Here is a 57,671-nt window from a genome sequence, read left to right as displayed (position 1 = left end):
AGCGCCACCGCACCGGTGAGCCAGGTGAACGCCTCGGTGCGGGCACCGGCCGGAACCAGGCTGTCGACCAGCGTGTAGCCGGTGATCAGCGCGGGAGCGATGCACATGCCGACGAGCAGACCTAGGCCGGCCAGGACGAGCACCGAGTGCGCGGCCCACAGGCCGGACGCGGCCAGCGCGAGGGCGGCGTAGCCGACGAGGAGGCGGCGCTGCGGGGCGACCTTCCAGGCGATCGCGCCGCAGGCGATGCCGGAGAGCATGTTGCCCGCGGCGAAGGTGCCGTACAGGACGCCGTTGAGTCCGGGTTCGCCGATCGACTCGCTGAAGGCGGCCAGCGAGACCTGCATGCCGCCGAAGACGGAACCGATGCCGAGGAAGGTCACGATCAGTACGCGCACTCCGGGGACGCGCAGCGCGGAAGCGTGCTCCACGCGTGCGTGCCCGGCGGGCGTGACCGAGGGCTGGGTGCTCTTCTGCGCGGCGAACAGCAGACCGCCGAGCAGCGTGAGCGCGGCCTCCGTCACCAGGCCCGCGGACGGGTCGACGGTGGTGCACAGGGCGGTGGCCAGCAGCGGGCCGACGACGAAGGTCAGCTCGTCGGTGACCGACTCGAAGGCGGCGGCCGTGGTCATCAGGGGCGAGCCCTGGAGCTTCACGCCCCAGCGGGCCCGCACCATGGGGCCGACCTGCGGCACCGAGGCGCCGGTCGGCACGGCGGCCACGAACAGCGCCCACAGGGGTGCGTGGGCCAGCGCCAGCGCCGTCAGGGTCAGGCCGGACACGGTGTGCACGAGGACGCCGGGGATCAGGACGGTGCGCTGCCCGTAGCGGTCGGCGAGGCGGCCGCTGTAGGGCGCGAACAGTGCCATGGAGACGCCGGTGACGGCGGCGGCGGCGCCCGCCGCACCGTAGGAACCGGTGGTGTGCTGGACCAGCAGCACGATGGAGATGGTCAGCATCGCGAACGGCTGGCGTGCGGCGAAGCCGGGGAGCAGGAACGTCCAGGCGCCGCGGGTGCGCAGCAACTGTCCGTATCCGGGGCGGGAGGAGGTCGGCGAGTCCTTCGACGGCTCGGTGGTGACCGTGGACGCCACGGTCCGTGCCTTTCTGCCGCCTGGTAGCACGGCCCCTTGGGGTGGGGGGCGGCGCCGAGAGCTGTCCTCTTGCGCGGAACTGCGGTAGATACCGGCGTCCACTTGAGGTAAGGACGTCCCGGCCGCCATACGGTCGGTCGCGCCAGCTCTGCGTCAGGCAGAGTTGGTTCGATCTGGGGTTACGCCTGCATAGTACAGGGCGCAGGGGCCGCTGACCTTGTGAAAATGAGCACTGCGCGGTGTCTCACCTGTGAACAGTTCGTCGGGCGGTCGAGCCGCCTGCGATCAGTTCGCCCCGTTCGTCCCCAGCCACCCGGCCAGCTTGCCCCCGGCGCCCACGGCGATCAGCCGGCGCTCGGCGGCGTCGCGCACCGGGTCCGTGGCGACGACGAGCAGTTCGTCCCCGCGCCGCAGCACCGTCGTCGGCAGCGGAACGAACGATTTTCCGTCGCGGACGACGAGGGTGACGGCGGCCCCCGGAGGCAGTCTCAGCTCGTTGATCTCGACGCCGTGCATCTTCGAACCCGCGGGGATCGCGAAGGACAGCAGATGCCCGCGCAGTCGCTCCAGCGGCGCCGACTCGATGCCGAGGTCGGAGGGCGTGGGGCCCTGGCCGAGGTCCAGTTTGCGGGCGAGCCAGGGCAGCGTCGGCCCCTGGATCAGGGTGTAGGCGACGACCAGGACGAAGACGATGTTGAAGATCGTGCGGCTGCTCTCGATGCCGCTCACCATCGGGATCGTCGCCAGAATGATGGGCACGGCGCCGCGCAGCCCGGCCCAGGACATCAGGGCCTGCTCCCGCCAGGGCACACGGAACGGCACCAGGCACGCGATGACGCTCAGCGGTCGCGCCACCATGGTCAGCACCAGCCCGATGACCAGCGCGGGCAGGATGTCGTCGCCCAGCTCGTGCGGGGTGACCAGCAGGCCGAGCAGGACGAACATGCCGATCTGGGCGATCCAGCCGACCCCGTCGGCGAACCCGCGCGTGGCAGGCCAGTGCGGCAGCTTCGCGTTTCCCATCACCATCGAGGCGAGGTACACGGCGAGGAAGCCGCTGCCGTGCGCCATCGCGCCGGCCGCGTAGGCGGTGACGGCGATGGCCATGACGGCGATCGGGTAGAGGCCGGAGGCGGGCAGCGCCACGTGCCTGAGGCCCCAGGAGCCCAGGAAACCCACCGCGATGCCGATGGCGGCGCCGATGGACAGCTCCATGGCTATCTCGCCGGCCAGCACATACCAGTGCTCGATCGGGCCGGCCTGGGAGAAGGCGACCACCAGGATGACCACGGGGGCGTCGTTGAAGCCGGACTCCGCCTCAAGCGTGCCCGTCACGCGCGAGGGGAGCGGGATCTTGCGCAGCACGGAGAACACCGCGGCGGCGTCCGTGGAGGAGACGACCGCCCCGATGATGAGCGCCTGCCGCCACTCGAGGCCGACCAGGTAGTGCGCGGCCGTGGCCGTGACCCCGACGCTCACCGTGACCCCGATCAGCGCCAGCGCGGAGGCGGCCGGCAGGGCCGGCTTGATCTCCTTCCACTTCGTGCCCAGACCGCCCTCGGCCAGGATCACGACCAGCGCCGCGTACCCGATGACCTGGGTGAGCTCGGCGTCGTCGAAGCGGATGCCGCCGATGCCGTCCTGGCCCATGAGCACACCGATGCCCAGGTACACGAGCAGGCTGGGGAGCCCGCTGCGCGAGGAGATCCGAACCGCTGCGACGGCGACGAGCAGGACGAGCGAGCAGACGAGCAGGAGCTGGTTGAGGTCGTGGACAGTCAGCGGCCGTTCCCTTCCCTGGCCGACGCGCGTACGCGCGAGGGCTCACGTACATAGGACACGAAGTGGCGGTTCTCCGCACCCAACTACTTCGTTACCTTACCTAACTCTTGACGATTTCTTGACGCTTCGCGTTGCATGATCGAACGTCCGTCCGTGCTGGTTCCCTACTCCGCGTCAAGTTGGACTGGGCCCTGCGCCTATGGTTGCTCCAGCACTCCAGGACCGCCTGCCGCTCGCGTTAGGACAGCAAGGACAGCGATGCCCCCCAACACCACCGCCTCCACGGGTCAACAGCCCGGCAAGTCCGGCAGGAAGAAGGGGCGCAGAGCCCGCCTGCTCGTCCTCGTGCTGGTGCTGGCCGTCGTAGCGGGCGTGGCCGGCGGGGCGTACTGGTCCATCAGCACCGTCCGCGCGTCGTTCCCGCAGACCAAGGGATCGATCACGCTCAAGGGCCTGTCCGGGCCCGTGGACGTGAAGCGCGACGACTACGGCATCCCGCAGATCTACGCCTCCTCCGACGAGGACCTGTTCATGGCGCAGGGCTTCGTCCAGGCCCAGGACCGGTTCTGGGAGATGGACGTACGCCGGCACATGACGTCCGGGCGGCTGTCGGAGATGTTCGGCAAGGGCCAGGTCGACAACGACGAGTTCCTGCGCACCCTGGGCTGGGACCGGATCGCGAAGCAGGAGTACGACAAGACGCTGTCGGCGTCCACCAAGAAGTACCTCCAGGCCTACGCCGCGGGCGTCAACGCCTACCTGGACGGCAAGGACAACAAGGACATCTCGCTGGAGTACGCGGCCCTCGGCTTCACCAACGACTACAAGCCCGGGAAGTGGACCCCGGTCGACTCGATCGCCTGGCTGAAGGCGATGGCCTGGGACCTGCGCGGCAACATGCAGGACGAGATCGACCGCGCCCTGATGACCAGCCGCCTCGGCCCCAAGGAGATCGCGGACCTGTACCCGCAGTACCCGTACAGCCGCAACAAGACGATCGTCCAGGCGGGCCAGTACGACGAGGTCACCAAGACCTTCGGGTCGACGGGCTCCGCGGCCGGCGCGGGTTCGTCCACGAACGGTACGGCGGGCACGGGCACCTCCTCCGGCACCGCGGGCCTGCAGGGCCAGCTCGCGGGCCTCCAGGAGGTCCTGGACTCCCTCCCCACGGCCGTCGGCGTGAACGGCAACGGCATCGGCTCCAACTCCTGGGTGGTCGGTGGGCAGTACACGATCACCGGCAAGCCGCTGCTGGCCAACGACCCGCACCTGTCGGCCTCGCTGCCGTCCGTCTGGTACCAGATGGGCCTGCACTGCCGCTCGGTCTCCAGCAAGTGCCAGTACGACGTCAGCGGCTACACCTTCGCGGGCATGCCCGGCGTGGTCATCGGCCACAACCAGAACATCTCCTGGGGCATGACCAACTCCGGCGTCGACGTCACCGACCTCTACCTGGAGAAGCTCTCCGGCGACGGCTACCTGTACGACGGCAAGACGGTGCCCTTCACCACGCGCCGGGAGACCATCAAGGTCGCCGGCGACGAGCCCAAGAAGATCGTCGTCCGGGAGACCAAGGACGGGATGCCCCTGCTGTCCGACCGCAGCGACGAGCTCGTGAAGGTCGGCCGCAAGGCCACCGTCGACACCGCCGCCCCCGACCGCGGCGACGGCTACGGCATCGCGCTGCGCTGGACCGCGCTGGACCCGGGCACGACCATGGACGCCGTCTTCGCCATGGACAAGGCGAAGAACTGGACCGAATTCCGCGCCGCGGCGGCCCTCTTCGACGTGCCCTCGCAGAACCTGATCTACGCCGACACCGAGAACCACATCGGCTACACGCTGCCCGGAAAGATCCCCACGCGCCCGCAGGGCTACGACGGCTCCGTCCCGGCGCCGGGCTGGGACGCGAAGTCGCGCTGGACGGGTTACATCGACGACGACGAGCTGCCGTACGAGTACGACCCGGCCCGCGGCTACATCGTCACCGCCAACCAGGCCGTGATCGGCAAGGCCAAGTACCCGTACACGCTCACCACGGACTGGGGCTACGGCGCCCGCAGCCAGCGCATCAACGACCTGATCCAGTCGAAGATCGACGACGGCGGCAAGATCTCCACCGACGACATGCGCCAGATGCAGCTCGACAACAGCAGCGAGATCGCCAAGCTGCTGGTGCCCAAGCTGCTGAAGATCGACATCTCCGACAAGGACGTCCGGGACGCCGCGGCCATCCGGGAGGCGCAGGAGCTCCTGGAGGGCTGGGACTACACCCAGGACGCCGACTCGGCGGCCGCCGCCTACTTCAACTCGGTCTGGCGCAACATCCTCAAGCTCGCGTTCGGCAACAAGCTGCCCAAGGAGTTGCGGGTCGAGGGCCAGTGCCTGTGGGTCGACCCCGTCAACACCACCGGCCCCGCGGACGAGACGGACAAGGTGCGCGAGTGCGGGGAGCGCGAGCCCGACCAGGCGCAGCCGGACGGCGGCGACCGCTGGTTCGAGGTCGTGCGCAGCCTGATGAACGACGAGGACAGCGACTGGTGGAAGACGCCGGCCTCGGGCACCCGCCCCTCGGCCGACAACCGCGACGAGCTGTTCAGGCGCGCGATGATCGACGCCCGCTGGGAGCTGACCGCCAAGCTCGGCAAGGACATCGACACCTGGAACTGGGGCCGGCTGCACCGCCTGTTCCTGAAGAACCAGACCCTCGGCACCGAGGGCCCCGGGTTCCTCCAGTACGCCCTCAACCGCGGCCCCTGGAAGCTCAGCGGCGGCGAGGCCACGGTCAACGCCAGCGGCTGGAACGCGGCCGGCGGCTACGGCGTCGTCTGGGTGCCGTCGATGCGCATGGTGGTCAACCTCGGCGACCTCGACAAGTCGAAGTGGATCAACCTCACCGGCGCCTCCGGGCACGCCTACAACGCGCACTACACCGACCAGACGGACAAGTGGGCCGACGGCGAACTGCTCGACTGGTCCTTCTCGGAGAAGGCGGTCGGCGACGGTACGAGCGACACGCTCGTGCTCAAGCCCTGACCCGGGTTCGCTGATTCGAGCGGCCGCCACGCACGCGTGGCGGCCGCTCGCGTCTTCGGGCCGAGCGCGTCAGCGGAACCGCCGTACCCCCGACGGCGTCACGACCGCGTGCACCGGCCGGTCGTGCGGTTCCTCGGGGACGCGCTCGACGACCTCCACGTCGTACAGCAGCACCACGAGCGCCGGCCGGGCGCCCGCGCGTTCCAGCCGGGCGAGGACGCGGTCGTAGGACCCTCCGCCGCGTCCCAGGCGCATCCCGCGCGCGTCCACCGCGAGCCCGGGCAGCAGCACGACGTCGGCGCCGGTCACGGCGTCCGGGCCGAGGCGCTCGCCGCCGGGCTCGAAGAGGGCCATCTTTCCGCCGTGTTGGACACGCTCCAGGGAGGCCTGCCCGGCGTACGCGCCCCAGTCGAGGTCGTTGTCGGGCAACAGCGCCGGGAGCAGCACGCGTACGCCCCGCGCGCGCAGCGCGTCCAGCAGCGCGAGCGTGCCGGGTTCGCTCCCGACGGAGACGTACGCCGCCACCGTGCCCGCGTGCGCCAGTTCGGGAAGTTCCAGTGCCCGGCCGGCCAGCGCGGTCGCCGATGACCGCACGTCATCCGCCGTCAACCTGTTTCTCACCGTGAGGAACTCCCGCCGCAACATTCGCTTGTCAGGCTCGTCCGGACGTCCGGTGTGACTCACTGGTCCTCCCGTACCCTTCCCTATGTGCTCATATGAGAGCCAAATAACCGGAGCCTCAGATTCCCTACAAAGGCACCGGATAAGGTTGCGGGCATGACTCAGTCTCACCCTCGGATCAGCAAGGCTGTCATCCCCGCAGCGGGTCTGGGCACCCGCTTCCTGCCGGCCACCAAAGCCACTCCCAAGGAGATGCTGCCGGTCGTCGACAAGCCGGCGATCCAGTACGTGGTCGAAGAGGCCGTCTCCGCGGGCCTCGACGACGTCCTCATGATCACGGGCCGCAACAAGCGCCCCCTTGAGGACCACTTCGACCGCAACTACGAGCTGGAGTCCGCACTTCAGAAGAAGGGCGACGCCGACCGGCTCGCGAAGGTGCAGGAGTCCAGTGACCTGGCCACCATGCACTACGTCCGCCAGGGCGACCCCAGGGGCCTCGGCCATGCCGTCCTGTGCGCCGCCCCGCACGTCGGCGACGAGCCCTTCGCCGTCCTCCTCGGCGACGACCTGATCGACCCGCGCGACCCCCTGCTCAAGCGGATGGTCGAGGTGCAGGAGCAGCGCGGCGGCAGCGTCATCGCGCTCATGGAGGTCGCGCCCGAGCAGATCCACCTCTACGGCTGTGCGGCCGTCGACCCCACCGAGGACGGTGACGTGGTCAAGGTGCACGACCTCGTCGAGAAGCCGGCCGCCGCGGACGCCCCGTCGAACTACGCGATCATCGGCCGTTACGTCCTTGACCCGCACATCTTCGACATACTGCGCAAGACCGAGCCGGGCCGCGGCGGCGAGATCCAGCTCACCGACGCGCTCCAGCAGCTCTCGCAGGACGAGAAGGTCGGCGGCCCGGTGCACGGCGTCGTCTTCAAGGGCCGCCGCTATGACACCGGCGACCGTGGCGACTACCTGCGTGCCATTGTCAGACTCGCATGCGAACGTGAAGACCTGGGCCCGGACTTCCGGACCTGGCTTCGCAGTTACGTAGCCGAGGAGATGTAGCGAGTTGAGCACCGCCGCGCCCCGCCCCGCCGGTCAGGACCACCTCTGGTCGGTGGACGAGCACCTGGAGGACATCCTCACGACCGTCCGCCCCCTCGAACCCATCGAGCTGCAACTGCTCGACGCCCAGGGCTGCGTCCTGGTCGACGACGTCACGGTGCGCATCTCCCTGCCGCCGTTCGACAACAGCTCCATGGACGGGTACGCGGTACGGGTCGCGGATGTCGAGGGCGCGAGCGAGGAGTTCCCGGCGGTGCTCGAAGTCGTCGGCGACGTCGCGGCGGGCCAGGCCGATGCGCCCCAGGTGGGCCCCGGCCAGGCCGCCCGCATCATGACCGGCGCCCCGCTGCCGCCCGGCGCCGAGACCGTCGTTCCGGTGGAGTGGACCGACGGAGGACTCGGCGAGGGCCCGGTGACCGGGATGCGCGCCAGCAGCCTCGCCCCCGAGGGCGCGCGGGGCCAGGTGCACATCTACCGGCCCGCGAAGGCACGCGCGCACGTGCGCGCGAAGGGCAGCGACGTCAAGGCCGGCGACAAGGCACTCGCGGCGGGCACGGTCCTCGGGCCGTCGCAGATCGCCCTGCTCGCCGCCATCGGCCGCGGCACGGTACGGGTGCGCCCGCGGCCGCGTGTGGTCGTGATGTCCACCGGCAGCGAACTCGTCCAGCCCGACGAGCAACTGGCCGAGGGCCAGATCTACGACTCCAACAGCTTCTCCCTGACCGCGGCCGCCCGTGACGCCGGCGCCATCGCCTACCGCGTGGGCGCCGTCGCCGACGACGCCGAGACGCTCCGGTCCACCGTCGAGGACCAGCTCGTGCGCGCCGACCTCATGGTCACCACCGGCGGCGTGAGCGTAGGGGCGTACGACGTGGTCAAGGAGGCGCTGTCGCACGTCGGCGACGAGGACGAGGCCGGCAGCGGCATCGAGTTCCGCAAGCTGGCCATGCAGCCCGGCAAGCCCCAGGGCTTCGGCTCCATCGGCCCCGACCACACCCCGCTGCTCGCCCTGCCGGGCAACCCGGTGTCGTCGTACGTCTCCTTCGAGATCTTCGTGCGCCCCGCGATCCGCGCCCTGATGGGCCTGGAGGACGTCCACCGGCCGCGCACGACCGCGACCCTCACCGCCGGCGAGGCGCTGACCTCGCCGAAGGGGCGCAGACAGTTCCTGCGCGGAAAGTACTCCGACGGCGAGGTCCGCCCGGTCGGCGGCGCCGGATCCCACCTCATCGCCGCCCTCGCGCACGCGGACGCGCTGATCGTCGTCCCCGAGGACACCGAGAGCGTCGAGCCCGGCTCCGAGGTCGAGGTGGTCCTGCTCGGCTGACCGGCCCTGGTTGGCGGTACCGTGTCGCGCACAGCAGGCCCGTGCGCCGCACCGCGACGGGCCCGGACCGGGAGCGCCACACGAGCATGAGCACGCAGGACCGACCCACGCAGGACCGCCTCACGCACATCGACGACGCGGGTGCCGCCCGTATGGTCGACGTCTCCGAGAAGGACGTCACCGCGCGCACCGCCCGCGCCAGCGGACGCGTCCTCGTCTCACCCCGCGTGATCGAGCTGTTGCACGGCGAGGGGGTCCCCAAGGGTGACGCCCTGGCCACCGCGCGTATCGCCGGCATCATGGGCGCCAAACGCACCCCTGACCTCATCCCGCTGTGCCACCCGCTCGCCCTCTCCGGTGTGAAACTGGATCTGTCGGTAGCGGACGACGCGGTGGAGATCCTGGCCACCGTGAAGACCACGGACCGCACGGGCGTCGAGATGGAGGCTCTCACCGCGGTCTCCGTCGCCGCGCTGACCGTGATCGACATGGTGAAGGCGGTCGACAAGGGAGCGGTCATCACGGACGTGCGGGTCGAGGAGAAGACGGGCGGCAAGTCGGGCGACTGGAGCCGGTCATGACATCGGACGCGTCGATCGGCGGCGCACTGCTCGGGCCGTACAGCGCCCTTGTGGTCACCGCCTCCAACCGGGCCGCCGCCGGGGTCTACGAGGACAAGGGCGGCCCGCTGATCGCCGACGGCCTCAAGCGCTTCGGCTTCGCGGTCGACGGACCGCAGGTCGTCCCCGACGGCGACCCGGTCGGCTCCGCCCTGCGCGCCGGCGTCGACGCCGGGTACGACGTCATCGTCACCACCGGCGGCACCGGTATCTCGCCCACCGACCGCACCCCCGAGGCGACCCGTGAGGTGATCGACCACGAGGTCCCGGGCATCGCGGAGGCCATCCGGGCGTTCGGCCGGGACAAGGTGCCGACCGCGGCGCTGTCCCGGGGCCTGGCCGGAGTGGCGCGGCGCACGCTGATCGTCAATCTGCCCGGCTCCAGCGGTGGGGTGAAGGACGGACTGGCCGTCCTGGAGCCCCTTCTGATCCACGCCGTCGACCAGATCCGCGGCGGCGACCACCCCAGACCGAGCAGCGGGGGTGCGAGCTGAACAGCCCATCCTGGCCCGTCGTGCTGGGGGACGGCGACATCGTCCTCCGGCCGATAAAGATGCGCGACCAGCGGGCCTGGCGCGAGGTCAACCGACGCAACCGGGACTGGCTGCGCCCGTGGGAGGCGACGATTCCGCCGCCCACGCCCAGCGGGCCGATCGCGCACCGGCCGACCTACCGTCAGATGGTCCGGCACCTGCGCTCCGAGGCGGGCGCGGGCCGGATGCTGCCGTTCGTCATCGAGTACCAGGGGCGGCTGGTGGGGCAGTTGACCGTGGCCGGGATCACCTGGGGCTCGATGTGTTCCGGGCATATCGGCTACTGGGTGGACCAGGCGGTGGCGGGCCGCGGCGTGATGCCGACGGCGGTGGCGCTTGTCGTGGACCACTGTTTCCGGACCGTCGGTCTGCACCGCATCGAGGTCTGCATTCGCCCGGAGAACGGGCCGAGCCGGCGGGTCGTGGAGAAACTCGGATTCCGCGAGGAGGGGCTGCGTCCGCGATATCTCCACATCGACGGAGCCTGGCGCGACCATCTCGTGTTCGCGCTCACCGCGGAAGAGGTCCCGGAAGGGTTGCTCGCCCGCTGGCAGCGGGCACGCTCCCAGAAGAGGAATCCCGCGTAGCCCGGTAATTGAATGCGTGTTCGAAATTGATCGCCGGATGACCGGCTCAGGGCATTAAATTCGCGCCCCGAGCGGGCTGCTGATCGCATCGGTCACAAAAAAAGTTCGAAATATCAGCCAGATCGTGCGACACACCGGCTCAATTGGCGGATGGCCTCACGCAAACCCCTCTACCGTGTGAGGCGTGAGCAGCAGCGGCCTCATCTACGCAGTCATTGTCGGGGCCTGGGCCGCCTACTTGGTGCCGATGTGGCTCCGTAGGCAGGACGAGCTGAACGAGGCCCGTCCGACGGAACGCTTCAGCACAGCCATCCGGTTGCTGTCCGGACGGGCGGGGATGGAGCGCCGGTACGCCAAGGACCTGCGCGCGCGCTCCACCACCGAGGGGGAGCCCAGCGCCGACGACCCGGGCGACGCCACCGAGTCGGTGGACGTCCGGGCCTTCGCCATGCCTCCGACCCGTCCGCAGACCCAGGCGCCGGTTCAGGCATCGGGGCGCCCGGAGCCGGCGCGGGAACCCGCCCGTGAACCGGCGGCCAAGTCGGCGGCCAAGCCTTCGTCCGAGCGCACCGGCGGACCCGCGGCCGAACCGGGCTCCGGCCCGGCGGGCAAGGGCGGGCCGCGCAAGCGGGTGCCCGCGGCCCGGCGTCCCCCTGCGGGGGAGGCGGCCGCGGCACGGGCCCGGCGCACGAAGGCGCTCGCCCGCCGCAGGCGCACCACCGTCGTCCTCTTCCTCGCCTTCACCCTCGGCGCGATCGTCGCGGCGGTCGGCGGGCTCGCGTTCCTGTGGGCGCCCGGCATTCCCGCCCTGCTGCTCAGCGGGTACATCGCGTATCTGCGGTCGCAGGAGCGCCGTCGCTTCGCCTACCAGATGGACCGGCGCCAGGCCGAGGCCGCCGCACAGCGGCTGCGCGAGCACGCACGCCAGTCCCGACGCCGTGGGAGCGCCGACGCCGGGGCCGGTGTCGACGAGCCCGACGAGGGGCCTGAACCAGGCACCGGCACAGGGCCGTCGGCCCTCGCCGCGGACCGACGCGCCCTCGTCGAGCAGACCGATCACGCGGAGTGGGTCGACCAGCAGCGCGAGCGCCAGCGCCGCCCCGGCCACGGGGAGAGCTGGGACCCGGTCCCGGTGCCGCTGCCGACGTACGTGACGGCGCCGGTCGCGCCGCGCGCCTCCGCCGACGTGGACCTCGGGGCGGCGGACGCCTGGAGCTCGGCACGGTCGAGCTCCGTCGCCCGGGACCGGGAGTCGGGCGCCGAGGGCGGCGACGGAGCCGCTCGGGAGGCGCAGTCGCCGGAGTCGGCGCGCGGCGGCGAGAAGGGTCAGGGGGACGGCCGTGGCGACTCCCTCCCTCACGCTCGAACCCGCTCGCGCGGGGGGAACCCCACGGGCGCTGCCGCCCGCCGGGCGCGTGAGCGGGGCCGTACGCCGTTGTTCGACCAGTACGAGGAAGGCGACCGGCCGCGCGCGGCGAACGAGTAGCCGGCCCCCGGGCGAGCAGGCGGCCGACCAGGAACGGATTTCCAAGCAGGCCGATCGGGGTGCTAAAGTTTCACTCGTTGCAAGGGCCTGTGGCGCAGTCCGGTAGCGCACCTCGTTCGCATCGAGGGGGCCAGGGGTTCAAATCCCCTCAGGTCCACAGCAACGACTCCCCAAGGAAACTTGGGAAGTTGGCGAGATCCCGTCCGATCAGTTGATCGGGCGGGATTTTTGTTGCGCCCAAGAGGCCTGCGAGGCCCGGTCCTGAGGGGGAGCGTTCAGTGGAGAAGACCGCCGCACCGTTACCGACCGGGCGTGCGGTGCTGCTGCGGATCGGGGCCTTCCGGCGGTTCGTGACCGCCAGTCTGATCTCGGCCACCGGGTCCGCGATGGCGCCCCTCGCCCTCGCCTACGCCGTGATCGGCGAGGGCGGCGGAGCCGGGGACCTCGGTGTGGTGCTCGCCACAAATACCGTTCCCACCATCGTCTTCCTCGTCATGGGCGGCGTACTCGCGGACCGTATGTCCCGCAGCCGCATGCTCTTCCTGGGCAACCTGCTGGCCGCCGCGGCCCAGGGCGCGCTCGCCGTGATCGTCGCCGTGGGGCAGGCGTCGACGACCTCGGTCGCCGTCTGCGGCTTCGTCTCGGGGACGGCCGTCGCCTTCACCGTGCCCGCCAACCAGGGGGCCGTGGCGCAGATCGTGCCAGCGGAGCAGTTGCAGCAGGCCAACGCCCTGCTCCGGCTGCCCGGCAACGCCGTCAAGGTGCTCGGACCGGCCGTCGGCGGCGCCGTCGTCGCGGTCAGCGGCCCGGCCTGGGCGCTGGCCTGGGACGCGCTCACCTTCGCCGTCGCCGCCGTCCTGCTGCTCGGGCTGCGCCTGGACGCGCCCGTCACCGTCACCAGCGCGCTGACCGATCTGCGCGAGGGCTGGACGGGCTTTTGGTCGCGGACCTGGCTGTGGACCTATACGGCCGCCGGGAGCGTCCTCGTCGCCGCGTGGCTCGCGGGGTTCCAGCTCCTGGGCCCGGTCGTCGCGGCGGAGCAGTACGCGGGCGCGCGTGACTGGGGGCTGGTGCAGGGGGCGTTCTCGGCCGGGCTGCTGGCCGGGACGGTGGTGTGTCTGCGCTGGCGGCCGCATCGCCTGCTGGCCGTGGCCGTCGCGGGGGGCGCGCCGCTCGCCGCCCCGCTGCTCGCCATGGGGTGGGGACTGCCGCTGCCCTGGGTGCTGTTGGCCACGCTGTTCGCCGGCATCGCGCTGGACGTCGCCATCGTCGCCTGGTCGACGGCCTTTCAGCAGCATGTGCCGCAGGGCGAGATGGGGCGCCTCGGCGCGTTCAACAGCGTCGGCGAGCGGCTGGCGATTCCGCTCGGCTATCTGCTGACCGCGCTCGCGGCGGGCCTGTGGGACAACCGGACGGTGCTGGTCGCATGCGCCGGCCTCGTCGTCGCCTCGGTCGTCCTCAACCTGTGTGTGCGGGACCTGTACCGCATCAACGCGACGGGGAAGTGACCGCTCACAGCGCCTTGGCGTAACACAGGCTCAGCTCGTGGAAGCGGTAGTAGCCGAACTTCCCGCACGGCTCGTAGCCGCTGGACCGGTACAGGGCCACCGCCTCCGGCTGCTTGGCGCCGGTCTCCAGCACCATGCGGACGCGGCCCGCCGTCCGGGCGTCGTCCTCCAGCGCGGCGAGGATGCGTCTCGCGAGGCCCCGTCCGCGCATCGCCTCGACGACGTACATGCGCTTGAGCTCGGCGTCCCCGTCCTGGTTGCCCTCGCCGTTGTCGTCCTGGGCCCGCCAGCCGCCGGAGGCGACCGGGACGCCGAGCTCGTCGTACGCGATCAGGTACAGGCCGTTCGGCGGCGTGAAATCGGCCGGGGCGAGGGGCGTGGCGTCGCCGTCGTCGCCGTAGCGGACTGCGTACTCGGCCTGGACCTGGTCGTTGAGCTTCACGGCGTCGGAGTGGTCGAAGGGGACGCGGCGTATATACATGCTAGATACCGTATATCAATTCAAGATCAAGGGTTTCCAGAATCGGACACCGTCCAGTGTGCCGGTAGGGTGCCGTGGTGCTCACTGTGACCTCTGTGAATGTGAACGGGCTGCGGGCCGCCACGAAGAAGGGCTTCGTGGAGTGGCTCGCCGGTACCGACGCCGATGTGCTGTGCCTTCAGGAGGTGCGCGCGGAGCCGGAGCAACTGCCCGAGCACGTCCGCACGCCCGACGGCTGGCATGTCGTGCACGCGCCGGCCGCCGCCAAGGGCCGTGCCGGCGTCTCCCTCTACACCCGCCGGGAGCCGGACCGTATCCAGGTCGGCTTCGGGTCGAGCGAGTTCGACGACAGCGGGCGCTACGTCGAGGCCGACCTGCCGGGTGTGACGATCGCCTCGCTCTATCTGCCCTCCGGCGAGGTCGGCACCGAGCGGCAGGACGAGAAGGTCCGCTTCATGGGCGAGTTCCTGGCCCATCTGAAGGACCTGCGCGAGCGCGCCGCCGCCGACGGCCGCGAGGTCCTGGTCTGCGGCGACTGGAACATCGCCCACCAGCAGGCCGACCTGAAGAACTGGCGCGGCAACACCAAGAACTCCGGCTTCCTGCCGGAGGAGCGCGAGTGGCTGACCGAGGTCTTCGACCCGTCCGCCGGCGGCTACGTCGATGTCGTACGGTCGCTGCACCCGGACGTGGAGGGGCCGTACTCGTGGTGGTCCTACCGCGGGCGGGCCTTCGACAACGACACCGGCTGGCGCATCGACTACCACGTGGCGACGCCGGGGCTCGCCGCGCGGGCGCTCAAGGGGCATGTCGAGCGTGCGGCGACGCATGCGGAGCGGTGGTCGGACCATGCGCCGGTGACGGTGGTCTACGACCGCTGAGCGCTCCGCGATGCGTCGTCGTTCGGGTGCGGCGCCATCGTGGCTGGTCGCGCCGTTCCCAGCGCCCCTGGGGTGCTACTGCTTGCGGAGTCGGCGGTCCAAAGCCAGTGACAGTTCCGCCTCCACCACGCTTCGGGCCAGTGGGCGCAGGCGGTGTAGGTCGTCCTCCTGGGCGTGGCGCAGGACCAGTTCGGCGAACATCTCCGCCAGCGCGTCCACGTGTTCGCGGACCAGTTTGCCGGCGGCCAGGACCTCCGCGAGGGGGATGCCCTCGCGGACCAGGGCCGAGGAGACGTCCAGCAGGCGGCGGCTGATGTGGACGATCTCGTCGCCGTCGGTGCCCAGGTAGCCGAGGTCCAGGGCGGCGGCCAGGTTCTCCGGGGTGACCTGGCCCTCGAAGCGGGCGGCGAGCTCCTCGGGGGTGAGGCGGACCGGCTCCTCCTCGGTCGGGGTGACGCCGAGGACGTCGGCGACGTCGCGGCCGTGGTCGAGGGCCTCCGCCAGTTCCGCGATGCCGGTGAGGGTGTGGCCCCGCTCCAGCAGGGCCGCGATGGTGCGCAGCCGGGCCAGGTGGTGCTCGTCGTACCAGGCGATGCGGCCCTCGCGGCGCGGTGGCGGGATCAGCTTGCGTTCTCGGTAGAAGCGCAGGGTGCGCACCGTGATGCCGGCCAGTCGGGCGAGCTCCTCCATGCGGTATTCACGCTTCTCGGTCACCCCGGAACCTTAAATCGTACTGGCGGTAACTTTCCTCGCCCCGACCCCTACCGGTCGGTACGGACCTCCTCTACTCTCCCATTGCGCCAGTGTTCACTGGCATGGTTCCGGTTCGAGTGTGGAGGCACAGGCATGGCCGAACGCGAACATGTGCGGGTCGCGGTGGTCGGGTCCGGGTTCGGCGGGCTGGGGGCCGCCGTACGGCTGCGGCGCGAGGGCGTGACCGACTTCGTCGTCCTGGAGCGGGCCGGCAGCGTCGGCGGCACCTGGCGGGACAACAGCTATCCGGGGTGCGCCTGCGATGTGCCGTCCCATCTGTACTCCTTCTCCTTCGCGCCCAACCCCGACTGGCCGCGCACCTTCTCCGGGCAGGAGCACATCCGCGCCTACCTGGAGCACGTCACGGACACCTTCGGGCTGCGGCCGCACATCCGCTTCGACTCGGAGGTGAAGCGGATGACCTGGAACGGCGAGCGGCTGTGCTGGGACATCGAGACCAGCAGTGGGAGTCTGTCGGCCGACCTCGTCGTCTCCGCCACCGGGCCGCTGTCCGACCCCAGGATGCCCGACATCCCGGGGCTGGACTCCTTCCCCGGCAAGGTCTTCCACTCCGCCCGCTGGGACCACGACTACGACCTGCGCGGCAAGCGCGTCGCCATGGTCGGCACCGGCGCCTCGGCCATCCAGATCGTGCCCTCCATCCAGCCCGAGGTCGAGCGGCTCACGCTCTTCCAGCGCACCCCGCCGTGGGTCATGCCCCGCGTCGACCGCGCCATCAGCGGCGCCGAGCGCTCCCTGCACCGGGCTCTGCCCTTCACCACCCAACTGCGCCGCGGGCTGCTGTGGGGTATCCGCGAGCTCCAGGTCCAGGCGTTCACCAAGCACCCGGGCGAGCTGGGCTTCGTCGAGCGGCTGGCCAAGCAGAACATGGCTCGCGCGATCAAGGACCCGGCGCTGCGCGCCAAGCTCACCCCCGACTACCGCATCGGCTGCAAGCGGATCCTGCTGAGCAGCGAGTACTACCCGGCGCTCGCCCGGCCCAACGTGGACGTCGTCGCCAGCGGGCTCAGCGAGATCCGCGGCTCGACCGTCGTCGCCGCCGACGGCACCGAGGCCGAGGTCGACGCGATCGTCTTCGGCACGGGATTCCACGTCACCGACATGCCGATCGCCGACCGGGTGGTGGGCGCCGACGGCAGGACCCTCGCCGAGGCGTGGAAGGACGGCATGGAGGCCCTGCGCGGCGCCTCCGCCGCCGGGTTCCCGAACTGGATGACCATCATCGGGCCCAACACCGGCCTCGGGAACTCGTCCATGATCCTGATGATCGAGTCCCAGCTCAACTACATGGCCGACTTCGTGCGGCAGCTCGACGTCCTCGGCGGCCGGGTCGCCCTCGACGCGCGTCCCAGCGCCGTGCACACCTGGAACCGGCGGGTGCAGGAGCGCATGAAGCGGACGGTGTGGAACACGGGCGGCTGCACGAGCTGGTACCTGGACGCAGCCGGCCGCAACACGACCGTCTGGCCGGGTACGACGAGCGAGTTCCGGCGGGCCACCCGGCGCGTGGACCTCGCCGAGTACGCCGTCGTGCGGGCGTCCGCCGACACACGCGAGGAGGCCGACGGCAGCGTGAAGACCGACGAGAGCCTGAAGACCGGCGATAGTGCGAAGACCGGCGATAGTGCGAAGACCGGCGATAGTGCGAAGACCGGAGACGGTGCGAAGACCGGCGGCAGTGCGAAGACCGGCGAGAGCGCGGAGGTGACCGCGTGAGCCGCCTGATGAACGTCGCGTCCGGGCCGTACGCCCCGCCCGCCCCCGCCCGCGAGCTGCTGGCCGTGTCCGCCGACGGCGCCAAGCTCCACGTAGAGGTGCACGGCCGCGTCGACGACCCTGACGCCCCCGCCGTCGTCCTCGCGCACGGCTGGGCCTGCTCGACCGCCTTCTGGGCGGCGCAGATCCGCGAACTCGCCGTCGACCACCGCGTCATCGCTTACGACCAGCGCGGCCACGGACGAAGCCCGGCGAGCCCGGGCTGCGGTACCGACGCCCTCGCCGACGACCTCGAAGCCGTCCTGAAGGCGACGCTCGCACCCGGCGAGCAGGCCGTGATCGTCGGCCACTCCATGGGCGGCATGACGGTGATGGCGGCAGCCGCGCGCCCGGGCTTCCGTGAACACGCCGCCGCCGTCCTGCTGTGCAGCACCGGCGCCTCGCGGCTGGTCGCCGAGTCGACCGTCGTACCCATACGCGCGGGCCGGCTGCGCACCTGGCTGACCGCGCGCGTCCTCGGCTCCCGGGCGCCGCTCGGGCCGGTCACGCCGATCGCGCGGGCGATCCTGAAGTACGCGACGATGGGCCCCGGTTCGGCACCGCACATGGTCGAGGCGTGCGCGCGGATCGTGCACGCGTGCCCGCGCAAGGTGCGGCACGCCTGGTCGCAGGTGCTCGACCTGCTCGATCTCGACCACGGCGTACGCCAGTTGGCGGTGCCGACGGCGGTGCTCGTCGGTACGGCGGACCGGCTCACCCCGCCGGTGCACACGCGCTCCCTCGCCGCCGCGCTGCCGCAGCTCCTCGGTGTCACCGAACTGCCAGGCCTCGGGCACATGACGCCGATCGAGGCGCCCGAGCTGGTGACCGCGAAGATACGGGAACTCGTCCCCACATCCCCCAAGGCCACGAAGAACACGCAGGTGAAGGAGGGCGCATGAGCAAGGTGAGCCTCGAAGGACAGGTCGCCGTCGTCACGGGCGCGGCGCGCGGCGTCGGGGAGCTGCTCGCGCGCAAGCTCTCCGCACGCGGTGCGTCGGTGGCGCTCGTCGGGCTGGAGCGGGACGCCCTGAAGCAGGTCTCCGAGAAGCTGCACGGCGACAGCGACCACTGGTACGCCGACGTCACCGACCACGAGGCGATGGCGCGCGTGGCGCAGGAGGTCAAGGAGCGGTTCGGGAAGGTCGACATCGTCGTCGCCAACGCGGGCGTCGCGACCGGCGGGCCGTTCGTCGACTCCGACCCGGACGCCTGGCGGCGGGTCATCGAGGTCAACCTCATCGGGTCGGCGGTGACGGCCCGCGCGTTCCTGCCGGTGCTGATGGAGAGCCGGGGCTATCTGCTGCAGATCGCCTCGCTCGCGGCGATCACGCCGGCGCCGATGATGACGGCGTACTGCGCGTCCAAGTCGGGCGTGGAGGCGTATGCGCACAGCCTGCGCGCCGAGGTCGGCTACAAGGGCGTGCGGGTCGGGGTCGGTTACCTGTCCTGGACCGACACCGACATGGTGCGCGGGGCCGATCAGGACGACGTCATGCGGGAGTTGAGGCAGCGGCTGCCGTGGCCGTCGAACAAGACCTATCCGCTGGGTCCTGCGGTCGACCGGATCGTGGCCGGCATCGAGCGGCGCTCCAGTCATGTGTACGGGCAGTGGTGGCTGCGCGGGATGCAGGGCGTGCGCGGGTATCTGCCCGCGCTCATCGGGACGGTGGGGCAGCGGGAGATGCGGCGGTTCGCGGACCGGCTCGAGGGCATGCGCACGGGGCTGGTCGGAGCGGGCGGCGCGGCCGATGAGCAGGAGCGTATTACGCGGCGTAACTGATCGACATGCGCAGGGTTATCGCCCGTGTGAATCTGGTCGAGGCCCCACCGAGGGGCCAATCCCCACCCACTACGGGAGTGAACCCACATGGGCATGAAGGACCAGTTCAAGGAGAAGTCCGAGCAGCTTCAGGAGCGTGCTCGCCAGCACGGTCAGCAGGAGCGCGGGCGCCCGCAGGGGCAGCCGGACCGCGGTCGTCCGCAGGGGCAGCCGGAGCGGGGCCGCCCCCAGCGTCCGGAGCGGCCGGAGCGCGACCGCGAGCCCGAGCGGATGCGTGAGGACGAGGAGCGGTTCGACCAGGACTACGACCGGTAGTCAGTCGCCGCGCTGAACGCGACGCGGGGTGCCCCCTGTTCGGTGGGTGCCCCGCGTTTTGCGTTGCCCTTGAGGGGTGCGTTGTCGGGTGCGGGCCGGTGGGGGTTCTTCGCGCAGTTCCCCGCGCCCCTGGGGAGTTGTCGCCGCTGTGCCTCAAGAGGTGAGCGCTTGGTCGCGCCCGCGTGGCGGAGCCGCACATCGATACAGCCCCGCGCCCCTGAGGAGTTGCCCTGCCGCCCCTAAGAACGTGGGGGAAGCTTCGGCCTGGACCGGTCCGGGACGTGTGAGTAGTCCGGGGGGGTTGCCGCCGGGTTGGATTCCAGGAGTTCCAGGGCCAGTTCGACCGCGTCGGTGAGTTGGGCGTGGCGGCCCTCCGCCCAGTCCAGGGGGGTGCGCAGGATCTCCAGGTCGGGGGTGACGCCCTTGTTCTCGATGGTCCAGCCGTACGCGTCGAACCAGGCCGCGTTCATCGGGACCGTGATCACCGTGCCGTCGCCGAGGCGGTGGCGGCCGGTCATGCCGACCACTCCGCCCCAGGTGCGCTGGCCGACGACGGGGCCGAGCTTGAGGAGCTTGAAGGCCGCCGTGATCATGTCGCCGTCCGAGGAGGTCGCCTCGTCGGCCAGGGCGACCACGGGGCCGCGAGGGGCGTTCGAGGCGTACGACACCGGCTGGGCGTTGCGGGTGAGGTCCCAGCCGAGGATCGTGCGGGTCAGCTTCTCCACCACCAGTTCGCTGATGTGGCCGCCCGCGTTGCCGCGTACGTCGACGATCAGCGCGGGGCGGGACATCTCCATCCGCAGGTCCCGGTTGAACTGGGCCCAGCCCGAGCCGCCCATGTCCGGGATGTGCAGATAGCCGCACCGGCCGCCGCTCAACTCCCGTACCACCTGGCGGCGTTTGGCGACCCAGTCCTGGTAGCGCAGGGGGCGTTCGTCGATCAGCGGGACCACCGCCACGCGGCGCGCCCGGCCCGCCACGCCCTCCGCCGGGGTGAACGTCAGCTCCACCGTGGTGCCGCCGGCGCCGGCCAGGAGGGGGTAGGGGCCGGCGTCCGGGTCCACGGGGCGGCCGTCGACGTGGGTGAGGACCGCGCCCTCCCGGATCCCCGTACCCGCGAGAGGTGAGCGGGCCTTGGAGTCCGACGACTCGCCCGGCAGGATGCGCTTGACCGTCCAGCCCTCGTCGCGGCGCACGAAGTTGGCGCCGAGCAGGCCCTGCCAGCGCTGGTAGTGCGGCGGGCCCTCGTTCCGGCGGGCGGCCGTGACGTACGCGTGCGAGGTGCCGAGCTCGCCCAGCAGTTCGCGCAGCAGGTCCGCGAAGTCGTCGGGGGAGGCGACGCGTTCGACCAGGGGGCGGTACTGGTCGAGGACCGCGTCCCAGTCGATGCCGCACATGCCCGGCTCCCAGAAGTAGGCCCGGATCAGCCGGCCCGCCTCCCCGTACGACTGCTTCCACTCGGCCGCCGGGTCCACCTCGTGCAGGATGCGGCGGGCGTCGATCCAGACCGTGGAGTCGCTGTCGCCGGACTCGGTGGCGGGGACCGCGCGCAGTTCGCCCTCGTCGACCACGACCAGCCGGGTGCCGTCACCGCTGACCGTGAACCAGTCGAGATGGTCGACGAGTTCGGACTTCTTGGCCTTGCTGATGTTGAAGTGCTCCAGGGTCGGGCGCCCGGTCATGTCGTCCGGGTTGGCGAACGTCTCGCCCAGCGCGCCCGAGATCGGCCAGCGCAGCCAGACCAGCCCGCCGCCCGAGACCGGGCACAGCGCCGAGTACTTGGAGGCGGCGACCGGGAAGGGGGTGACCCTGTTCTCCAGGCCCTCGACCTCGACGGTCGTCGCGCCGCCGCCGTCGCCCTCCTCGTCCTGCACCGGGTCCAGGCCCCCGGCGGCCGGGCGGCCCTCGGGGTTGAGGGCGAAGGGGGAGGGGGTCGCGGAGGACAGCGGCACCAGGTAGGGGCGGCAGCCGAGCGGGAAGGACAGGTCCCCGGTGTGGACGTCGTACACCGGGTCGAAGCCCCGCCAGGACAGGAAGGCGAGGTAGCGGCCGTCCCGGGTGAACACCGGGTTCTCGTCCTCGAAGCGGCCGTCGGTGACGTCGACGATCAGGCGGTCCTTTATGCGGGCCAGCTTGATCTGCCGCAGGGAACGGCCGATCCCGGGATGCGACCAGGTCAGCCAGGTCCCGTCCGGGGAGAAGGCCAGGTCCCGCACGGGCCCGTTGACCGACCGGATCAGCTCCGTGACCTCGCTTCCCCCAGACTTCGTCCGGGAGGTGCCCCCAGAGTCCTCCGTCACGTCGAGCAGGAGCAGCCGTCCGTCGTGCGAGGCGAGGGCGAGGCGCTCGCCGTTGGGGTCGGCGACCATCTCCAGGACCCGGCCCACGTCGCCCGAGGCCAGCCGGCGCGGGTCGCGGTCGCCGGTCGCCCGGGGCAGATGGGCGATCTCGATCGCGTCCTCGCCCTCCGCGTCCGTCACATAGGCGACCTGGCCGACCGAGCCGAGCATCTCCGGGAGCCGGACCCGAACCCCGGCGGTGTCGGTGATCGTGCGGGCGGGGCCGTCGCGGTGGGTCAGCCAGTACAGGCTGCCGCGTACGACGACGGCGCTCGCGCGGCCCGTCTCGTCGACGGAGACGCCGTCGACGTGCTGGGCGGCGGGCACCTGGTACGTACGGCGGCCCGCGCGCGGCCCGCTCAGCCGTACGTCGAGGCGGCGCGGTCCGGAGTCGGCGGTCAGGTCGTCGACGACCCAGAGGTCGCCCGCGCACTGGTACACCACCCGGGTGCCGTCACTTGCGGCGTGCCGGGCGTAGAAGGCGTCGTGGTCGGTGTGCCGGCGCAGGTCGGAGCCGTCGTGGGCGCACGAGTACAGGTTGCCGACGCCCTCGTGGTCGGAGAGGAAGGCGATCCGGCCGCCGACGAACATGGGGGACGCCAGGTGGCCGTCGATGTCCGGGAGCAGGCGTTCGCAGTGCAGCCACAGCCGGCCGGTGGCGCCGCCCCGGTAGCGCTTCCAGGAGGCCGGTTCGTGCGGCGGGGTGCCGGTGAGCAGCAGGGTCCTGCGTTCGCCGTCGAGGTCGGCGACCTGGATGTCGGAGCAGGGGCCCCAGGGCAGCTTGCGGCCGGGGTCGCCGTCGGGGCGGACCTTGTAGGCCCAGGTGTAGTGGGAGAAGGGCTCGCCGTGGGAGGCGACGGCGAGGATCACCCCGTCGGGAGTCCAGCCGCACACCTGGGTGTCCGCCGAGCCCCAGTGGGTGAGCTGCCGGCCCGGGCCGCCGTCCACCGGGACCAGGTGGATCTCGGGGACCAGGCTGCGCCAGCTCGTGTACGCGATGTGGCGGCCGTCGGGCGCGAAGCGGGGGTGGCCGATCTTGGTGCGGTCCACGGTGAGGCGCCAGGCGCGGCCCGGTCCGTCGAGCGGAGCCAGCCACAGGTCGTCCTCGGCCACGAAGCACAGCAGGTCGTCATGGAGATGAGGCAGGCGCAGATAGCTCACCTCCCCATGCTTTTCCCACGGACGGAACAGAGCAACTCGTGACATAAGGATCTGCGTGACCCAAGACACGAACGAAACCGTTTCGTTTCGATGCGAGATGCGCTATCGTCGTTGGTGTACGAAACCGTGTCGTTCGGAGTGGGAAGGTGAGTTCGGTGACCGAGGTCGCAACTGCACGTCGCAGCCGGATCACCCCCGAGCGCGAGGCCGAGCTGTACTCGGCCGTGCTCGACCTGCTCCGGGAGGTCGGCTACGACGCCCTCACCATGGACGCCGTGGCGGCCCGCACCCGGTCCAGCAAGGCGACGCTCTACCGCCAGTGGGGCGGCAAGCCGGAGCTGGTGGCGAAGGCGATCCGGCACAACAAGCCGGGCAGCATCGGCGACGTAGACACCGGGAGCCTGCGGGGCGACCTGCACGCCCTCACCTCGCGTGAGGACGACTGCACCATGCAGCAGAACGCCGCGCTGATGCGGGGCCTGTTCATGGCGGTGCACGCCAACCCGGACCTCCTGCAGGCCTTCAAGGAACTGCTCATCGAGCCGGAGATGGCGGAGTTCGACCGGGTGGTCCGGCGGGCCGTCGACCGCGGAGAGATCCGCGCCGACTGCCCCGCGCTGGACTACGTGGTGCACATGCTCGTCGGCGCGTTCGCCACGCGCACGCTGATCGACGACCAGCCGCCGACGCAGTCCTTCCTCACCTCGTACATCGACGCCGTGGTCCTCCCCGCCCTCGGCGTTCCCGTCAACTGACGAGTCCCCTTCAGCTAGCCCTCCACCTGACGTAACCGCTCACGTCGTCGGGCTGATCACCCCTGCCCTGGGGCCCGTGCCGGAATCCCGGCACCGGCGCCCCGACCTCACGACCTGACCGGGAGTCGCCCTCGTGGCCACGTTCCTCTACAAAGTCGGCCGGCTCGCCTTCAGGCGACGGCACTTCGTCGCCCTGATATGGGTCGCGCTGCTCACCCTCGCGGGTGTGGGCGCGGCCAGTGCGCCCGCTGCGGGCACCACGTCCTTCTCGATCCCCGGCACCGAGGCCCAGAAGGCCTTCGACCTGCTGGACCAGCGCTTTCCCGGCATGAGCGCCGACGGCGCCACCGCCCGGGTCGTCTTCAAGGCGCCGCACGGCCAGAAGATGACCGACGCCGGCAACAAGGCGACCGTTCAGGACACCGTCAAGGAGCTGTCCGACGGCTCCGAGGTGGCCTCCGTCGCCGACCCGTACGCCGCGAAGGCCGTCAGCAAGGACGGCACGATCGCATACGCGTCGGTGAAGTACGAGGTCTCCGGCATGGAGCTGAAGGACGCCTCCCGCGAGGCCCTGGAGGACGCCGCGCAGGACGCGCGGGACGCCGGGCTGACCGTGGAGGTCGGCGGTGACGCGCTCCAGACGACGCCCGAGACCGGCGCCACGGAGATCATCGGCATCGGGGTCGCCGCGGTCGTCCTCGTCATCACCTTCGGCTCGCTGATCGCCGCCGGGCTTCCGCTGCTGACCGCCCTGATCGGCGTCGGCATCGGCATCTCCACGATCACGGCGCTGGCGAACGCGCTGGAGCTGGGCTCCACGACCTCGACGCTGGCGATGATGATCGGCCTCGCGGTCGGCATCGACTACGCCCTGTTCATCGTCTCCCGCTATCGCGCCGAGCTGGCGGAGGGCCGCGAGCGCGAGGAGGCGGCCGGCCGGGCCGTCGGCACCGCGGGCTCCGCGGTCGTGTTCGCCGGCCTGACCGTCGTCATCGCGCTGGTCGGTCTGTCGGTCGTCAACATCCCGATGCTGACCAAGATGGGCATCGCGGCCGCGGGCACCGTCGTGATCGCCGTGCTGATCGCGCTCACGATGATCCCGGCCCTGCTCGGATACGCGGGCAAGAAGGTGCGCCCGGCGGGCACCAAGAGCCGCTGGATGGGCGGCAGGCGGGCCGAGAAGAAGGCGGCCTCGGGCAAGGCCAGGCCCAACATGGGCACCCGCTGGGCGAGTTTCGTCGTACGCCGTCCGATCGCCGTGCTGCTGCTCGGCGTCATCGGCCTCGGCGCGGCGGCGATCCCGGCGAGCTCCCTCGAACTGGGTCTCGGCGACGACGGCTCGCAGCCGACGTCCACCACCCAGCGCCGCGCCTACGACCTGCTGTCCGACGGTTTCGGGCCGGGCTTCAACGGTCCGCTGATGGTCGTGGTCGACGCCAAGGGCAAGGAGGACCCGGACGCGGTCTTCAAGCAGGTCGGCGATGACATCAAGGGCCTGAAGAACGTCGTGACGGTGACACCGGCGGCGCCCAACAAGGCGGGCGACACGGCGACGATCACGGTCATCCCGAAGTCGAAGCCGTCGTCGGTGACGACCGAGGACCTGGTGCACTCCATCCGTGACAAGGGCGCGGAGGTGAAGGCCGACACGGACGCGACCGTGCTGGTCACCGGCTCCACGGCGATGAACATCGACGTCTCGCAGAAGCTCAACGACGCGCTGCTGCCGTACCTGGCCCTGGTGGTGGGCCTGGCCTTCCTGCTGCTGATCGTGGTCTTCCGCTCGATCCTGGTCCCGCTGAAGGCGGCCCTCGGCTTCCTGCTGAGCGTGATGGCGGCCCTCGGCGCGGTCGTGGCGGTCTTCCAGTGGGGCTGGTTCGCGGGCCTCATGGGCGTGGAGGAGACCGGCCCGGTGATGTCCATGATGCCGATCTTCATGGTCGGCGTGGTCTTCGGCCTGGCGATGGACTACGAGGTGTTCCTCGTGACGCGGATGCGCGAGGCGTACGTCCACGGCGAGAAGCCGAGCCAGGCGGTGGTGACCGGGTTCAAGTACGGAGCGCGGGTCGTCACGGCCGCGGCCGTGATCATGATGGCGGTCTTCGCGGGCTTCATCGGCTCGTCCGAGTCCATGGTCAAGATGATCGGCTTCGGCCTCGCCATCGCCGTCTTCTTCGACGCCTTCGTCGTGCGGATGGCCATCGTCCCGGCGGTCCTCGCCCTGCTCGGCAAGAAGGCCTGGTGGCTCCCGAAGTGGCTGGACCGGGCCCTGCCGAACGTGGACGTCGAGGGAGAGGGCCTGCGCACACAGGCCGAGAAGGACACGGACCCCGACGGGGACCGCGCGCTGGCCCGCGTCTGAGCGGCCGTCGCTGAAGTGGACCGGCCGGTGAGGGCCCCGTGGGGACGGGGAGCCCTCACCGGCCTCTTTCTGGGGTCGCGTCCGCCACCCGGAATTCGTTCGTGGTGCACGTATCCGCCCGTTAGCCTGCCGGGCATGACGTCCTCGGAAACCCACGCCCACCCCCGTTTCGCCGAGGCTCTGCGTGAGCTCGGGCTGACCGACCTGCACACCCGGATCCGCCGCTTCCCGGACGCGACCCGCACCGCGGCCGAGGCCGCAGCCGCGCTCGGCTGTGAACTCAGCGAGATCTGCAAGTCGCTGATCTTCGCGGCATGGGGGTCCCCCCTGCTCGAGCGAAGCCGAGAGTTTGGGGGAGGTGTGCCGGTGCTCGTCCTCATGGACGGCGCCTCCCGCGTCGACGTGGAGCGGGTGCGGCAGGAGCTCGGGGCCGAGAAGGTGACGCGGGCCAAGGCGGACGTCGTACGGGAGACGACCGGGTACGCCATCGGGGGTGTGCCGCCCTTCGGGCACCTCACGAAGACCCGGGTCCTCGCCGACCGCTCGCTGCTGGAGCACGACGTCGTGTGGGCCGCCGCGGGCAACCCGCACGCCGTGTTCCCCATGGCGCCCAAGGACCTCGTCGCCCACGCCGGCGCGACCCTGGTGGACGTGCGCGAGCAGACTTCGTGACCCCGCTGGTCACCTCCGCCGTCCTGCTGGCCGCCGTCACGCACGCCGGCTGGAACGCCATCGCGCACAAGATCACCGACAAGCTGGTGGGGTTCACGCTCATCGCGGGCGGCGGGGTGCTGATCGGGCTCGCGCTGATGCCCTTCGGTTCCTTCCCGGCGGCTCGGGCGTGGCCGTACCTTCTGGCCTCCGCCCTCATCCACATCGTCTACTTCGCGCTGCTGATGAAGTCCTTCAGGCTGGGCGACTTCGGGCAGGCCTACCCCATCGCACGCGGCACCGCGCCGCTCGTGGTCGCCGTGTTCGCGGCGGTGTTCGCGCACGAGGTGCCCAACGGCTGGGGGGCCGCCGGGATCGCCCTGTCCTGCGCGGGACTCACCGGCGTCGCCCTGTGGGGGCTGCGCGGGCGGCGGCCGAACTGGGCGGCCATCGGCGCGGCACTGACGACCGGGCTGACCATCGCCGCGTACACCGTCGTGGACGGCCTGGGCGTGCGGGCCTCCGGCTCCTCCCTCGGCTACATCGCCTGGCTGATGGCGATCGAGGGCCTGGTGATCCCGGCGTACGCGGTGTGGCGCTGGCGCGGGGAGACGCTCGCGGTGCTGCGTCCGTTCGCCTGGCTGGGGCTGCTGGGCGCGGCCCTGTCCGTCGCCGCGTACGCGCTGGTCCTGTGGGCCCAGACAAAGGCGGAACTGGCCCCGATCTCCGCGCTGCGGGAGTCGTCGATCCTCGTGGGGGCGGTCATCGGAGCCGTCCTGTTCAAGGAGCGTTTCGGGGCACCCCGGATCGCGGCGGCGGGGCTGTTGGTCGCCGGGATCGCCTTGATGCTGCACGCGGGTTGAACCCCGACGCGAAACCTCCGGGTACGCGGTGGCCGCTCACGCATCTGTCGCGCGTGGGGCGTGTGACGGATCTGTGATTGCATCGCATCCACGGTGTCGCGCCGGGCACCCGGTGGCGGGCTTCCTGGGCAAGCGGGACATCCGGCCGGGGCTGGCGGTGACGGCACTGGTCCTGGCGATCGCCCCGCTGCCGCTGATCGGCGGGCTGGAGGCGTTGTTCCAGGGATCAGGGGAGCGCCGGCTTGGCCACCCGGAACGCGAACTGGCCGCAGTACGTCAGCTTGCGCAGGTTCACGAGCGCCGTGCGCCGACGCCCGTGCCGCGCCCACTTGTCGATCTCGTCGTTCAGCGGCGACTGCGTGTCCCAGTACCGGCTGTACTCCGGCGGCCTGCCGAGATAGCTGCGCATGATCAGCGCCACCCCGTCCAGCGAGGGCCGGATCTCCTCCAGCACCAGCCCTGCCTCCTCGACCAGCCTGCGGAAGCCGTACGGCGTGTAGTTCCACAGGCTGAAGGAGTGGTACGGCTCGAACTGGGACGTCGATCCGATGAAGCGGCCGCCGGGCCGGAGCACCCGGGCGATCTCGGCGAGCAGCTCACGCGGCCGGGCGACGTGCTCGAAGACCTGGTGGGAGTAGACCAACGGCAGCGAGCCGCAGCCGAGGGGCAGATGGACGCCGTCGTAGTGCACGACCGGGTCACCACCGGCCGTGCGTTGCCCGGCCTCCGGCGAGTCACGGATGTCGACGCCGATCCACCGCACTTCGGGGTCGTGCTTGCGGAACAGCGCGGCCGAGGTGCCGCGGCCGCACCCGAGGTCGAGGACCAGCCCGGGCGCGCCCGGGGCGGCCATCACCTCGTCGACGTAGTAGCGCGAGGTGACCTGCTGCGCGTGGTCGTCGGGGATGCAGTCCTGCATGAGGTCCCACAGGGTCGCCATGCCCCGATGCTACGAACACGCACGGTCACGCGCTATTCACGGCCCGCGACTCCGGACAGGTCGTGCGGCCGCACGCTGTTGCGGTCGGTGACCGAGCGGCCCAGCGCGTGGTGCGGCCACAGGCCCGCGGCCACCCGCCGACTGCGCTCGCTCCACTGCCGCGCCGCCATGTCGCCGGCCTTGAAGTGGTTGAGGGCGTAGCCGCCGGAGTGGATGCGCACGAGGGTGAAGCCGCCCGGGTACTCCTTCGCGGCGGCGACCTCCTGATGGGTGACGTGCGGGGCCCGCGTCAGCACGGTGCGCTTGTTGCGGTGCGTATGGCCGGCGTGGTGGAGGAAGACGCCGGGCGCGGAGGCGTAGGCGTCGACGAGCGCACGGGCCTGGCGGCGCTCCAGGCACTGGCCGCGGGTCACCGGGAACAGGGAGTCCCGCACGGTCAGCGGATGGTGGCCGAACACCAGCGTCGGCTGGTCCGGCTGCTCCCGCAACCGCCCCTGGAACCAGGCGAGCTGCTCGGCGCCGAGCCCGCCCGCGTCGGCGCCGTTGCCGGACTTGGCATAGGTGTCGAGGCCGATGATCCGCAGTCCGCCGAGGTCACGGGCGAAGTAGCCCGGCCCGTCGCCCCCGCCCGGGAACGTGGTGTGGAAGGAGTCGTCCCGGGAGCGGTCGTGGTTGCCGCGTACGACGAAGTAGTCCTCGCCGTGCGCGCCGAAACCGTCCAGGATCCGCCGGGCCTCGCCGAGGTGGTGGGCCGCCCCGCCGGCCGAGATGTCGCCCCCGGCCAGCAGCAGGTCCGCCCCGCGCCGCCGGGCCTCGGCGACCAGCGCGCGGCTCATCAGCTCCGGGTAGGGCGCGCGGCCCGCCTCCTGGACCACGCCGCGCAGCAGGGGCAGACCGCCGACGAGGCCGGCGGTGGTCTCGCCGAGGTGCAGGTCGTTGCAGAGCGCGATCGACAGCAGGTGCCGGCCGGGCGGGGGCTGCGGGGTGGTGAAGGAGTACGGCCCGCCGCTCGAACCGAGCCCGAACGCCGACGTGCCCACGGCGTTGCCGCGCACCAGGTGCAGCGAGGTGGGCGTGGCGGCGACGGCCCTGGAACGGGCCTGGTAGTAGTACGTCTGCCCCGGCTCCAGGTCCGTGAGTTCGACCTGGTGGTGGGCGGTCGCCCGGCCCTCGGACGCGGTGCGGTTCAGTCGCGCGGGGTGGGTGCCGTAGACGACCTCGCCCTCGGTGACCGCGGGCAGCGGGTGGCCCAGGCCGTCATCGGTGCCGGGAATGCCGGTGTACCAGGTGATGACGGCGCGGTCCTCGGTCAGGGTGACCAGTTCCAGGTTGACGGCGGTCAGGTCGTCGGGGTGCCACGAGCGCACCCGGCGCACGGCCGCGGAGGCCGAACGCAACAGGGCAGGGGCGAGGCGCGCACCGGAGCGCAGCACCTCGCAGGGGCCGGGGAAGGCCGACAGTGCTGCGAGAGCGGGGAGATGAGCGGAGAAGCAGCAGCGCATGTCCTTCATGTGGCCCGGACTGGTTAACAGGGGACGTGGCGGTGGCGGCGGGGCCAGGTCCGGCGCACGACATCTCCATGGAAGCAGCCCGCGGCCGCCCACCGAAGCGACTGTGCCGAGTCTCACCTGATCCCGAGTTGCGGGCTTACGTCCGGGTGTGTAACCGGTGGGGCGGGGGTGCAGAGAGGGGCAGACCGGGCAGCCCGTGGCCGCGGGAGGGATTCGGCGCAGCCGACTAGTCCGCGGCCCTCGTGAGGCGCACCCTGGAAGCAGTACTTCCGGAGGTGATCGTCATGATGCACACCGCAGTGGGATGGCATGTCGAGATGGAGTTCATGGAGGACGACGAGCACACGAGGGCCGTCGCGATGGTGCGGCTGCCCGACGGGACCGAGGTCCGGGCCCACGGGCACGCCGCCCGGCACCACACGGACTCCAATCAGCCACGTGTCGGGGAGGAGATCGCCGGCGCCCGCGCGCTGAACGAGCTCGCGATGCAGATGCTCACCAAGGCGCACGGCGAGATCGACGCGGCTTCGGGACGCACGTCGCACCCGATCCACGTGTGAACCGGCCCTCCTAGCCGGCGAGGGACGCCCGTACCGCCCGTATCAACCCCTGCGCCCTCGGATCCGCCGTCACCGTCTTGCGGAAGCCGTTCGTCACATAGCCGAACGCGATCCCCGCCTCCGGGTCGGCGAAGCCGAGGGCGCCGCCGCGTCCGGGGTGGCCGAAGGAACCGGGGCCCAGCAGCGGGGACGCGGTGCCGTGCAGCATGTAGCCGAGGCCGAAGCGGGTGTTCACGACCAGCACGCGGTCCGGGCCCGACGACTCCTGCGCCCTCGCCAGCTCCACCGTCTCCTGGTCGAAGAGCCGTACGCCGTCGACCTCGCCGATCAGCGCCGCGTAGACGCGGGCCAGACCGTCGGCGGTCGCGATGCCGTTGGTCGCGGGCAGCGCCGTCGCACGGTAGGCCGGGTCGTTCTGGTCGGGGAACGGGGTGATCGCGGCGAAGGCCCGGCGGGTGAGGGAGTCGGGGTCCTGGTAGGCGTCGGTGACCGAACGCTTCGGACGGGCCTTCAGGACCGCCCCCGACGCCGGCTCCGGCGCCTCGACGCGCCCGACCCGGCCCGCGCGCCCGGCCGCCTCCTCCTCGGCCGGCAGCCCCAGCCACAGCTCGGCACCGAGCGGACCGGCGATCTCGTCCGCGATCCACTCGCCGGTGCCCTTCCCGGTCACCCGCCGCACGATCCCGTCGAGCATCCAGCCGTACGTCAGCGCGTGGTAGCCGTGATCGGTGCCCGGCTCCCACGCGGGCGCCTGCGCGGCGACGGAGTCCGGGCCGCGCCGCGGGTCCAGCGACTCCTCCGGCGTGAGCGGACGGTCCAGGACCGGCAGCCCGGCGCGGTGGTTCAGCACATGCCTGACCAGCACCCGCTCCTTGCCCCGGGCCTTGAACTCCGGCCAGTAGTGGGCCACCGGCGCGTCCAGGTCCAGTTCACCGCGCTGCCGCAGTGCGAGGAGTACGGCGGCGGCGACGCCCTTCGTCGCCGAGCGCACGATCTGCGCGGTGCCCCGCTGCCAGGGCGCGGTGCCGTCCACGTCCTTCGCGCCGGCCCACAGGTCGACCACCTTGCGGCCGTCCCGGTACACCGTGACCGCGGCGCCTCGCTCGCCGAGGGTCTCGAAGTTCCGGACGAACGCGTCCCTGACCGGCTCGAAGCCCTCGGCCACTGCGCCGTTCACGTCCACGTCCGTCTCCTCGTCCTGCCTCGTGCGGGTGCCCTTCTACCCAAGCAGGATGGTGACGTCGATGTTCCCCCGGGTGGCGTTGGAGTACGGGCAGACGTCGTGCGCGGCGTCCACCAGCTTCTCCGCGATGTCCCGCTCCAGCACCGGCAGGGAGACGCTGAGGGCGACCGCGAGGCCGTAGCCGCGCTGCTTGTTGGGGCCGATGCCGACCTTCGCGGAGACCGTGGAACCGGTCAGGTCGAAGCCCGACCGACGGCCCACCAGCACCAGCGCGTTGTGGAAGCAGGAGCTGTAGCCGGCGGCGAAGAGCTGCTCGGGGTTGGTGCCGTTGCCGTCGCCCCCGAGCTCGGGCGGCATCGCGACCCTCAGCTCGATCTGGCCGTCCTGGCTGGTGACATAGCCGTCCCTGCCGCCGTGCGCGGTGGCCTCGGCGACGTACATGATCTTCGTCGGACGGGTCTCGACGGTGGTGCCCTCGTCGGTCATGGGTGGCCCTCCCCCCGGAAGGTGCGCCTCGGAAAAGGTGCGCACAAGTACATCGTGCACAAGGTACTGGGCGGTAAGGGGCCTGCCGTTACCAGGGGGTAGCAACCGCGGGTAACCCGAGATCAGCGGGTGCGCTCGGCCGCCGCCCCGGCCTTCGCCGCCAGTTGCCACAGCTCCTCGCGCAGCCGCGCGACCTCCGGGCCGTCCAGCCCCGTGGCCGCGAGAAGGGAGCCGGGCACATGGGCCGCGCGCTCCCTCAGCTCCTCGGCGCGCCCCGTGCACGCGATCAGCACCGAGCGCTCGTCACGCGCCGCGCGCTGGCGGCGGACCAGCCCCGCCGACTCCAGCCGCTTCAGCAGCGGCGACACCGTGCCGTAGTCGAGCTTCAGCGCGCCGGCCAGTTCCTTCACCGTCGTCTCGCCGCGCTCCCAGAGGACCAGCAGGGCGAGGTACTGGGGATAGGTGAGGCCCAGTTCGTCGAGAAGCGGGCGGTACGCGGCCGTCACCGCGCGCTGGGCGGCGTACAGCGCGAAGCACAGTTGCTGGTCGAGCGACAGTGAGGCCGCTTCCTCGTGCGCGTACTTCTCGTTCGTCACGCGCCCATTGTCACGGAACGCGGGTCGAAGCCGAACGGCAGCTCCAGTCGGTGGGCGCGCATCAGCTCGTCGTCCGCGAGGAGTTCGCCGGTCCTGCCGTCCGCCGCGATCACGCCCTCGCTGAGGATCAGGGAGCGCGGGCACAGCTCCAGGGCGTACGGCAGGTCGTGCGTGACCATCAGGACGGTCACGTCCAACGAGCGCAGGATGTCGGCCAGTTCACGGCGGGATGCGGGGTCGAGGTTGGAGGAGGGCTCGTCCAGCACGAGGATCTCCGGCTCCATCGCGAGCACCGTCGCCACCGCGACCCGGCGCCGCTGCCCGAAGGAGAGGTGGTGCGGCGGACGGTCCTTGAACTCCGCCATGCCGACCCGCTCCAGCGCCCGCTCGACGCGCGCCTCCAGCTCGGCGCCCTTGAGCCCGGCCGCCGCCGGCCCGAACGCGACGTCCTCGCGGACCGTCGGCATGAAGAGCTGGTCGTCCGGGTCCTGGAACACGATGCCGACCCGGCGCCGGATCTCGGCCATGTGCTGCTTGCCGACGGGCAGCCCGGCGACCTTCACCGTGCCCGTGCCGCCGGTCAGGATGCCGTTGAGGTGCAGTACGAGGGTCGTCTTGCCGGCGCCGTTCGGGCCGAGCAGCGCGACCCGTTCGCCGCGGGCGACGCGGAAGTCCACGCCGAACAGGGCCTGGTGGCCGTCGGGGTAGGCGAAGGCGAGGCCCGAGACCTCGAGGGAAGCAGTCACAGCACCCATCCCAGCAGACAGACGACAAGGGCGGCGAAGGGGAGCGTGAGGGCGTACGACCACTGCGCCCGGGACGCGGTCACCTCGTCGATCACCGGCATCGAACCGGCGTACCCGCGGCTGACCATGGCCAGGTGCACCCGCTCGCCGCGTTCGTAGGACCGGATGAACAGCGCGCCCGCCGACTTCGCGAGGACGCCCCAGTGGCGCACGCCCTTCGCCTCGAAGCCGCGCGACTCCCGCGCGATGCGCATCCGCCGCATCTCGTCGGCGATGACGTCGCCGTAGCGGATCATGAAGGACGCGATCTGCACGAGGAGGGGCGGCAGCTTCAACCGCTGGAGCCCCAGCAGCAGTTCACGCAGCTCGGTGGTGGAGGCGAGCAGGACGGAGGCGGCGACGCCCAGGGTGCCCTTGGCGAGCACGTTCCAGGCGCCCCACAGCCCGCTGACGCTCAGCGACATCCCCAGCACCTCGACCCGCTCGCCCTCCGCCACGAACGGCATCAGCACGGCGAACGCGACGAACGGCACCTCGATCAGCAGCCGTTTGAGCAGAAAACCGGCCGGCACCCGGGCGACGTACGCGACGAGCGCGAGCAGCACGGCGTACAGGCCGAACGCCCACATCGCCTCCCGCGGCGTCGACACCACGACCACCACGAACGCGAACGTCGCGGCGAGCTTGGTGTGCGGCGGCAGACCGTGCACGGGCGAGTGCCCGTGCCGGTAGAGCCGGTGCGCGTGCCCCGCCCCCATGTCAGGCGCTCGAACCAGCGGTGGTGCTCGTGCTCGACGGCGACACGTCGTCCGTACGGCGCCTGCGCACCGCCCAGAACACCGCGCTGCCCGCGACCACCGTGGCACCGACGCCGATCACGCCCGCCAGACCGCCGGACAGGCGGGCGTCGGTGATGTCCTTGACGCCGTAGTCGGCGAGCGGGGAGTCGGAGCCGGCGTGGTCCTCGGTCTTCTTGTCGATGCCGTGGTCGGCGGCGACCTTCTCCAGACCGTCCGGGCTGGCGGAAGCGTAGAAGCTGACGAACCCGGCGAGCACCAGGGAGGTGACCAGGCCGACGGCCCACACCTTGCGCGGCGAGCGGGCGGCGACCGGGACGGCCGGCTCGGCGGCGGGCGCGTCGACCAGCTCGCCGTTGACCCGTAGCCGAAGGCGCTGACGCAGATCGCGGGCGCCGTACACGAGGTCGGGGCGTACGGCGACGACGGCGCCGACGGTCAGGGCGGTGATCGCGGCCTCGCCGATGCCGATCAGGATGTGCACGCCGACCATGGCGGCGGCGACCTTGCCGATGGAGACGTCGGTGGTGCCGCCGACCGCGTACATCAGCGTGAAGGCCAGCGCTGCCGCAGGCACGGACAGCAGGGCGGCGACGAAGGAGGCGACGGTGATCGAGCGGCGGCTGCGGGGCAGCACCTTCACCAGGCCGCGGAAGACGGCGTAGGCGACGACGGTCGTGACGATGGCCATGTTGGTGATGTTCACGCCGAGGGCGGTCAGGCCGCCGTCCGCGAACAGGATGCCCTGCATGAGCAGGACGACCGAGACGCACAGAACCCCTGTGTAGGGGCCGACGAGGATCGCCGCGAGCGCCCCGCCGAGCAGATGGCCGCTGGTCCCCGCGGCGACGGGGAAGTTCAGCATCTGCACGGCGAAGATGAACGCCGCCACCAGGCCGGCCAGCGGCGCCGTGCGCTCGTCGAGCTCACGGCGGGCGCCGCGCAGGCTCACGGCGACCGCGGCCGCGGCGACCACTCCGGTCACGGCGGAGGTGGGGGCGTCTATGAATCCGTCAGGTACGTGCACCGTTCGATGATAGTGGCTTGTTGCGAACTCCTTGCAAGAGCGAGGGGCTGGGAACTGCGTGCGGACGTCCTCTGCCCGAACGGGCAGAATCCGGGAAATATGCGACATTGGAGGGGGAGCGGAAGCACAGCTTTCGCACAGGTTGCGCAGCGTAAGGGGTCGACCGATGTCCGTAGTCGAACAGTACGCGCGAGCCCATATCGTCACGGACGCGGACATCCTCGCGGTCGACCAGGACGCGGTGCCGGTGGTGCTGCGGTACGACCCGGAGTCCGATCCCCGCTCGGTACGGATCGGGTTGCCGGGGCGTGAGGCCCACGAGTGGACCTTCTCGCGCTCACTCCTGGAACAGGGGCTGCGCGCCCCCGCGGGGAGTGGAGAGGTCCGGGTGTGGCCGTGCGGTCGCGTGCAGGCCGTGGTGGAGTTCCACTCCGCGCAAGGGGTGTCGGTGGTGCAGTTCGAGACGAAGGCGCTGATGAGGTTCCTGCGGCGGACCTATCTGGCCGCCGCCGTACCCGTGGAGCGTGAGGCTCAGTTGGGGCGCTGAGGCTCAGCCGCCCGCCTTGAGCAGCGCCGCCACGATCGGGCCGGCCGTGTCGCCGCCGTGCCCGCCGGACTGGACCACGCCCGCCGCCGCCAGGTCGCCGCGGTACGCGGTGAACCAGCCGTTCGGCTTCTTCTGGCCGTCGACCTCCGCCGAGCCGGTCTTGGCGCCGATGTCACCGGTGACCCCGGACATCGCCTCGGCCGCCGTGCCGTAGGACGCCGTGTACGCCATCAGTTCGCGCAACTGGGACAGCGTGGCGGCGGACATGGTGCGCGACGCCGTCGCGAGCTGCCGCCCGTCGACGTCGGGGGAGACCAGATACGGCTGCTTGAACGTGCCCGTCTTCACGGTCGCCGACACCGACGCCATGTTCAGCGGGTTCATCCGCACCCCGCCCTGCCCGATGAGCTCGGCCGCCATCTGGGCCTGCGACTGCACCGGGACGGCTCCGTCGAAGGTGGAGACGCCGACGGACCAGTTGTTCATCGAGAGGCCGAAGACCTGCTGGGCCTGCTTGGTGAGGCTGTCGTCGTCCAGTTCGGGCGCCTGGCTGATGAAGGCCGTGTTGCAGGAGCGGGCGAAGCTCGCCTTGAACGTGCCGCCCTTGATCTCGAACTTGTCGTCGTTCTGGAATTTCCAGTGCCCGTAGGTGAAGAACTTCGGGCAGGGGTGCTCCTTGTCCGCCGACGCCAGGCCCTTCTCGATCAGCAGCGAGGAGGTGATGACCTTCATCGTGGAGCCGGGTGCGAGGGAGCCCTGGAAAGCGGTGTTGAAGCCGTGCGAGGAGTTCGCGACGGCGAGGATCTCACCGGTCGAGGGCCGCAGTACGACGACCGACGCCTTCTCCTTCGCGGCGACCTGCTTCTCCGCGGCGGCCTGCAGCGCCGGGCTGAGCGTCGTCTTCACCGTGCCCGGCGTGCCCTCGCTCAGCTCCAGCAGCGTCTTGTCGGACAGCTCGGCCTTCTTGGACTCCTTGCCCCGGACCACCTGGAGCTCGACGCCCGCCTTGCCGCCGGCCTTCTCGCCGTACTTCTCGCGCAGGCTGTCCAGGACCGAGCCCAGCGACGGGTACTCCTTCTCCGTCAGCTCGCCGCCGTCCCGGTCCAGCGCCGTGACCGGCGGGGTGCCGGACGCGCCGGTGACCAGGGTGTCACCGTCCTTGAGCTCGGGGTGGACGATCGCCGAGTGCCACTCGACCAGCGGCTTGCCGTCCTTGGCGCGCCGGACGACGGTCAGCGCGCTCTCGTAGGTCAGCGGCTTGGCGGTGCCCTTGTACGACACCGTCGCCTTCACGGAGAAGGGGACCTTGGCACCGGCGCGGGCGCCGGCGGTCAGGGTGACGTCATTGATGTGGGCGTCCTTGGTGTAGCCGGTCAGCAGGGCTCGGGCGGCGGTGGTGTCGTCCGTGGCGGCGGCCGCCTCGGTCACCTTGCCCGCCTGCCAGGCGGTGAGGAAGTCCCGGGCCGCGGTGGTGACCTCGCTCGCCGACAGCGGCCCGGTCTTGACGGACCTGGCCTTCTGGCCGGAGCCCGCCGTCGAGTCCGTGCCGTTCTCGGCGGCCGCGCCGCTGCCGAGCAGCGCGTAGACCCCGAGCCCGGCGCCGCCGAGGACCACGGCGATCATCCCGCCGAGCATGGCGGGGTTGGTCTTCCGTCGCTCGGCGACGCGCCTTCTGTTGCCCACTTCTTTCCGTTCCCTCGCGTATTCCAGGAGCCCCCGCCGCCCCGCCGACCTCACGAATACCAACGACGACGACCACCCTAGAGTCCCGTGCCGCGGGGGATAAGTTCAGCCGGACGCTCGTAGCACGGCTGCGACAATCGGCCCGGCCGCGTCGCCACCGTGACCGCCCTGCTGGGACATGGCCGCGGCGGCCACATCGCCTCGGAACCCGGTGAACCAGCTATCCGAGGTGGCCTTGCCGTCGACCTCGGCGGAACCGGTCTTGGCGCCGACGTCACCGCCGACGCCCGACATGGCCGACCTCGCGGTGCCCTGCGTAGCGGTCAGCCGCATCATCTGCTTGAGCTGGGCAGCGGTGCTCGACGACAGCCCCCTGGCGGTGGCCAGTTGGCGCCCGTCGAACTCGGGCGAGATCAGATACGGCTGCCGGAAGTCGCCGGTGATCGCGGTGGCCGTGACCGACGCCATGTTCAGCGGGCTCATCTGGACCTGGCCCTGGCCGATGGCGTTGGCCGCGCGGTCCGGGCCGGTGGAGGCGGGGACGCTGCCGTCGAAGGAGATGATGCCGGTCTTCCAGTTGTCTTGGCCGAGCCCGAAGCGCTCCTGGGCCTCGTTCGTCAGGGAGGCGTCGGTGAGCGGGTCCTCGTCGACGAGCTTGATGAAGGCCGTGTTGCAGGAGCGCAGGAAGCCGCTCGCGAGCGTGGCGGTCGCGCTCTCGTCGGCCTTCAGGCCGTCGAGGTTCTTGAAGGTCTGGCTCTGCCAGGTGGCCGTGGGCGGGCAGGGCGCCGGGCCGTTCATCGTGGTCACGCCGTTGTCGATGAGCATCGCCGCGGTGAGGATCTTCATCGTGGAGCCGGGGGCGACGCGTGCCTCGAAGGCGGCGTTGAAGGCGTCGTCGCGGTGGTTCGCCACGGCCAGCACCTCGCCGGTGCCGGTCTTGAGGGCGACGACGGAGGAGTCGGCGTACTTCTTCACGGCCTTCTCGGCGGCCGCCTGCACGCTCGCGCTGAGCGTCGTCTCCAGTTGGCCCGGCTTGCCCTTCGACAGGGTCAGCAGCGAGGTGTCCGGTGACTCGTCGGCGTGCCGGATCGACAGCTCCACGCCGGGCTCGCCGCCGGCCTTGTCGCCGTACTTGCCGCGCAGGGTGTCCAGGATCGGGCCGAGCGAGGGGTACTTCTCCTTCGTCAGCACGGCCCCGTCGCGGTCGACGGCCTCGATGGGCGGGTTCGCCGCCTCGCCGGTGACGAGGGTGTCGTCCCGCTTGAGCTGCGGGTGGATCACGGTGGGCTGCCAGTCGACGAGGGCCCGCCCGGTGGTGCGCCCGCGGACGACGGTGAGCTCGCTCTTGTAGGTCAGCGGCTTGGACTTGCCCTTGTAGGACACCTTGGCCGTCACCGTGAACGGCACGGTGGCGCCCCGCGCCGCGGCCGGCGTGATCTTCACGCCGGTGATGTGGGCGTCCTCGCCGTAGGAGGACAGCACCGCCTCGGCGGCCGCGTCGTTGTTCGTGTACGTCGAGGCCTGTGCCGCCTCGCCCTTCTCCCAGGCCGCGAAGAACTTCGACGTGGTCTCCTCGACCTCGTCCGCGTCGGGCGGCCCGGTTCTCTCCGGTGCGGGCCCGGCGGCCCCCGTCGCCCCACCGCCGTTCAACGCCGACACGATGTTGTAGGCGCCGTAGCCGGCCCCGCCCACCATCACCGCGAACACGCCGCCTATGACGGCGACCTTGACCCCCTTGGACATGGTCCCCTCCCCGTTATGTCATCCGCACTGTAAGTGACATGAGGGAAACCAGTGGGAGTTGTTTTCTTTTGTTGTCCGAATGTGCGACCGATTCTTGGCCGGACGGTCGACACGTTCCGACAGGGGCCGGGCGGGCAACCAAGCGCGGGGGTCGCTGGTCGGACGAGTCGTCGGTCACCGCAACCGGGCCCCGGAGGTCCTCCCGTGCCGTATCCAACCGCCAGGGTTCGAACGTTTCGCGCCGCATCCGTACTGGTACTGGCGATCGGCACGGCCCTCGCCCTGCCGGCCGCCCTCGGCGCCCATCGCGGCAAGCCGGCGCGGCCTGCGACGGTCGGCGAGCAAGGGCCGAGGAAAGACCGGGCAGCGCCGGTAGCAGGACTCACCTACCAGGCGGCCCCGGGCCAGAACAACAGGGTGACCGTCACCGAGTCGTCGGCCGGCGCATACGGGGACATCATCACCTATGTGATCGACGACGTGGTCCCCATCGCCCCTGGGGGAGGCTGCGCCTACCTCAGCGACACCGACCGCACCAAGGTCTCCTGCAGGGTGAAGATCGAGGAGATGGCCACGAGCCCGTACCGCACGCTGCTCGTGGAACTCGGCGACGGAGAGGACACCGCCAGTGGCCACCGGGTCGGCGAATCCAGCATGGGCTACACGGTGTTCAGCTTCGGCTCCGGCAACGACACCTGGACAGGCACCTCGAACGAGGTCATGACCGTCTACGGCGGCCCCGGCGACGACAAGCTGACGGCGACTTACGGTGTGCAGGTCAGCGGCAACGCCGGAGACGACACGATCTACGCCGGCGACGGGGCGAGTGCCGTGGGCGGCCCCGGCGACGACACGATCCACGCCGTCGGCGACGGGGCCAGTGCATTGGGCGGCCCCGGCGACGACGTGCTCCGGGGCCGGGAGGGCGACCAGGTCCTGTCCGGCGAGCAGGGCGACGACTCGATCCACGGCGGCCCCGGCGACGACCTGCTGTCCGGCAACGAGGGCAACGACGTCCTGTACGGCGACGACGGTGACGACCGGATATGGGGCGAGCGCAGGGTGGGCGACGGCTTCGAACTGTCGCGGGACGAGAAGCTCGGCAAGAAGCGCGACGACAAGCTGTACGGCGGCCCCGGCACGGACAGGCTCTACGGCGGACCGGGCCCGGACGAGCTGTACGGCGGCCCCGGCACGGACCAACTGGACGGCGGCACCAGCCCGAACACCGTCGCCCAGGACTGACCCCGCCCGGCCCGCCCCCGGGCTACACCCAGGTATCCAGCCACATCCGCGACCGCCAGTCGTCGATGGGGATCGCCGTGCCCGTGTAGATCGGCCAGAAGTAGATGAAGTTCCAGGCGATCAGCAGCACCAGGACGCCCGCGCCCGTCGCGCCCGCCACGCGGCGGGTGTCGCTGGAGCCGGGTGGGCCGATGATCGCGCCGAGGAGCATCGCCACGGCCAGGCAGAGGAAGGGGAGGAAGACGACGGCGTAGAAGAAGAAGATCGTGCGTTCCTGGTAGAGGAACCAGGGGAGGTAGCCGGCGGCGACGCCGCAGGCGATGGCTCCGGCGCGCCAGTCGCGGCGGAAGAGCCAGCGCCACAGGACGTACAGGACCGCGAAGGCGGCCACCCACCACAGCAGCGGCGTGCCGAGGGCCAGCACCTCGCGGGCGCACTTCTCGCCCGCGTCGACGGGGCAGCCGTCCTTGCCGGGCGTGGGGGACTCGTAGAAGTACGACACCGGGCGGCCGGCGACGATCCAGCTCCACGGGTTGGACTGGTAGGTGTGCGGGGACGACAGGCCCACGTGGAACTCGTACACCTGGTGCTCGTAGTGCCACAGGCTCAGCCACCAGTCGGGGAACAGCCACGACCAGTTGCTCGTGCGGCCGTTGGCGGTCGCCCAGTCGCGGTAGTAGCCGCCGCTGCCGTCGGTGGGGGAGAGGATCCAGCCCGTCCACGACACGAGGTACGTGACGATCGCCACCGGGACCGTCGAGAGGAACGCCAGGCCCACGTCGTGCTTGAGCACCGCCGTGTACGGGTGGTGGGCGCCCGCGACCCGGCGGGCGCCGACGTCCCAGAGCACGGTCAGCAGGCCGAACGCGACCAGGAAGTACAGGCCGTTCCACTTGGTGCCGATGGCCAGGCCCAGCATCAGGCCGGCCAGCCAGCGGTACGGGCGCCGGCCCAGGCGCAAGGTTTCGGCGATGTGCGCGTCGGGGCGGACCCGGCCGTCGGCGTCCAACGGCAGCGCGGCGGCGAGTTTCGCGCGGGCCCGGTCCCGGTCGATGACCAGGCAGCCGAACGCCGCCAGCACGAAGAACATCAGCACCCCGTCGAGCAGCGAGGTGCGCGCCATCACGAAGGCCAGCCCGTCGACCGCCATCAGCGTGCCGGCGAGGCAGCCGAGGAAGGTCGAGCGGAAGATCCGGCGGCCGATGCGGCACAGCATCAGCACCGCGAGCGTGCCCAGCAGCGCCGTCATGAAGCGCCAGCCGAACGGGTCGAACCCGAACACCAGCTCGCCGAGCCCGATCACGTACTTGCCGACCGGCGGATGCACGACGTACGACGCGTCCGTCGGGATGTGCACCTGGTCGCCGAGCCTGAGGACCAGGTCGTTGGCGTTCTTGTCCCAGTCGACCTCGAAGCCGCGGTGGACGAGCGCCCACGCGTCCTTGGCGTAGTACGTCTCGTCGAATATCACCTTCTTCGGGTTGCCCAGGTTCCAGAACCGCAGCACACCCGCCAGCAGCGTCACCAGCAGCGGGCCGCCCCACGCCGACCAGCGCGCGATCCGCTCGGCGAGCGGCCGCGAGATGCCGAGGAACTGCCACATCCGCGGGCTGGGCTGGACGTACGGCGGCACGAGCTGCTCGCGTACGTCGCCTCTGGGCGCCGCCGTGTAGCCGAATCGGCGCAGCCGCTGCTGCCACGACGGCCGCTGCTCGTGCGGTGCCTCGCTCTGCTGGATGTCCGTGGAGTCCATCGACGACGCTGTACTGGTCACCGCGCCATCGTAGGGAACACGTCTGTGGGAGTCGCGCGGATGCGCCCTGCGAGGATGGAAACGTGACAGGAACCCTTGTTTTGGCAGGCACCCCCATCGGCGACGTCAAGGACGCCCCGCCCCGGCTCGTCGAGGAACTGACCGGTGCGGACCTGGTCGCCGCGGAGGACACGCGGCGGCTCAAGCGCCTCACCCAGGCGCTGGGTGTGCAGGTGGCGGGGCGGGTCGTGTCGTACTTCGAGGGCAACGAGGCGGCCCGCACGCCGGAGCTGGTCGAGGCGCTGCTTGCGGGCTCGCGGGTGCTGCTGGTGACCGACGCGGGGATGCCGTCCGTGTCCGACCCCGGGTACCGGCTGGTCGCGGCGGCAGTGGAGAAGGACATCAAGGTCACCGCCGTGCCCGGTCCGTCCGCCGTGCTCACCGCGCTCGCGCTGTCCGCGCTGCCCGTCGACCGGTTCTGCTTCGAGGGGTTCCTGCCGCGCAAGGCCGGGGAGCGGCTGTCGCGGCTGAAGGAGGTCGCCGAGGAGCGGCGCACGCTCGTCTACTTCGAGGCACCCCACCGCCTCGACGACACCCTCGTCGCGATGGCCGAGGTGTTCGGCGCCGAGCGGCGGGCCGCCGTGTGCCGGGAGCTGACCAAGACATACGAGGAGGTCAAGCGCGGTGGGCTGGGGGAGCTCGCGGCCTGGGCCGCCGAGGGCGTGCGCGGGGAGATCACCGTCGTCGTCGAGGGGGCTCCGCAGAAGGGGCCCGAGGAGCTCGACGCGCAGGAGCTGGTGCGCCGGGTTCGCGTCCGCGAAGAGGCCGGGGAGCGTCGCAAGGAGGCCATCGCGGCGGTGGCGGCGGACGCCGGGCTGCCCAAGCGGGAGGTCTTCGACGCCGTCGTGGCGGCGAAGAACGCGGGGGCGTGACACGCCGGGTGAGCAGGGCGTATATCGCATGAGCGTGCGCCCCATGCCGGGGTAAAGGGACCCGGGCCTTACGGCAAGGAACGTCCAAGTCGGCGCCAACACTGGACAGATTGCGTGCGTTCACTCATGCGGAGGAGTCCACTGGGTTGTGGGACGCGACCCGTCCCACCCAGCGGACCACAGGAGCTGGCATGAGTGAGATCGCACAGCAGACCACGGGCCTTCGCAGCGCCGCGACCGCCGTCGTCCACGAGTCGTATTCGTTCGCCTGCATGCGCTGCGGGCATGGCTGGGAGCAGTCGTACGAGATAGAGCACCACATAGACGGCGACGGCCGTGAGTTCGTGATGTACGTCGCGAACGGCCAGGTTGTGCCCTCCCCGCTCAGCCGGCCCGCGTGCCAGAACTGCGACGGGCACATAGTGCGGATCATGCGCGCCGGCCAGGTGTCCTCCGTGCAGAACTCCCTGCATCACCCCGCCCCGGTCCCCACCCAGGCGAAGCCGGGGGCGGACGCGCAGGCGGAGAGCGAGTCGGCGCCGGCCGAGCCGCACCACCACTGGCATCTGTCCGATCTGCTGCACGTCTTCCACCGCAAGGCGAGCTGAGCCGAGCTCCCGGCCGGCAGGGCATGCCCCTTTCGTAGGATCGGGGCATGCCTTCGAACGCCGCCGACAAGCACGCCGCCCCGCCGCTGCCGGACCCGCTCCGGGTGCCGGTCGCCGACTCGCACACCCACCTCGACATGCAGTCCGGCACCGTGCAGGAGGGGCTGGACAAGGCGGCGTCGGTGGGGGTGACGACGGTCGTGCAGGTGGGCTGCGACGTACGCGGCTCGCAATGGGCGGCCGAGACGGCGGCGCAGTACGACGCCGTGCACGCCACCGTCGCACTGCACCCCAACGAGGCGCCGCGCATCGTGCACGGCGACCCCGACGGCTGGTCGCGGCAGGGGGCGCGTGAGCCGGGTGGTGCGCGGGCGCTCGACGAGGCGCTCGCGGAGATCGACCGCCTCGCCGCACTCCCTCAGGTCAAGGGCGTGGGCGAGACCGGCCTCGACTACTTCCGCACCGGGCCCGAGGGCAAGGAGGCGCAGGAGGCGTCGTTCCGCGCCCACATCGAGATCGCCAAGCGGCACGGCAAGGCCCTCGTCATCCACGACCGCGACGCCCACGCCGACGTGCTGCGCGTCCTGAAGGAGGAGGGCGCGCCCGAGCGGACCGTCTTCCACTGCTACTCCGGCGACGCGGAGATGGCCCAAGTGTGCGCCCGCGCCGGATACTTCATGTCCTTCGCCGGCAACGTCACCTTCAAGAACGCCCAGAACCTGCGGGACGCGGTGGCCGTCGCCCCGCTGGAGCTGCTCCTGGTGGAGACCGACGCGCCCTTCCTCACGCCGGCGCCGTACCGCGGACGGCCCAACGCGCCGTATCTCATTCCGATCACGGTGCGCGCCCTGGCGGCCGTACGGGGGATCGACGAGGACACGCTGGCGGCGGCCCTCGGGACGAACACGGCACATGCCTTCGGCTACTGACCGATAACCGCCCGATAACGCTCGTGCGGGTCCGCCTCCGACCGACGGACACGTTGAGTAGTCGCGTCGCTTTGGAGAGTGACGACCCCTCCGCTAGGTTCTGGGGGCCCGAAACGGACCCCTCCGGTGGAGCATGTCGTCGTGAGCAACGCGCAGTTCGAGACGTACGGCCCGAGCCCGGCCCATGAGCCCCCGGGGTACGGCGGCTTCGACCCCTACAGCGCACAGACGCTGGCGTACGGGGTGCCGAGGCCCTATGAGTCGCATACGGACAGTTACGGAACCGGGTACGACCGGCACGCCTCGCACCAGTCGTACGCGGCGTACGAGGACACCTACCGGCCCGCGTACGAGATCGCCGAGGCGGCGCACGCGCCCGTCGCGCGCCCCAGGAGCGGCCGGCGGGCCGCGCACCGGCGCCGGGCGCGGGCCGCCGAGCGGGGCGACGGGACCATGCGCAAGCTGGTTCCGCAGGCGCTGGTCGTCGCGTTCCTCGCGGGCGGCACCAGCGCCTTCGTGGCCAAGGACAAGGCGGTCGAGCTGAGCGTCGACGGCGGCAGGCCGCGCAGCCTGCACACCTTCGCGGACGACATCACCGAACTGCTGACCGAGGAGGGCGTCGACGTGGGGGCGCACGACAGGGTCGCGCCCGCTCCCGACGCGGGGCTCGCCAACGGCGACGAGGTCGCGGTGCACTACGGCCGCCCCGTGCGGCTCACCCTCGACGGCCAGAAACGCGAGGTGTGGACGACGGCCCGCACCGTGGAGGCGGCGCTCACCCAGCTCGGAGTGCGCGCAGAGGGCGCGTATCTGTCGACGTCGCGCTCCCGGCGCATCGGACGGGAGGGGCTCGCGCTGGACGTGCGCACCGAACGGGCGGTGACCGTGATGGCGGACGGCCGGGCACGCACGATCCGCACGAACGCCGCGAGCGTGAGCGAGGTCGTGGAGCAGGCCGGGATCACCCTGCGCGGGCAGGACACCACCTCGGTCCCCCTGGAGAGCTTCCCGCGCGACGGGCAGACGGTCACCGTGCTGCGGATCACCGGGCGCAAGGAGATCCGCGACGAGGCGATCCCGTTCGCGGTCGAGCGCGTCGACGACCCCTCGGTCTTCAAGGGCACCGAGGTCGTCGAGCGGGCGGGACAGGCGGGGCTGCGGCGGCTCACGTACTCGCTGCGCACGGTCAACGGCGTCCGGCAGAAGCCGCGGCGGATCAGGACCGAGGTGGTGCGCGAGCCGCAGACGCAGGTGGTGAAGGTGGGCACGAAGCCACTGCCGACGTCCGTCAGCGGGGCCGGCGAGCTCAACTGGGACGGGCTCGCGGCGTGCGAGTCCGGGGGGCAGGCGGACGCGGTGGACTCGTCGGGGACGTACGGCGGGCTGTACCAGTTCGACACCCACACCTGGCGCGGACTCGGCGGGAAGGGCCGGCCGCAGGACGCCCCGGCGGAGGAACAGACGATGCGCGCTAAGAAGCTGTACGTGCGGCAGGGCACCAGTCCCTGGCCGCACTGCGGGGCGAAGCTGCACGGGTGAGCGCCGGGCGCGGGCCGGGCCGGCGGCGCCCCGTACCCTTGTCGGGTGAGCAGCCCCACCCCCGACGCCCTCCTGGGCCCCGCCGACGTCCGTGAACTCGCGGCCGCCCTCGGCGTGCGTCCCACCAAGCAGCGCGGCCAGAACTTCGTGATCGACGCGAACACCGTCCGGCGTATCGTCCGCACCGCCGAGGTGCGGCCCGACGACGTGGTCGTGGAGGTCGGCCCGGGACTCGGCTCCCTCACCCTCGCCCTGCTGGAGGTGGCCGACCGCGTCACCGCCGTCGAGATCGACGACGTCCTGGCCGCCGCGCTCCCCGCGACCATCGCGGCCCGGATGCCCGAGCGCGCCGAGCGCTTCTCGCTGGTGCACTCCGACGCGATGCGCGTCGACGAGCTGCCCGGCCCGCCGCCCACCGCGCTGGTCGCCAACCTCCCGTACAACGTGGCCGTGCCGGTCCTGCTGCACATGCTCGCCACCTTCCCGAGCATCGAACGCACCCTCGTCATGGTGCAGTCGGAGGTCGCCGACCGCCTCGCCGCCGCACCCGGCTCGAAGGTGTACGGCGTGCCGTCGGTGAAGGCCAACTGGTACGCCGAGGTCAAGCGGGCCGGCGCGATCGGGCGCAACGTCTTCTGGCCCGCGCCGAACGTCGACAGCGGGCTGGTGGCGCTGACCCGGCGCACCGAGCCGATCAAGACCACCGCCGCCAAGCGCGAGGTCTTCGCCGTCGTCGACGCCGCCTTCGCCCAGCGCCGCAAGACGCTGCGCGCCGCTCTGGCAGGCTGGGCCGGTTCGGCGGCCGCCGCCGAGGCCGCCCTCGTCGCCGCCGGTGTCTCCCCGCAGGCGCGCGGCGAGTCCCTGACGGTCGAGGAGTTCGCGGCCATCGCCGAGAACAAGCAGGCCACCGGGCAGGAGGCACAGGCCACCGGCCGGCAGACCCAGGCCGCCGCCCCGCCGACACGCCCCGCCGCCGAGCACGAGGAGTCCGAGTAAGTGAGCGCGAGCGTCGTCGTACGCGTCCCGGCCAAGGTCAACGTCCAGCTCGCGGTCGGCGCCGCCCGTCCGGACGGCTTCCATGACCTGGCCAACGTCTTCCTCGCCGTCGGCCTCTACGACGAGGTCACCGTGACCTCCTCGCCCGGCGGCCCGCGGGTCACCTGCGACGGCGCGGACGCCGACCAGGTCCCCCTCGACCGTACGAACCTCGCCGCCCGCGCGGCCGAGGCGCTCGCCGCGCGGTACGGCCTCGCCCCCGACGTGCATCTGCACATCGCCAAGGACATCCCGGTCGCTGGCGGCATGGCGGGCGGCAGCGCGGACGGCGCCGGCGCGCTGCTGGCCTGTGACGCGCTGTGGGGTACGAACGCCTCCCGCGAGGAACTCCTCGACATCTGCGCCGAGTTGGGCAGCGACGTGCCGTTCAGCCTGGTCGGCGGCGCGGCCCTCGGCACCGGGCGGGGCGAGAAGCTGCGCCCGCTCGACGTGGGCGGCACCTTCCACTGGGTGTTCGCGATGGCCGAGCGGGGCCTTTCGACGCCCGCGGTCTTCCGTGAGTTCGACCGGCTCGGCGAGGGCACCGACATCCCCGAGCCCGTCGCCTCGCAGCCGCTGCTCGACGCCCTCGCCAAGGGAGACCCGGACGCGCTCGCCGCCGCCGTCTCCAACGACCTCCAGCCCGCCGCCCTCTCCCTGTTCCCGGAACTCGCCGACACCCTCGCCGCGGGGCTCGCGGCGGGCGCGCTGACGGCGCTGGTCTCCGGCTCGGGCCCGACCACGGCGTTCCTCGCCCGGGACGCCGAGTCGGCCGTGAAGGTGGCCGACACCCTGCGGGCGTCCGGCACTTGCCGTGCGGTGCGCACCGCGTCGGGGCCCGCGCAGGGCGCCACGGTCGTGCGAGTCGCCGGAGCGTGACGCCGTACTCACAGGTACGCGTTCTTCGCTCGATCTCCACACGGAAGTACTGCGATCGCAGTACCCGTGGGGCCGCTGAGGCGTTTAGGGTCGCTTGACGTTTCAACTGTCGGGCCGCGGTGCCCGGCCCACCGTCAAGTGCACTTCTGGAAGGGGACACTCCTGTGTCCGAATCCCCCACACCCGCCCAGCAGTCTCACCGTAGAAAGCGCTCCCTGTCCCGTCGCGGCATGATCGCCACGGGCGGCGCGGTGGCCGCAGGAGCCGCGCTCACGCCGATGGTGTTCGCCTCCACCGACTCCGACGATACGGACGACTCCGCCTCCGAATCCGGTGGTTCGAGCACGACGCCGCAGAAGTTCCCCGCCACCCGGACCGAGGCCGCCACCGGCACCGGCGAGGCCGCCACCGCCTTCGCCGCCTCCTACGTGGGAGTGCGCTGGTCCGGCGCGAAGGAGGGCACCGCCATCCGGCTCGCGAACGGCGACTGGCAGACGCTGACGAGCGGCTGCGCGACCGTCGAGGGCGGCGGCACGGCCCTGGTCGCCGCCGGCGACGCCAAGGTCTACGAGGTGAAGGCCCCGAGCGGCATCGACGGCGTGCGCTCGCTGGCGATCGACACCACCGACGGCCCCGACCGCACCTTCCGGGTGCCGAGCGAGCCCACGCGCGTGCGTGGTGTCGGCTACCTCTCGCGCCCGGCCTGGGGCGCCGACGAGTCCAAGCGGTACAAGGACGGCAAGGTCAACTCGCCCGAGAAGTACTACCCGCTCCAGGTCATCACGGTCCACCACACCGCGACGCCGAACGACGACCCCGACCCGGCCGCGACGGTGCGCGCGATCTACGAGTACCACGCGATCACCAACGACTGGGGCGACATCGGCTACCACTTCCTCATCGACGAGGCGGGCACCGTCTACGAGGGCCGCTACTCCGGCGACGACGGCATCCCCGCCTTCGACCCGGACGGCGACCTCGTCACCGCCTTCCACTCCGTCGGCTACAACTCCGGAGCCCTCGGCATCGCCCTGATCGGCAACCTCGACCAGCAGGCCCCCACGGACGCGGCGAAGGCCTCCCTGATCCGGCTGATCAAGGTGATATCCCGGTTCAAGGGCCTCGACCCGCAGGCGAGGGTGACGTACACCAACCCGGTCAACGGCGCCAAGAAGGACACCAACACGGTCGGCGGTCACCGCGACTACTTCGACACCGAGTGCCCCGGGCAGGTCATGTACGACCTCCTGGCCGAGGTCCGCGCGGCGGCGGCCGGCCGCTGACGCCGGGCACGGCGAAGCGCCCCGGGGACCGCGGTGGAGTCTCCGGGGCGCACGGCTGTCCGGACGGTGTGCGCCCCTGGTCGCAAGGGCTTGGGTGCGGAGCCGTCGGCGGGCGCGACTACCCTGGAAGGTCGATCGTCCCCCTGGGCAGGAGAGAAATGGCCGTCAACCTGGTCAATGTCGAGAACGTCAGCAAGGTGTACGGCACCCGTGCCCTGCTCGACGGTGTCTCGCTCGGCGTCTCCGAGGGCGACCGCATCGGCGTCGTCGGGCGCAACGGCGACGGCAAGACGACCCTGATCCGGATGCTGGCCAAGGTGGAGGACACCGACACCGGCCGGGTCACCCACTCCGGCGGGCTGCGGATCGGCGTCCTCACACAGCACGACTCACTGGACTCCGAGGCGACCGTCCGGCACGAGGTCATCCGGGACATGGCCGACCACGAGTGGGCGGGCAACGCCAAGATCCGGGACGTGCTCACGGGCCTCTTCGGCGGGCTCGACCTGCCCGGCTTCCCGCAGGGCCTGGACACCGTCATCGGCCCGCTCTCCGGCGGCGAGCGGCGGCGGATCGCGCTCGCCAAGCTGCTCATCGAGGAGCAGGACCTGATCGTCCTCGACGAGCCCACCAACCACCTCGACGTCGAGGGCATCGCCTGGCTCGCCCAGCATCTGCGCGAGCGGCGCTCGGCGCTCGTCTGCGTCACCCACGACCGCTGGTTCCTCGACCAGGTCTGCACCCGCATGTGGGACGTCCAGCGCGGCGACGTCTACGAATACGAGGGCGGCTACTCCGACTACGTCTTCGCGCGTGCCGAGCGCGAGCGCATCGCCGCGACCGAGGAGGTCAAGCGGCAGAACCTGGTCCGCAAGGAGCTGGCCTGGCTGCGCCGCGGCGCCCCCGCGCGGACGTCCAAGCCGCGCTTCAGGGTCGAGGCCGCCAACGAGCTCATCAAGGACGTGCCGCCGCCCCGCGACAGCAGCGAGCTGATGAAGTTCGCCTCGTCCCGGCTCGGCAAGACGGTGTTCGACCTGGAGGACGTCACCGTCCAGGCAGGCCCCAAGGTGCTGCTCAAGCATGTGACGTGGCAGCTCGGACCCGGCGACCGCATCGGCCTCGTCGGCGTCAACGGCGCGGGCAAGACCTCCCTCCTGCGCGCGATGGCCGAGGCCGCGCGGACCGAGGGCGAGGCGCAACCGGCCGGCGGGCGGATCGCCGTCGGAAAGACCGTCAAACTCGCCTATCTGTCCCAGGAAGTCGCCGAGCTGAACCCGAACTGGCGGGTGCTGGAGGCCGTTCAGCAGGTGCGCGAGCGCGTGGACCTCGGCAAGGGCCGCGAGATGACCGCCGGTCAGCTCTGCGAGACGTTCGGCTTCAACAAGGACAAGCAGTGGACGCCGGTCGGCGACCTGTCGGGCGGTGAGCGCCGCAGGCTCCAACTGCTGCGCCTGCTCATGGACGAGCCCAACGTCCTCTTCCTCGACGAGCCCACCAACGACCTCGACATCGAGACCCTCACCCAACTGGAGGACGTCCTCGACGGCTGGCCGGGCTCGATGATCGTCATCTCCCACGACCGGTTCTTCGTCGAGCGCACCACGGACCGGGTGTTCGCCCTGCTCGGCGACGCCACCCTGCGGATGCTGCCGCGCGGCATCGACGAGTACCTGGAGCGCCGCCACCGCATGGAGGCGCAGGTCGTCGCGGCGGCCGCCGCCTCGGCCGCGGAGAAGGCCGTACCGGAGAAGAACTCGGCCGATGCGCGCGCCGCCAAGAAGGAGTTGCAGAAGATCGAGCGGCAGCTCGACAAGCTCTCCGAGCGGGAGACCAAGCTGCACGCGCAGATCGCCGAGCATGCGACGGACTTCGGGAAGGTCGCCGAACTCGACGCGGAACTGCGGGACCTGGCGGGGCAGCGGGATGAGCTGGAGATGCGCTGGCTGGAACTCGCGGACGACGCGTAGCGCTTCGCTGGGTGGGCCGTGACTACGGAAGTGGCGGGCTCGTGTTGGTTGTCGGGTGCGGTGTGGTGGGGCTGGTCGCGCCCGCGCGGCGGTAGCCGCAAATAGACACAGCCCCGCGCCCCTTGAAGGCGCCTCCGGCGCCTCTTCCGGGCGTCTGCGTGCGCCGTGTGAAGGGGGCGTGAAGGCGCATAACGGGGGTATCACGGGGCGGTTCTCCGTTGGGAACAGGGGTGGATGCGGGCCGGTGTGCTGTCGGTGGCGGGTGATAGAAAGGGCCGCCTGAGAACAGTCTGAGAAAAGCTGGTGTGGCGGAAACGCGACGGCACAGAACGTGGCACCACACCGGTCTCAAGGGGGAACCGCTCATGAGCCAGCCGCCCAACCAGCCGCCGCAGGGCGGTTTCGGTGCACCACAGGATCCGCGGCAGGGCGGCTTCGGGGCACCGCAGACCCCGCCCCCGCCGCAGGGCGCCCCCCAGACACCCCCGCCGCCGCAGGGCCCGCCGCAGACGCCGCCGCCTCCGCAGGCCCCGCCGGCCGGCGCACCGCAGCCCGGCTACGGCTACCCGCAGCAGCCGGGCCAGCCCGCGCAGCCGGGCCCGTACCAGTCCGGCCCGTACGCACAGCCCCAGCAGCAGCCGGGGCCGTACGGCTATCCGCAGCAGCCCGGCTCCTACGGCCAGCAGCCCGCCCAGGGTTACGGCTACCCGCCCCAGCCGCAGTACCCGGGCGCCCCCGGCACCCCGCCCGGCGGCTCGCGCAACCCCTTCAAGGGCAAGCCCGCCGTGGCCATCGGTGCCGCGGTCGCCGTCCTGCTCGTCATCGGCGGCACCGTGTTCGCGGTGACCCGCGGCGGTGACGGCAAGGACGACAAGCCGGTCGCCCAGCAGAGCGACGACCCCAAGGGCTCCGAGTCCCCGTCCGACTCCGGCGGTGGCGGCAGCGAGGGCGGCGCCGACCCGGAGAACCTCAACGGAGGCCGCCAGGCGGGCGAGTCGAAGGTCCTCTGGTACAAGCCGGCGCCCGACGCGCCCAAGTCCGGCGCCGACGCCCCCGGCATGTGGGTCACCGACAAGACCGCGGTGAAGGCGGCGTACAAGCAGCTCTTCGGCTTCAAGGTCGGCGACGGCGAGGACGCCTGGGACCCGATCACCTTCCCGGAGAAGATCTGCGCGGTAACCCCGCAGAAGTCGGCCGGCGACAAGATCGTCGTCGCCTACATGAGCGGCAGCAGCGACCGCGCCAAGTGCAACCAGCTCCAGCAGGTCGACCTCGACACCGGCGACAAGGGCTGGAAGGGCAGCGTCGCCGACGGCGCGCTCTTCGACAGCACGCTCGACGTCGAACTGACCATCACCGGCAAGACGTTGCTGGTGGGCCGCTCGCAGTCGGGCACGGCGTACGACATCGACAGCGGCAAGAAGCTGTGGGACAAGACGCGGTTCGGCGACAAGTGCTTCCCCGACGCGTTCGCGGGCGGCGACAAGGTGATCGCCGTCGCGTCCTGCGCCGCCTCCAGCAGCAACGAGCACGACGAAATGCAGGAACTCGACCCGGCGACCGGCAAGGCGAAGTGGACCTTCGCGTACAAGGACGGCTGGCGGATCTCGCGCATCTTCTCCCTCGACCCGCTGGTCGTCTACAGCACCAACGAGAAGGAGAAGTCGGGGAACATCTCCACGTTCGACTCCTCCGGCAAGTTCCGCTCGCAGGTCGGCGTCAAACTCGAGATCGGCGCCGAGTGCGGCTGGGCCATCCTCCAGCGTGACCTTCAGGGCTGCTCCGGTGTGGTCGCCGACGCGAACACGCTGTACATGCCGACCAAGGCGACCGCCAGCGCCAACGAGATCGTCGCCATCGACCTCGGCAACGGCAAGGAGAAGTGGCGGGTGAAGTCCCCGGCCGACGAGTCGATGCTGCCGATCAAGGTCGAGGACGGTCAACTGATCTCCTATGTCCAGGCGTCGTACGACGCGGGCGGCCAGGTCGTGGCGATCCCGATCTCCGGCAGCAGCCACCGGCCGGCGAAGGTGCTCCAGAACCCGACGAGCGCCGCGGACATCGAGAACGGCTTCTTCTCCAAGGCCTACGACTGGGCCGACGGCCGCTTCTACCTCTCCAGCACCCGGCTGAGCGGCCAGGACGAAGCCAAGGAGAAGCTGATCCTCGCCTTCGGCAAGTGAGGCGCGCACCGCTCACGCCCTCGCCCCCGCGCCCGTCGTCCCCCTCCCCTGAGGTACCCACGCCATGACCCAGCCGCCGCCTCCGCCGCCCAACCAGCCCCCGCCGGGCGGGTTCGGCCCGCCGCAGGATCAGCCGCCCCAGCAGCCGGGCGGCGGCTTCGGCGCCCCCCAGACACCGCCGCAGCAGCCCCCGCAGCCCCCGGCGCAGGCACCCGGGCAGCCCGCGTACGGCTATCCCCAGGCCCCGCAGGGAGCACCCCAGGCCACCCCGCCCGGGTACGGCTACCCCACTGCGCAGCCCGCCCCGTACGGACAGCCGCCGCAGAACCCCTACGGCCAGCCCCAGAACCCGTACACCCAGGCGCCCGGCTACGGCTATCCGCAGCAGACCGTGCCGATGCACCCGCAGCCGGGACAGGCCGCGGGCGGCGCGGGCCGGTCCAGCTCGCAGCTCGCCGTCATCATCGCGGCCGCGGTCGTGGTGATCGCCCTGATCATCGGCGGCGGCGTCTGGTACGCGAAGTCCGGTGACAACGGCGGCAAGGACGACACCGCCGGCTCCAGCGGCGGCACCGGCGGCGGGGGCGACGACGCGGGAGGCGGCTTCGACGCCCCCGACGGGTCGGAGAAGGTGCCCTCGAACACCGCCTCCCAGGTCCTCTTCCAGGTCCCGGCGCCCAATGTCGACGACGACACCAGCATCGTCGTGTCCGGCTCCTGGCTGACCGACAAGGCGTACGTCAAGAGCGGCGTCGCGGAGATCGTCGGCTACGACCCCGACAAGGGTTCCAAGCTGTGGTCGGTCAAGCTGCCCGGCCCGGTCTGCCAGGCCGCCAAGCACATCAGCGAAGACGGTGTGACGGCCGTCGCCTTCGAGCCCGCCATGCCGACCAAGGACAAGCCCTCTCACGGCTGCACCCAGGTCGCCGCGATCGACCTCGACACGGGCAAGAAGCTCTGGACGAAGACCGCCCAGAACGAGGACGGGCTGATCCGCTACGACAACATCACCCTCAGCGGGGGCACGGTCGCGGCCGGCGGCACCAGCGGCGGCGCCGCCTTCGACCTGAAGACCGGCAAGCCGCTGTGGGTCCCGAAGGCGAACGACGGCTGCTACGACCTCGGGTACGCGGGCGGCCCGAAGATGGTCGCGGTCCGCAAGTGCGGTTCCTACGACCAGCCTCAGCTCCACATCCAGACCATCGACCCGAAGACCGGGAAGGTGATCTCCGAGTACAAGATGGCCGAGGGCGTCGAGTACGCCAGCGTGATCTCCACCGACCCGCTCGTCGTGGCCGCCGAGGCGGGCCAGTCCGAGGACTCCATCGGCATCACGGACGCCTTCTCCATCGACAACAAGACCGGCAAGCTGCGCATCCGCATCTCCGTGCCGGGCGACCAGTACGCGGCCCGCTGCTCCGGCGTCACCACGATCGAGACGTGCACGGGTGTGGTGGTGGGCAACGACCGGCTCTACGTGGAGACCAAGGCGCACGAAGGCGGCGGCGAGTACGGCCAGACCAACGAGATCGTCGCCTTCGACCTGGCCACCGGCAAGCAGACCGGCCAGCGCGCGGACGCGGGCGACCGGTACACGATCACGCCGCTGCGCATGGACGGCGGCAACGTGATCGCGTACAAGCGTCCCCCCTACGACAAGGGCGGGCAGATCGTCAGCATCGACGGCGGCAGCTTCGAGGAGACGACGCTGCTGGAGAACCCGGCCGCCAGGTCGGTGCGGGACGTGGAGATGCGGATGTCGCCGGAGTACTCCGAGATCCTCTACGCGCAGGGGCATCTGTACATGTCCGCCAAGTTCGCCAGCGAACTGGGCAGTTCGGATATCCGCAAGGCCCATGTGATCGCGTTCGGTGCGACCGGCTGAGGTCACCGCGCCCGGTCGTGAAGACGGCTCCGTCCCTGCTCGGGGGCGGAGCCGTTCGCGTACTGCCTCATCGCCCTCGAATGCACGGAAAGCCAGAAAATCCGCCGTTCCGGGGCACTTCTCGCCGGTAGGGGGAGCGCAACGTCGAACAAGCGTGTAGCTTCCGGGGGCATGAAGGGCGGGGGAGCCGGGAGGGGGCTTCTGTCCGCGCGGACCAGTGGGCATCCATAGTGGGGCATCCGGACTGGTACAGGCGGTCCTGGGTATTGATGGGGTTCCATTGGGGGGACTGGGGGGTTGCTCGATGGGAGTTCGGCTCATGGTGGTCGACGACCACCGATTGCTCGCCGAGGCGCTGGCCTCGGCACTGAAGTTGAGGGGGCACCGGGTGCTGGCCGCGGCGGCGCCCGCCGCGGGGGCGGCGGAGCTGGTGATCACGCGGGCTCCCGAGGTGTGCCTGCTGGGCACGGCGACACCCGCGGAGCCGGGGATGTTCGACCCGGTGGCCAAGATCAAGCGGGAACGTCCGCAGGTGGCGGTGCTGGTGCTCGGCCCGGTGCCGAGCCCGCGCGGCATAGCGGCGGCGTTCGCGGCCGGGGCCTCCGGCTATGTCCGGCACGACGAACGCATAGAGGGTGTCGAGCGGGCGATCATGAAGGCACGGGCGGGGGAGGCGGCGGTGGCGCCGCAGCTCCTCCAGGGCGCGTTCAGCGAACTGCTCAACCCCGCCGCGCAACCGGACGACGAGGGCCAGCGGCTGCTCCAGATGCTGACACCCCGCGAGGTAGAGGTCCTGGTCCGGGTCGCCGACGGCGAGGACACCCGCCTGATCGCCGCCGGCATGGGCATCGCCCCGTCCACGGCCCGCACCCACGTCCAGCGAGTCCTGATGAAACTCGGCGTTGGCTCCCGCCTGGAAGCAGCGGCACTGGCGGCCCGCACGGGCTTGCTGGACCGGGCGGGCCCGGTGGCACAGGGGGAGCCGTGACACCGGTCCGCATCTCTTAGCCCGTCCGGCGTGTGGCGACGGCCGGTCCGCAATCCTTCAGCCCGTCGGGCGCGGCCGACGCTCACTCTCAAAGGCCGGTCCGCATCTTTCAGCCCGTCCGGCGTTTGAGGACGAGGCCGTTCAGGCCGATGCGGGGGTCCGGGGGCGGCAGCCCCCGGGGACGATGGGGTCCCCCCCCCGCTCGAGCGAAGCCGAGAGTGGGGGAGGGTAGGGGCGGCGGGGGCGAGAGAACACCCGGCCCGCCCCCACTCGCGGTCACCCCTTCGGCCCGGCACCCGATTCCTCCCCTGGCTCCACATCCGGCGGCGGCGGAGCCGTGGGCCGAAGCTTCAGCCAGACCAGGAAGAAGATGCCGAGAAGCAGCATCCCCAGCCCGGTCCAGAGGTTGATGTTCACGCCCTCGGCCTTGTCGATCGCGGCGTCGTCGTCAGTGAGCCCGGCGATCGTGACGATCACGCCGTAGAGCACGAAGAGGCCGCCGATGATGCGCCGGATGTCGAAGAGCCGGGCGGCCGTCGCCGACTTCTCCTGGAGTTCGCTGACCTCGCGCTGCACGTCCTGCTCGGAGTACCCGGAGGACCTGGGGTGTTCGGACTGATGGTCGGTCATGGTCTGTCGGCCTCCGTCGTCAGAGCGAGAACGAGAACGGGATGTAGCAGGCGGCCGCCAGTACCACCGCACCCCAGCCCAGCAACGCCGGCCTGCGGTACCACGCGTCGTCGCCCTCGGCCGGCGGCTCGGCCATTCCGGGGGAGCGGGTGCCGTAGACCAGGCCCTGGAGTTCCTCCGTCGGCTTGGGAGCGGTGAACAGGGAGACGGCGACCATGACGAC

General features: G+C 71.3%; 50 protein-coding genes and 1 tRNA gene (2 of these 51 only partly in view). 32 read left to right on the top strand and 19 right to left on the bottom strand.

What is annotated here, in order from left to right; all coding sequences use genetic code 11:
* Both ACZ69Q_RS33840 and ACZ69Q_RS33835 read right to left on the bottom strand, forming a co-directional pair.
* Positions 1-1,094: the 5' portion of an MFS transporter gene (locus tag ACZ69Q_RS33840; protein ID WP_471049418.1), read on the bottom strand. It extends 199 nt beyond the left edge of the window; only the first 1,094 of its 1,293 coding nucleotides appear in the window; the start codon lies at positions 1,092-1,094; the stop codon falls past the left edge of the window.
* Between the two features lie 285 nt (positions 1,095-1,379).
* Positions 1,380-2,876 (bottom strand): potassium/proton antiporter, encoded by a 1,497-nt coding sequence (locus tag ACZ69Q_RS33835; protein WP_471049694.1) that lies wholly within the window; start codon positions 2,874-2,876, stop codon positions 1,380-1,382.
* A gap of 258 nt (positions 2,877-3,134) precedes the next feature.
* Between ACZ69Q_RS33835 and ACZ69Q_RS33830 the strand changes: the two genes are divergently transcribed.
* Entirely contained in the window at positions 3,135-5,912 is a 2,778-nt protein-coding gene (locus tag ACZ69Q_RS33830) for a penicillin acylase family protein (protein WP_471049415.1), read from the top strand.
* Positions 5,913-5,981: 69 nt separating this feature from the next.
* On the opposite strand, the gene ACZ69Q_RS33825 is transcribed toward ACZ69Q_RS33830, so the two are convergent.
* Positions 5,982-6,557 carry a 5-formyltetrahydrofolate cyclo-ligase gene (locus ACZ69Q_RS33825; protein WP_471049691.1) on the bottom strand — a complete coding sequence of 192 codons (576 nt, stop codon included), beginning with the start codon at positions 6,555-6,557 and terminating at the stop codon, positions 5,982-5,984.
* Positions 6,558-6,689: 132 nt separating this feature from the next.
* On the opposite strand from ACZ69Q_RS33825, the gene galU reads away from it, so the two are divergent.
* The 8 genes from galU (at position 6,690) to ACZ69Q_RS33785 (ending at position 13,653) form a co-directional block, all read left to right on the top strand.
* Positions 6,690-7,592, top strand: coding sequence for a UTP--glucose-1-phosphate uridylyltransferase GalU (gene galU, locus ACZ69Q_RS33820; RefSeq protein WP_471049413.1), 903 nt, complete (start codon positions 6,690-6,692; stop codon positions 7,590-7,592).
* A 4-nt stretch (positions 7,593-7,596) separates the two neighbouring features.
* On the top strand, positions 7,597-8,919 hold the full coding sequence (glp, locus tag ACZ69Q_RS33815; RefSeq protein ID WP_471049409.1) for a molybdotransferase-like divisome protein Glp: 1,323 nt from the start codon (positions 7,597-7,599) through the stop codon (positions 8,917-8,919).
* Between the two features lie 86 nt (positions 8,920-9,005).
* Positions 9,006-9,500: a cyclic pyranopterin monophosphate synthase MoaC gene (gene moaC / locus ACZ69Q_RS33810; RefSeq protein WP_471049406.1), complete on the top strand. Its 495-nt coding sequence runs from the start codon at positions 9,006-9,008 to the stop codon at positions 9,498-9,500.
* Positions 9,497-10,033, top strand: coding sequence for a MogA/MoaB family molybdenum cofactor biosynthesis protein (locus ACZ69Q_RS33805; RefSeq protein ID WP_471049403.1), 537 nt, complete (start codon positions 9,497-9,499; stop codon positions 10,031-10,033). Before moaC ends, ACZ69Q_RS33805 begins: the two co-directional genes overlap by 4 nt.
* 20 nt (positions 10,034-10,053) lie before the next feature.
* Positions 10,054-10,659, top strand: a complete 606-nt coding sequence (locus ACZ69Q_RS33800) for a GNAT family N-acetyltransferase (protein ID WP_471049401.1) — start codon at positions 10,054-10,056, stop codon at positions 10,657-10,659.
* 184 nt (positions 10,660-10,843) lie between these two features.
* Complete coding sequence (gene sepX / locus ACZ69Q_RS33795) at positions 10,844-12,145, top strand: divisome protein SepX/GlpR (protein ID WP_471049399.1); 1,302 nt, start codon at positions 10,844-10,846, stop codon at positions 12,143-12,145.
* Positions 12,146-12,228: 83 nt separating this feature from the next.
* Positions 12,229-12,302 (top strand) — tRNA-Ala (locus ACZ69Q_RS33790).
* Between the two features lie 121 nt (positions 12,303-12,423).
* Complete coding sequence (locus ACZ69Q_RS33785; RefSeq protein WP_471049396.1) at positions 12,424-13,653, top strand: MFS transporter; 1,230 nt, start codon at positions 12,424-12,426, stop codon at positions 13,651-13,653.
* Positions 13,654-13,657: 4 nt separating this feature from the next.
* On the opposite strand, the gene ACZ69Q_RS33780 is transcribed toward ACZ69Q_RS33785, so the two are convergent.
* Entirely contained in the window at positions 13,658-14,134 is a 477-nt protein-coding gene (locus tag ACZ69Q_RS33780; RefSeq protein ID WP_471049393.1) for a GNAT family N-acetyltransferase, read from the bottom strand.
* 77 nt (positions 14,135-14,211) lie between these two features.
* Between ACZ69Q_RS33780 and ACZ69Q_RS33775 the strand changes: the two genes are divergently transcribed.
* Entirely contained in the window at positions 14,212-15,015 is an 804-nt protein-coding gene (locus ACZ69Q_RS33775; protein ID WP_471049390.1) for an exodeoxyribonuclease III, read from the top strand.
* A 75-nt stretch (positions 15,016-15,090) separates the two neighbouring features.
* Here ACZ69Q_RS33775 and ACZ69Q_RS33770 read toward each other — a convergent pair whose 3' ends face one another.
* The gene (locus tag ACZ69Q_RS33770) at positions 15,091-15,729 is read right to left on the bottom strand and encodes a MerR family transcriptional regulator (RefSeq protein ID WP_471049387.1); all 639 of its coding nucleotides are present in this window, start codon (positions 15,727-15,729) and stop codon (positions 15,091-15,093) included.
* 132 nt (positions 15,730-15,861) lie between these two features.
* Here ACZ69Q_RS33770 and ACZ69Q_RS33765 point away from each other — a divergent pair, with 132 nt between their 5' ends.
* The 4 genes from ACZ69Q_RS33765 (at position 15,862) to ACZ69Q_RS33750 (ending at position 19,642) form a co-directional block, all read left to right on the top strand.
* Entirely contained in the window at positions 15,862-17,505 is a 1,644-nt protein-coding gene (locus tag ACZ69Q_RS33765; protein WP_471049385.1) for a flavin-containing monooxygenase, read from the top strand.
* Positions 17,502-18,446 (top strand): alpha/beta fold hydrolase, encoded by a 945-nt coding sequence (locus ACZ69Q_RS33760; RefSeq protein WP_471049382.1) that lies wholly within the window; start codon positions 17,502-17,504, stop codon positions 18,444-18,446. Before ACZ69Q_RS33765 ends, ACZ69Q_RS33760 begins: the two co-directional genes overlap by 4 nt.
* Complete coding sequence (locus ACZ69Q_RS33755; RefSeq protein WP_471049379.1) at positions 18,443-19,327, top strand: SDR family oxidoreductase; 885 nt, start codon at positions 18,443-18,445, stop codon at positions 19,325-19,327. The genes ACZ69Q_RS33760 and ACZ69Q_RS33755 overlap by 4 nt, the downstream gene beginning before the upstream one ends.
* Positions 19,328-19,414: 87 nt before the next feature.
* Positions 19,415-19,642, top strand: a complete 228-nt coding sequence (locus tag ACZ69Q_RS33750; protein WP_471049377.1) for a hypothetical protein — start codon at positions 19,415-19,417, stop codon at positions 19,640-19,642.
* 239 nt (positions 19,643-19,881) lie between these two features.
* Here the strand turns inward: ACZ69Q_RS33750 and ACZ69Q_RS33745 are convergent, their stop codons facing one another.
* Positions 19,882-23,142: a S41 family peptidase gene (locus ACZ69Q_RS33745; RefSeq protein ID WP_471049375.1), complete on the bottom strand. Its 3,261-nt coding sequence runs from the start codon at positions 23,140-23,142 to the stop codon at positions 19,882-19,884.
* Between the two features lie 155 nt (positions 23,143-23,297).
* On the opposite strand from ACZ69Q_RS33745, the gene ACZ69Q_RS33740 reads away from it, so the two are divergent.
* The 4 genes from ACZ69Q_RS33740 to ACZ69Q_RS33725 all read left to right on the top strand — a co-directional run bounded on the left by ACZ69Q_RS33740 (position 23,298) and on the right by ACZ69Q_RS33725 (position 27,773).
* Positions 23,298-23,897, top strand: a complete 600-nt coding sequence (locus ACZ69Q_RS33740) for a TetR/AcrR family transcriptional regulator (protein WP_471049372.1) — start codon at positions 23,298-23,300, stop codon at positions 23,895-23,897.
* A gap of 133 nt (positions 23,898-24,030) precedes the next feature.
* On the top strand, positions 24,031-26,259 hold the full coding sequence (locus ACZ69Q_RS33735) for an MMPL family transporter (RefSeq protein WP_471049369.1): 2,229 nt from the start codon (positions 24,031-24,033) through the stop codon (positions 26,257-26,259).
* Between the two features lie 135 nt (positions 26,260-26,394).
* On the top strand, positions 26,395-26,931 hold the full coding sequence (locus tag ACZ69Q_RS33730; protein WP_471049366.1) for a YbaK/EbsC family protein: 537 nt from the start codon (positions 26,395-26,397) through the stop codon (positions 26,929-26,931).
* Positions 26,928-27,773, top strand: coding sequence for an EamA family transporter (locus ACZ69Q_RS33725; RefSeq protein WP_471049363.1), 846 nt, complete (start codon positions 26,928-26,930; stop codon positions 27,771-27,773). Before ACZ69Q_RS33730 ends, ACZ69Q_RS33725 begins: the two co-directional genes overlap by 4 nt.
* Positions 27,774-27,999: 226 nt before the next feature.
* Here the strand turns inward: ACZ69Q_RS33725 and ACZ69Q_RS33720 are convergent, their stop codons facing one another.
* Positions 28,000-28,713 carry a class I SAM-dependent methyltransferase gene (locus ACZ69Q_RS33720; protein WP_471049360.1) on the bottom strand — a complete coding sequence of 238 codons (714 nt, stop codon included), beginning with the start codon at positions 28,711-28,713 and terminating at the stop codon, positions 28,000-28,002.
* A gap of 32 nt (positions 28,714-28,745) precedes the next feature.
* Positions 28,746-30,215: a purple acid phosphatase family protein gene (locus tag ACZ69Q_RS33715; RefSeq protein ID WP_471049688.1), complete on the bottom strand. Its 1,470-nt coding sequence runs from the start codon at positions 30,213-30,215 to the stop codon at positions 28,746-28,748.
* 293 nt (positions 30,216-30,508) lie between these two features.
* Between ACZ69Q_RS33715 and ACZ69Q_RS33710 the strand changes: the two genes are divergently transcribed.
* Positions 30,509-30,784, top strand: coding sequence for a DUF1876 domain-containing protein (locus ACZ69Q_RS33710; RefSeq protein ID WP_346181431.1), 276 nt, complete (start codon positions 30,509-30,511; stop codon positions 30,782-30,784).
* Between the two features lie 10 nt (positions 30,785-30,794).
* Here ACZ69Q_RS33710 and ACZ69Q_RS33705 read toward each other — a convergent pair whose 3' ends face one another.
* The 6 genes from ACZ69Q_RS33705 to ACZ69Q_RS33680 all read right to left on the bottom strand — a co-directional run bounded on the left by ACZ69Q_RS33705 (position 30,795) and on the right by ACZ69Q_RS33680 (position 35,619).
* Positions 30,795-31,967 (bottom strand): serine hydrolase domain-containing protein, encoded by a 1,173-nt coding sequence (locus ACZ69Q_RS33705; RefSeq protein ID WP_471049357.1) that lies wholly within the window; start codon positions 31,965-31,967, stop codon positions 30,795-30,797.
* Positions 31,968-32,003: 36 nt separating this feature from the next.
* Complete coding sequence (locus tag ACZ69Q_RS33700) at positions 32,004-32,453, bottom strand: organic hydroperoxide resistance protein (protein WP_471049354.1); 450 nt, start codon at positions 32,451-32,453, stop codon at positions 32,004-32,006.
* Positions 32,454-32,575: 122 nt separating this feature from the next.
* Positions 32,576-33,049, bottom strand: a complete 474-nt coding sequence (locus ACZ69Q_RS33695) for a MarR family winged helix-turn-helix transcriptional regulator (protein WP_471049351.1) — start codon at positions 33,047-33,049, stop codon at positions 32,576-32,578.
* Complete coding sequence (locus tag ACZ69Q_RS33690) at positions 33,046-33,804, bottom strand: energy-coupling factor ABC transporter ATP-binding protein (protein WP_471049349.1); 759 nt, start codon at positions 33,802-33,804, stop codon at positions 33,046-33,048. The genes ACZ69Q_RS33695 and ACZ69Q_RS33690 overlap by 4 nt, the downstream gene beginning before the upstream one ends.
* Positions 33,792-34,553 (bottom strand): cobalt ECF transporter T component CbiQ, encoded by a 762-nt coding sequence (gene cbiQ, locus ACZ69Q_RS33685; protein WP_471049347.1) that lies wholly within the window; start codon positions 34,551-34,553, stop codon positions 33,792-33,794. The genes ACZ69Q_RS33690 and cbiQ overlap by 13 nt, the downstream gene beginning before the upstream one ends.
* A 1-nt stretch (position 34,554) precedes the next feature.
* Complete coding sequence (locus ACZ69Q_RS33680) at positions 34,555-35,619, bottom strand: energy-coupling factor ABC transporter permease (RefSeq protein WP_471049345.1); 1,065 nt, start codon at positions 35,617-35,619, stop codon at positions 34,555-34,557.
* A 166-nt stretch (positions 35,620-35,785) separates the two neighbouring features.
* On the opposite strand from ACZ69Q_RS33680, the gene ACZ69Q_RS33675 reads away from it, so the two are divergent.
* Positions 35,786-36,166: an SsgA family sporulation/cell division regulator gene (locus tag ACZ69Q_RS33675; RefSeq protein ID WP_471049342.1), complete on the top strand. Its 381-nt coding sequence runs from the start codon at positions 35,786-35,788 to the stop codon at positions 36,164-36,166.
* Positions 36,167-36,169: 3 nt separating this feature from the next.
* Here the strand turns inward: ACZ69Q_RS33675 and ACZ69Q_RS33670 are convergent, their stop codons facing one another.
* Together ACZ69Q_RS33670 and ACZ69Q_RS33665 are read right to left on the bottom strand one after the other, a co-directional pair.
* Complete coding sequence (locus ACZ69Q_RS33670; RefSeq protein WP_471049339.1) at positions 36,170-37,849, bottom strand: penicillin-binding transpeptidase domain-containing protein; 1,680 nt, start codon at positions 37,847-37,849, stop codon at positions 36,170-36,172.
* A gap of 105 nt (positions 37,850-37,954) precedes the next feature.
* The gene (locus ACZ69Q_RS33665) at positions 37,955-39,592 is read right to left on the bottom strand and encodes a penicillin-binding transpeptidase domain-containing protein (protein ID WP_471049336.1); all 1,638 of its coding nucleotides are present in this window, start codon (positions 39,590-39,592) and stop codon (positions 37,955-37,957) included.
* Positions 39,593-39,796: 204 nt separating this feature from the next.
* Here ACZ69Q_RS33665 and ACZ69Q_RS33660 point away from each other — a divergent pair, with 204 nt between their 5' ends.
* Positions 39,797-40,837 carry a calcium-binding protein gene (locus tag ACZ69Q_RS33660; RefSeq protein ID WP_471049333.1) on the top strand — a complete coding sequence of 347 codons (1,041 nt, stop codon included), beginning with the start codon at positions 39,797-39,799 and terminating at the stop codon, positions 40,835-40,837.
* Between the two features lie 22 nt (positions 40,838-40,859).
* Here the strand turns inward: ACZ69Q_RS33660 and ACZ69Q_RS33655 are convergent, their stop codons facing one another.
* Positions 40,860-42,611 carry a dolichyl-phosphate-mannose--protein mannosyltransferase gene (locus ACZ69Q_RS33655; RefSeq protein ID WP_471049330.1) on the bottom strand — a complete coding sequence of 584 codons (1,752 nt, stop codon included), beginning with the start codon at positions 42,609-42,611 and terminating at the stop codon, positions 40,860-40,862.
* 62 nt (positions 42,612-42,673) lie between these two features.
* Here ACZ69Q_RS33655 and rsmI point away from each other — a divergent pair, with 62 nt between their 5' ends.
* The 11 genes from rsmI (at position 42,674) to ACZ69Q_RS33600 (ending at position 56,818) form a co-directional block, all read left to right on the top strand.
* Positions 42,674-43,522 (top strand): 16S rRNA (cytidine(1402)-2'-O)-methyltransferase, encoded by an 849-nt coding sequence (gene rsmI / locus ACZ69Q_RS33650; RefSeq protein ID WP_471049327.1) that lies wholly within the window; start codon positions 42,674-42,676, stop codon positions 43,520-43,522.
* A 191-nt stretch (positions 43,523-43,713) separates the two neighbouring features.
* Positions 43,714-44,130: a hypothetical protein gene (locus tag ACZ69Q_RS33645; RefSeq protein WP_471049324.1), complete on the top strand. Its 417-nt coding sequence runs from the start codon at positions 43,714-43,716 to the stop codon at positions 44,128-44,130.
* 47 nt (positions 44,131-44,177) lie between these two features.
* A complete protein-coding gene (locus ACZ69Q_RS33640; protein ID WP_471049321.1) occupies positions 44,178-45,059 on the top strand; it encodes a TatD family hydrolase in 882 nt (293 codons plus the stop codon).
* A gap of 141 nt (positions 45,060-45,200) precedes the next feature.
* Complete coding sequence (locus ACZ69Q_RS33635) at positions 45,201-46,598, top strand: ubiquitin-like domain-containing protein (RefSeq protein ID WP_471049319.1); 1,398 nt, start codon at positions 45,201-45,203, stop codon at positions 46,596-46,598.
* Between the two features lie 45 nt (positions 46,599-46,643).
* On the top strand, positions 46,644-47,594 hold the full coding sequence (rsmA, locus tag ACZ69Q_RS33630; protein WP_471049316.1) for a 16S rRNA (adenine(1518)-N(6)/adenine(1519)-N(6))-dimethyltransferase RsmA: 951 nt from the start codon (positions 46,644-46,646) through the stop codon (positions 47,592-47,594).
* On the top strand, positions 47,595-48,512 hold the full coding sequence (locus ACZ69Q_RS33625) for a 4-(cytidine 5'-diphospho)-2-C-methyl-D-erythritol kinase (protein ID WP_471049314.1): 918 nt from the start codon (positions 47,595-47,597) through the stop codon (positions 48,510-48,512). It begins immediately after the preceding gene.
* A 230-nt stretch (positions 48,513-48,742) separates the two neighbouring features.
* A complete protein-coding gene (locus ACZ69Q_RS33620; protein ID WP_471049311.1) occupies positions 48,743-49,795 on the top strand; it encodes a peptidoglycan recognition protein family protein in 1,053 nt (350 codons plus the stop codon).
* A 158-nt stretch (positions 49,796-49,953) separates the two neighbouring features.
* The gene (locus tag ACZ69Q_RS33615; protein WP_471049308.1) at positions 49,954-51,762 is read left to right on the top strand and encodes an ABC-F family ATP-binding cassette domain-containing protein; all 1,809 of its coding nucleotides are present in this window, start codon (positions 49,954-49,956) and stop codon (positions 51,760-51,762) included.
* A gap of 365 nt (positions 51,763-52,127) precedes the next feature.
* Positions 52,128-53,945: an outer membrane protein assembly factor BamB family protein gene (locus ACZ69Q_RS33610; protein ID WP_471049305.1), complete on the top strand. Its 1,818-nt coding sequence runs from the start codon at positions 52,128-52,130 to the stop codon at positions 53,943-53,945.
* Between the two features lie 64 nt (positions 53,946-54,009).
* Entirely contained in the window at positions 54,010-55,830 is a 1,821-nt protein-coding gene (locus tag ACZ69Q_RS33605; protein ID WP_471049303.1) for an outer membrane protein assembly factor BamB family protein, read from the top strand.
* 304 nt (positions 55,831-56,134) lie between these two features.
* On the top strand, positions 56,135-56,818 hold the full coding sequence (locus ACZ69Q_RS33600; protein WP_471049301.1) for a helix-turn-helix transcriptional regulator: 684 nt from the start codon (positions 56,135-56,137) through the stop codon (positions 56,816-56,818).
* 276 nt (positions 56,819-57,094) lie between these two features.
* Here ACZ69Q_RS33600 and ACZ69Q_RS33595 read toward each other — a convergent pair whose 3' ends face one another.
* Together ACZ69Q_RS33595 and ACZ69Q_RS33590 are read right to left on the bottom strand one after the other, a co-directional pair.
* Complete coding sequence (locus ACZ69Q_RS33595; protein WP_471049298.1) at positions 57,095-57,448, bottom strand: hypothetical protein; 354 nt, start codon at positions 57,446-57,448, stop codon at positions 57,095-57,097.
* Positions 57,449-57,467: 19 nt separating this feature from the next.
* Positions 57,468-57,671 carry the 3' portion of a sodium:solute symporter family protein gene (locus ACZ69Q_RS33590; RefSeq protein WP_471049296.1) on the bottom strand. 1,521 nt of this gene lie beyond the right edge of the window, so the window shows 204 of its 1,725 coding nt (coding positions 1,522-1,725); the start codon falls outside the window, past its right edge; it ends in the stop codon at positions 57,468-57,470.

It is taken from the genome of Streptomyces sp. NPDC036764 (assembly GCF_055609385.1).
Note: the sequence above shows the minus strand (reverse complement) of the source record. Positions and strands in the feature narration are given on the sequence as shown.

Coding starts and splice junctions, on each gene's coding strand:
- ACZ69Q_RS33830 (WP_471049415.1), top strand. CDS start 3,135: ATGCCCCCCAACACCACCGCCTCCACGGGTCAACAGCCCGGCAAGTCC.
- ACZ69Q_RS33825 (WP_471049691.1), bottom strand. CDS start 6,557: ATGTTGCGGCGGGAGTTCCTCACGGTGAGAAACAGGTTGACGGCGGAT.
- galU (WP_471049413.1), top strand. CDS start 6,690: ATGACTCAGTCTCACCCTCGGATCAGCAAGGCTGTCATCCCCGCAGCG.
- moaC (WP_471049406.1), top strand. CDS start 9,006: ATGAGCACGCAGGACCGACCCACGCAGGACCGCCTCACGCACATCGAC.
- ACZ69Q_RS33805 (WP_471049403.1), top strand. CDS start 9,497: ATGACATCGGACGCGTCGATCGGCGGCGCACTGCTCGGGCCGTACAGC.
- ACZ69Q_RS33780 (WP_471049393.1), bottom strand. CDS start 14,134: ATGTATATACGCCGCGTCCCCTTCGACCACTCCGACGCCGTGAAGCTC.
- ACZ69Q_RS33765 (WP_471049385.1), top strand. CDS start 15,862: ATGGCCGAACGCGAACATGTGCGGGTCGCGGTGGTCGGGTCCGGGTTC.
- ACZ69Q_RS33755 (WP_471049379.1), top strand. CDS start 18,443: ATGAGCAAGGTGAGCCTCGAAGGACAGGTCGCCGTCGTCACGGGCGCG.
- ACZ69Q_RS33750 (WP_471049377.1), top strand. CDS start 19,415: ATGGGCATGAAGGACCAGTTCAAGGAGAAGTCCGAGCAGCTTCAGGAG.
- ACZ69Q_RS33730 (WP_471049366.1), top strand. CDS start 26,395: ATGACGTCCTCGGAAACCCACGCCCACCCCCGTTTCGCCGAGGCTCTG.
- ACZ69Q_RS33720 (WP_471049360.1), bottom strand. CDS start 28,713: ATGGCGACCCTGTGGGACCTCATGCAGGACTGCATCCCCGACGACCAC.
- ACZ69Q_RS33715 (WP_471049688.1), bottom strand. CDS start 30,215: ATGCGCTGCTGCTTCTCCGCTCATCTCCCCGCTCTCGCAGCACTGTCG.
- ACZ69Q_RS33710 (WP_346181431.1), top strand. CDS start 30,509: ATGATGCACACCGCAGTGGGATGGCATGTCGAGATGGAGTTCATGGAG.
- ACZ69Q_RS33700 (WP_471049354.1), bottom strand. CDS start 32,453: ATGACCGACGAGGGCACCACCGTCGAGACCCGTCCGACGAAGATCATG.
- ACZ69Q_RS33690 (WP_471049349.1), bottom strand. CDS start 33,804: ATGGGTGCTGTGACTGCTTCCCTCGAGGTCTCGGGCCTCGCCTTCGCC.
- cbiQ (WP_471049347.1), bottom strand. CDS start 34,553: ATGGGGGCGGGGCACGCGCACCGGCTCTACCGGCACGGGCACTCGCCC.
- ACZ69Q_RS33675 (WP_471049342.1), top strand. CDS start 35,786: ATGTCCGTAGTCGAACAGTACGCGCGAGCCCATATCGTCACGGACGCG.
- ACZ69Q_RS33665 (WP_471049336.1), bottom strand. CDS start 39,592: ATGTCCAAGGGGGTCAAGGTCGCCGTCATAGGCGGCGTGTTCGCGGTG.
- ACZ69Q_RS33645 (WP_471049324.1), top strand. CDS start 43,714: ATGAGTGAGATCGCACAGCAGACCACGGGCCTTCGCAGCGCCGCGACC.
- ACZ69Q_RS33640 (WP_471049321.1), top strand. CDS start 44,178: ATGCCTTCGAACGCCGCCGACAAGCACGCCGCCCCGCCGCTGCCGGAC.
- ACZ69Q_RS33620 (WP_471049311.1), top strand. CDS start 48,743: ATGATCGCCACGGGCGGCGCGGTGGCCGCAGGAGCCGCGCTCACGCCG.
- ACZ69Q_RS33615 (WP_471049308.1), top strand. CDS start 49,954: ATGGCCGTCAACCTGGTCAATGTCGAGAACGTCAGCAAGGTGTACGGC.
- ACZ69Q_RS33610 (WP_471049305.1), top strand. CDS start 52,128: ATGAGCCAGCCGCCCAACCAGCCGCCGCAGGGCGGTTTCGGTGCACCA.
- ACZ69Q_RS33605 (WP_471049303.1), top strand. CDS start 54,010: ATGACCCAGCCGCCGCCTCCGCCGCCCAACCAGCCCCCGCCGGGCGGG.
- ACZ69Q_RS33600 (WP_471049301.1), top strand. CDS start 56,135: ATGGGAGTTCGGCTCATGGTGGTCGACGACCACCGATTGCTCGCCGAG.
- ACZ69Q_RS33595 (WP_471049298.1), bottom strand. CDS start 57,448: ATGACCGACCATCAGTCCGAACACCCCAGGTCCTCCGGGTACTCCGAG.